At 58.5% G+C, this 57,267-nt stretch carries 50 protein-coding genes, 1 tRNA gene and 1 pseudogene (1 of these 52 only partly in view); 30 read left to right on the forward strand and 22 right to left on the reverse strand.

The genetic code is table 11. The features are described 5' to 3' along the window. From ACP7AJ_RS06895 to ACP7AJ_RS06915, 5 genes are all read left to right on the forward strand, one after another. Positions 1–266, forward strand: a 266-nt coding sequence (locus ACP7AJ_RS06895; protein ID WP_426059463.1) for a GAF domain-containing protein, incomplete at its 5' end; no start/stop codon positions are given. Between the two features lie 621 nt (positions 267–887). Next, complete coding sequence (locus ACP7AJ_RS06900; RefSeq protein WP_426059464.1) at positions 888–1,556, forward strand: GAF domain-containing protein; 669 nt, start codon at positions 888–890, stop codon at positions 1,554–1,556. 84 nt (positions 1,557–1,640) lie between these two features. Continuing rightward, positions 1,641–1,976, forward strand: coding sequence for a hypothetical protein (locus ACP7AJ_RS06905; protein ID WP_426059465.1), 336 nt, complete (start codon positions 1,641–1,643; stop codon positions 1,974–1,976). Between the two features lie 407 nt (positions 1,977–2,383). Beyond that, the gene (locus ACP7AJ_RS06910; protein ID WP_426059466.1) at positions 2,384–3,823 is read left to right on the forward strand and encodes an alpha-amylase family glycosyl hydrolase; all 1,440 of its coding nucleotides are present in this window, start codon (positions 2,384–2,386) and stop codon (positions 3,821–3,823) included. Between the two features lie 720 nt (positions 3,824–4,543). Further along, positions 4,544–4,957: a hypothetical protein gene (locus ACP7AJ_RS06915; RefSeq protein ID WP_426059467.1), complete on the forward strand. Its 414-nt coding sequence runs from the start codon at positions 4,544–4,546 to the stop codon at positions 4,955–4,957. 276 nt (positions 4,958–5,233) lie between these two features. Here ACP7AJ_RS06915 and blaOXA read toward each other — a convergent pair whose 3' ends face one another. Next, the gene (gene blaOXA / locus ACP7AJ_RS06920) at positions 5,234–6,040 is read right to left on the reverse strand and encodes a class D beta-lactamase (protein ID WP_426059468.1); all 807 of its coding nucleotides are present in this window, start codon (positions 6,038–6,040) and stop codon (positions 5,234–5,236) included. 124 nt (positions 6,041–6,164) lie between these two features. Here blaOXA and ACP7AJ_RS06925 point away from each other — a divergent pair, with 124 nt between their 5' ends. After that, on the forward strand, positions 6,165–7,124 hold the full coding sequence (locus tag ACP7AJ_RS06925; RefSeq protein WP_426059469.1) for an aldo/keto reductase: 960 nt from the start codon (positions 6,165–6,167) through the stop codon (positions 7,122–7,124). A 227-nt stretch (positions 7,125–7,351) separates the two neighbouring features. On the opposite strand, the gene ACP7AJ_RS06930 is transcribed toward ACP7AJ_RS06925, so the two are convergent. Next, complete coding sequence (locus ACP7AJ_RS06930; RefSeq protein ID WP_426059470.1) at positions 7,352–8,305, reverse strand: transglutaminase-like domain-containing protein; 954 nt, start codon at positions 8,303–8,305, stop codon at positions 7,352–7,354. 348 nt (positions 8,306–8,653) lie between these two features. Between ACP7AJ_RS06930 and ACP7AJ_RS06935 the strand changes: the two genes are divergently transcribed. Next, positions 8,654–9,511 (forward strand): helix-turn-helix domain-containing protein, encoded by an 858-nt coding sequence (locus ACP7AJ_RS06935; RefSeq protein WP_426059471.1) that lies wholly within the window; start codon positions 8,654–8,656, stop codon positions 9,509–9,511. 156 nt (positions 9,512–9,667) lie between these two features. Then, positions 9,668–10,084 (forward strand): DUF983 domain-containing protein, encoded by a 417-nt coding sequence (locus ACP7AJ_RS06940; protein WP_426059472.1) that lies wholly within the window; start codon positions 9,668–9,670, stop codon positions 10,082–10,084. Between the two features lie 60 nt (positions 10,085–10,144). Here the strand turns inward: ACP7AJ_RS06940 and ACP7AJ_RS06945 are convergent, their stop codons facing one another. The 5 genes from ACP7AJ_RS06945 to pta form a co-directional block, all read right to left on the reverse strand. Beyond that, entirely contained in the window at positions 10,145–10,504 is a 360-nt protein-coding gene (locus tag ACP7AJ_RS06945) for a hypothetical protein (RefSeq protein WP_426059473.1), read from the reverse strand. Between the two features lie 63 nt (positions 10,505–10,567). Next, positions 10,568–11,245, reverse strand: coding sequence for an alpha/beta hydrolase (locus ACP7AJ_RS06950; RefSeq protein ID WP_426059474.1), 678 nt, complete (start codon positions 11,243–11,245; stop codon positions 10,568–10,570). 100 nt (positions 11,246–11,345) lie between these two features. Then, positions 11,346–12,320, reverse strand: a complete 975-nt coding sequence (locus ACP7AJ_RS06955) for a hypothetical protein (protein WP_426059475.1) — start codon at positions 12,318–12,320, stop codon at positions 11,346–11,348. Between the two features lie 90 nt (positions 12,321–12,410). After that, positions 12,411–13,628 (reverse strand): acetate/propionate family kinase, encoded by a 1,218-nt coding sequence (locus ACP7AJ_RS06960; protein WP_426059476.1) that lies wholly within the window; start codon positions 13,626–13,628, stop codon positions 12,411–12,413. Between the two features lie 91 nt (positions 13,629–13,719). Continuing rightward, positions 13,720–15,813 carry a phosphate acetyltransferase gene (gene pta / locus ACP7AJ_RS06965; RefSeq protein WP_426059477.1) on the reverse strand — a complete coding sequence of 698 codons (2,094 nt, stop codon included), beginning with the start codon at positions 15,811–15,813 and terminating at the stop codon, positions 13,720–13,722. 217 nt (positions 15,814–16,030) lie between these two features. Here pta and serA point away from each other — a divergent pair, with 217 nt between their 5' ends. After that, entirely contained in the window at positions 16,031–17,932 is a 1,902-nt protein-coding gene (gene serA, locus ACP7AJ_RS06970; protein WP_426059478.1) for a phosphoglycerate dehydrogenase, read from the forward strand. Positions 17,933–17,941: 9 nt separating this feature from the next. Continuing rightward, complete coding sequence (locus tag ACP7AJ_RS06975) at positions 17,942–18,445, forward strand: hypothetical protein (protein WP_426059479.1); 504 nt, start codon at positions 17,942–17,944, stop codon at positions 18,443–18,445. A 66-nt stretch (positions 18,446–18,511) separates the two neighbouring features. Here the strand turns inward: ACP7AJ_RS06975 and ACP7AJ_RS06980 are convergent, their stop codons facing one another. Next, a complete protein-coding gene (locus ACP7AJ_RS06980; protein WP_426059480.1) occupies positions 18,512–19,936 on the reverse strand; it encodes a D-alanyl-D-alanine carboxypeptidase/D-alanyl-D-alanine-endopeptidase in 1,425 nt (474 codons plus the stop codon). 99 nt (positions 19,937–20,035) lie between these two features. On the opposite strand from ACP7AJ_RS06980, the gene ACP7AJ_RS06985 reads away from it, so the two are divergent. The 4 genes from ACP7AJ_RS06985 to ACP7AJ_RS07000 all read left to right on the forward strand — a co-directional run bounded on the left by ACP7AJ_RS06985 (position 20,036) and on the right by ACP7AJ_RS07000 (position 24,638). Continuing rightward, a complete protein-coding gene (locus ACP7AJ_RS06985) occupies positions 20,036–21,679 on the forward strand; it encodes a CTP synthase (RefSeq protein WP_426059481.1) in 1,644 nt (547 codons plus the stop codon). An 87-nt stretch (positions 21,680–21,766) separates the two neighbouring features. Next, entirely contained in the window at positions 21,767–22,045 is a 279-nt protein-coding gene (locus ACP7AJ_RS06990) for a GIY-YIG nuclease family protein (RefSeq protein ID WP_426059482.1), read from the forward strand. A gap of 120 nt (positions 22,046–22,165) precedes the next feature. Next, positions 22,166–23,965: a membrane protein insertase YidC gene (yidC, locus tag ACP7AJ_RS06995; protein ID WP_426059483.1), complete on the forward strand. Its 1,800-nt coding sequence runs from the start codon at positions 22,166–22,168 to the stop codon at positions 23,963–23,965. A gap of 127 nt (positions 23,966–24,092) precedes the next feature. After that, positions 24,093–24,638 (forward strand): DUF6438 domain-containing protein, encoded by a 546-nt coding sequence (locus ACP7AJ_RS07000; RefSeq protein WP_426059484.1) that lies wholly within the window; start codon positions 24,093–24,095, stop codon positions 24,636–24,638. Positions 24,639–24,784: 146 nt separating this feature from the next. Here ACP7AJ_RS07000 and ACP7AJ_RS07005 read toward each other — a convergent pair whose 3' ends face one another. Next, on the reverse strand, positions 24,785–26,479 hold the full coding sequence (locus ACP7AJ_RS07005) for an ABC transporter substrate-binding protein (protein ID WP_426059485.1): 1,695 nt from the start codon (positions 26,477–26,479) through the stop codon (positions 24,785–24,787). Positions 26,480–26,656: 177 nt separating this feature from the next. Here ACP7AJ_RS07005 and ACP7AJ_RS07010 point away from each other — a divergent pair, with 177 nt between their 5' ends. The 5 genes from ACP7AJ_RS07010 to lepB all read left to right on the forward strand — a co-directional run bounded on the left by ACP7AJ_RS07010 (position 26,657) and on the right by lepB (position 31,597). Continuing rightward, positions 26,657–27,466, forward strand: a complete 810-nt coding sequence (locus tag ACP7AJ_RS07010; protein ID WP_426059486.1) for a ParA family protein — start codon at positions 26,657–26,659, stop codon at positions 27,464–27,466. Between the two features lie 244 nt (positions 27,467–27,710). Continuing rightward, positions 27,711–28,700 carry a ParB/RepB/Spo0J family partition protein gene (locus ACP7AJ_RS07015; RefSeq protein WP_426059487.1) on the forward strand — a complete coding sequence of 330 codons (990 nt, stop codon included), beginning with the start codon at positions 27,711–27,713 and terminating at the stop codon, positions 28,698–28,700. Between the two features lie 109 nt (positions 28,701–28,809). Beyond that, complete coding sequence (locus ACP7AJ_RS07020) at positions 28,810–29,541, forward strand: DUF5683 domain-containing protein (protein WP_426059488.1); 732 nt, start codon at positions 28,810–28,812, stop codon at positions 29,539–29,541. 94 nt (positions 29,542–29,635) lie between these two features. Next, positions 29,636–30,355 carry a 4-hydroxy-tetrahydrodipicolinate reductase gene (gene dapB / locus ACP7AJ_RS07025; protein WP_426059489.1) on the forward strand — a complete coding sequence of 240 codons (720 nt, stop codon included), beginning with the start codon at positions 29,636–29,638 and terminating at the stop codon, positions 30,353–30,355. 93 nt (positions 30,356–30,448) lie between these two features. Beyond that, positions 30,449–31,597 carry a signal peptidase I gene (lepB, locus tag ACP7AJ_RS07030; RefSeq protein ID WP_426059490.1) on the forward strand — a complete coding sequence of 383 codons (1,149 nt, stop codon included), beginning with the start codon at positions 30,449–30,451 and terminating at the stop codon, positions 31,595–31,597. Between the two features lie 199 nt (positions 31,598–31,796). Here lepB and ACP7AJ_RS07035 read toward each other — a convergent pair whose 3' ends face one another. Then, complete coding sequence (locus tag ACP7AJ_RS07035; RefSeq protein WP_426059491.1) at positions 31,797–32,459, reverse strand: uracil-DNA glycosylase; 663 nt, start codon at positions 32,457–32,459, stop codon at positions 31,797–31,799. 118 nt (positions 32,460–32,577) lie between these two features. On the opposite strand from ACP7AJ_RS07035, the gene apaG reads away from it, so the two are divergent. After that, positions 32,578–32,964, forward strand: coding sequence for a Co2+/Mg2+ efflux protein ApaG (gene apaG / locus ACP7AJ_RS07040; RefSeq protein WP_068193013.1), 387 nt, complete (start codon positions 32,578–32,580; stop codon positions 32,962–32,964). Positions 32,965–33,059: 95 nt separating this feature from the next. Next, complete coding sequence (locus ACP7AJ_RS07045; RefSeq protein ID WP_426059492.1) at positions 33,060–33,839, forward strand: O-methyltransferase; 780 nt, start codon at positions 33,060–33,062, stop codon at positions 33,837–33,839. 330 nt (positions 33,840–34,169) lie between these two features. Here ACP7AJ_RS07045 and kdsA read toward each other — a convergent pair whose 3' ends face one another. Both kdsA and ACP7AJ_RS07055 read right to left on the reverse strand, forming a co-directional pair. Beyond that, on the reverse strand, positions 34,170–34,994 hold the full coding sequence (gene kdsA, locus ACP7AJ_RS07050; protein WP_092677374.1) for a 3-deoxy-8-phosphooctulonate synthase: 825 nt from the start codon (positions 34,992–34,994) through the stop codon (positions 34,170–34,172). A 79-nt stretch (positions 34,995–35,073) separates the two neighbouring features. Continuing rightward, complete coding sequence (locus ACP7AJ_RS07055) at positions 35,074–35,682, reverse strand: methyltransferase (RefSeq protein ID WP_426059493.1); 609 nt, start codon at positions 35,680–35,682, stop codon at positions 35,074–35,076. Positions 35,683–35,809: 127 nt separating this feature from the next. Between ACP7AJ_RS07055 and ACP7AJ_RS07060 the strand changes: the two genes are divergently transcribed. Then, on the forward strand, positions 35,810–36,760 hold the full coding sequence (locus ACP7AJ_RS07060) for a hypothetical protein (RefSeq protein ID WP_426059494.1): 951 nt from the start codon (positions 35,810–35,812) through the stop codon (positions 36,758–36,760). 108 nt (positions 36,761–36,868) lie between these two features. Here the strand turns inward: ACP7AJ_RS07060 and cphA are convergent, their stop codons facing one another. From cphA to rpsA, 3 genes and pseudogenes are all read right to left on the reverse strand, one after another. Beyond that, entirely contained in the window at positions 36,869–39,514 is a 2,646-nt protein-coding gene (cphA, locus tag ACP7AJ_RS07065; protein ID WP_426059495.1) for a cyanophycin synthetase, read from the reverse strand. Between the two features lie 161 nt (positions 39,515–39,675). Next, positions 39,676–39,746 (reverse strand) — tRNA-Cys (locus ACP7AJ_RS07070). Positions 39,747–40,333: 587 nt separating this feature from the next. After that, positions 40,334–42,139, reverse strand: a pseudogene (rpsA, locus tag ACP7AJ_RS07075) (30S ribosomal protein S1); the annotation flags it as partial. A gap of 204 nt (positions 42,140–42,343) precedes the next feature. On the opposite strand from rpsA, the gene ACP7AJ_RS07080 reads away from it, so the two are divergent. Continuing rightward, entirely contained in the window at positions 42,344–42,862 is a 519-nt protein-coding gene (locus tag ACP7AJ_RS07080) for a hypothetical protein (RefSeq protein ID WP_426059496.1), read from the forward strand. A 145-nt stretch (positions 42,863–43,007) separates the two neighbouring features. Beyond that, positions 43,008–43,844 (forward strand): alpha/beta fold hydrolase, encoded by an 837-nt coding sequence (locus ACP7AJ_RS07085; protein WP_426059497.1) that lies wholly within the window; start codon positions 43,008–43,010, stop codon positions 43,842–43,844. A 76-nt stretch (positions 43,845–43,920) separates the two neighbouring features. On the opposite strand, the gene ACP7AJ_RS07090 is transcribed toward ACP7AJ_RS07085, so the two are convergent. The 7 genes from ACP7AJ_RS07090 to ACP7AJ_RS07120 form a co-directional block, all read right to left on the reverse strand. Then, positions 43,921–44,988, reverse strand: coding sequence for a fatty acid desaturase family protein (locus ACP7AJ_RS07090; RefSeq protein ID WP_426059498.1), 1,068 nt, complete (start codon positions 44,986–44,988; stop codon positions 43,921–43,923). A gap of 60 nt (positions 44,989–45,048) precedes the next feature. After that, positions 45,049–45,543: an HNH endonuclease gene (locus ACP7AJ_RS07095; RefSeq protein ID WP_092677388.1), complete on the reverse strand. Its 495-nt coding sequence runs from the start codon at positions 45,541–45,543 to the stop codon at positions 45,049–45,051. Positions 45,544–45,808: 265 nt separating this feature from the next. Continuing rightward, complete coding sequence (locus tag ACP7AJ_RS07100; RefSeq protein WP_426059499.1) at positions 45,809–46,600, reverse strand: NlpC/P60 family protein; 792 nt, start codon at positions 46,598–46,600, stop codon at positions 45,809–45,811. Between the two features lie 100 nt (positions 46,601–46,700). Beyond that, a complete protein-coding gene (gene smpB / locus ACP7AJ_RS07105) occupies positions 46,701–47,159 on the reverse strand; it encodes an SsrA-binding protein SmpB (RefSeq protein ID WP_426059500.1) in 459 nt (152 codons plus the stop codon). Between the two features lie 70 nt (positions 47,160–47,229). Next, positions 47,230–47,634, reverse strand: a complete 405-nt coding sequence (locus ACP7AJ_RS07110; RefSeq protein ID WP_426059501.1) for a thioesterase family protein — start codon at positions 47,632–47,634, stop codon at positions 47,230–47,232. A gap of 91 nt (positions 47,635–47,725) precedes the next feature. Continuing rightward, a complete protein-coding gene (tsaD, locus tag ACP7AJ_RS07115) occupies positions 47,726–48,739 on the reverse strand; it encodes a tRNA (adenosine(37)-N6)-threonylcarbamoyltransferase complex transferase subunit TsaD (RefSeq protein ID WP_426059502.1) in 1,014 nt (337 codons plus the stop codon). A 19-nt stretch (positions 48,740–48,758) separates the two neighbouring features. Next, positions 48,759–49,127, reverse strand: a complete 369-nt coding sequence (locus tag ACP7AJ_RS07120) for a hypothetical protein (RefSeq protein WP_426059503.1) — start codon at positions 49,125–49,127, stop codon at positions 48,759–48,761. On the opposite strand from ACP7AJ_RS07120, the gene ACP7AJ_RS07125 reads away from it, so the two are divergent. The 6 genes from ACP7AJ_RS07125 to ACP7AJ_RS07150 form a co-directional block, all read left to right on the forward strand. Next, entirely contained in the window at positions 49,111–53,712 is a 4,602-nt protein-coding gene (locus ACP7AJ_RS07125; RefSeq protein ID WP_426059504.1) for a translocation/assembly module TamB domain-containing protein, read from the forward strand. The two genes, ACP7AJ_RS07120 and ACP7AJ_RS07125, sit on opposite strands and share 17 nt — an antisense overlap. Positions 53,713–53,830: 118 nt before the next feature. Further along, positions 53,831–54,730, forward strand: a complete 900-nt coding sequence (locus tag ACP7AJ_RS07130) for a cell division protein FtsX (protein WP_426059505.1) — start codon at positions 53,831–53,833, stop codon at positions 54,728–54,730. 120 nt (positions 54,731–54,850) lie between these two features. Then, positions 54,851–55,177 (forward strand): DUF3098 domain-containing protein, encoded by a 327-nt coding sequence (locus ACP7AJ_RS07135; RefSeq protein ID WP_426059506.1) that lies wholly within the window; start codon positions 54,851–54,853, stop codon positions 55,175–55,177. Positions 55,178–55,263: 86 nt separating this feature from the next. Next, complete coding sequence (locus ACP7AJ_RS07140) at positions 55,264–56,073, forward strand: undecaprenyl-diphosphate phosphatase (RefSeq protein WP_426059507.1); 810 nt, start codon at positions 55,264–55,266, stop codon at positions 56,071–56,073. Continuing rightward, positions 56,070–56,915 (forward strand): tRNA pseudouridine(55) synthase TruB, encoded by an 846-nt coding sequence (truB, locus tag ACP7AJ_RS07145; protein ID WP_426059508.1) that lies wholly within the window; start codon positions 56,070–56,072, stop codon positions 56,913–56,915. The genes ACP7AJ_RS07140 and truB overlap by 4 nt, the downstream gene beginning before the upstream one ends. A gap of 127 nt (positions 56,916–57,042) precedes the next feature. After that, on the forward strand, positions 57,043–57,267 hold the start of the coding sequence (locus ACP7AJ_RS07150) for a bifunctional riboflavin kinase/FAD synthetase (protein ID WP_426059901.1). Its footprint extends 723 nt past the window's final position; only the first 225 of its 948 coding nucleotides appear in the window; it begins with the start codon at positions 57,043–57,045; the stop codon falls past the right edge of the window.

Consider the following 57,267-nt stretch of genomic DNA (forward strand, 5'->3'; position numbering starts at 1 on the left):
TGGCGGCCGAAATCTGCGGCACCCCCATTGCCGCCATCAACCTGATTGCCGGCGACCGGCAGTGGTCGAAATCAGTCGTGGGCATTGAGGCCGTAAGCTCGTCACGGGAGAATTCGTACTGCGCGCACGCAATTTTCAACCCCGACGAACCCCTCGTGGTGTCAGACGCCCGCTACGATGAGCGATTTCATGACAACCCGAATGTCACCGGTGGTCTGGGCGTTGTTTTTTATGCCGGAGTGCCAGTGGAGGATGCCCAAGGTTAGGGCCTGGGTTCGCTGTGCGTTTGCCACATCCGGCCCCGGGAACTGTCGTACCTTAAACTGGAACCCATTAAGGCGCTGACCAAGCTCGTGAATACCCCCTTCCAGATCCGCCGTACACTAATGGAGAATGGAGAAAACGCGGGCACAGGTGCGGGCGGCCCAGCCCATGCTGCATGCCATCACTACTACAAGTCCCTCCTTGCATCCTGGCCTAACTGATTTGCAGGCACGCGCTCGATTGCACTAACTCCAGCAAGAAGCAAATACTTTAAACGGCGCATTGGCACTGCCTGAATTGTATTAAACTACTGTGTGCGTTTTCTAGTGAACCGTGGCTCAGGCAAAATATCTGTGTCAAGATTTTGCATTATTGAACTTGTATCCACCTAGTTACTATGGCCCTATACAAACCATGCTCTGCCAATATCAGAGTGCTGAACAAAAATATGAATTTTACCGTTTAAATTCGCTTACAAACGCCGTATAATCACTTTAATTTATAAAGATATAAATATTTCTCTGTACTGGAGATTGAGACTGTCCCACGAGACTAAATTTCTAAACCGGGCCAACTCGTATACAAGAACAACACTTTCGTTTTCCACCTTTTCTCTTCTACCCATGATAATTGCTCCTACCCACCCCGATGAATTTAACCGCCTACGCTCGCTGGGCGAACACAACCTGCTCGACACCCTACCCGAGGAGGTGTACGACGACATCACGCGCCTGGCGGCCGAAATCTGCGGCACCCCCATTGCCGCCATCAACCTGATTGCCGGCGACCGGCACTGGAGCAAATCGGCTCATGGCTTCGAAGGCGGAAGCCTGCCCCTGGAGCTTTCTTTTTGTGCCTATACCATTCTGAATCCGGACGAGGCAACAGTGGTCCCCAACCTGCGCTACGATGAGCGGTTCTTTGATAACCCGCTCATCGTAAATGAGCCCAACATCGCTTTTTATGCCGGAGTAGCAGTGAAGGATGCCCAGGGCTTGCCGATGGGCACCCTGTGCGTGCTTGACACCCGCCCCCGGGAACTGCCGGAGCTAAAGCTGGAGTCGCTCAAGGCCTTGGCCAAATTGGTTGGCACCCATTTTCAGCTGCGGCGCACCCAAATGATGCTCGATTACAAGCACCAACAGGTGAGTGACGCCCAACCCATTTTGCAGCGATTGATTGACGCCAGCAACATCTCAGTTGACAAAGCACCCGTTTCGGCGCTCTACATCAGCAATCTACGGCATGAGATGGCAAGTCTACAACAGGTACTAAAGCCGGCTTACCGGTAACTTTCACTATTCTCAATCCTAGGCTTACGCCTCTATAGCTTCCAAATCCAGCCACTCCTCATAATGAAATTCAAGAATTTTTTGGTGTCCACTCTGTCTGCCAGTGTCATCCTTCTCTCAGCTAGTGGCTGCAAAAAATGCAAAGGCGAAGAGCCCCGTGCGCGCATCACCAACAACGGGACTCAGAAAGCCAGTGTTCAGGTTAAAACTTCGGGCGGCAATACCATCAACATCAACAACGTAGACCCGGGTACTTCGTCTGATTACGCCAATTATGCCCCTGGGCAAGTCACGTTCACCATCACGGTGAACAACACCAACTACGTCAAGGCTACCGACATCAGCACGTGCTACCAGTATGACATTGTCATCGATAAGGCCAATACCATTACGGTAAATGGCGTCGACCGAAATGACTAATTCCTGACGTAACGCACCGGCTTTGCCCGCCAAGGGCGGAAGTAAGCACCTAACACGAAGACAACGGGCGTGGCCCGGCGGGATTATTAGCCTTTGCATGAGGCCGATAACCCCGCCGGGCCACGCCCGTCACTTGTTTAAAAACAGGTTGAAAGTAGTCTTGGAGTTGAATCCGTTTTTGAAGGCAATGCCAAGCAGGCTGTGTCGGGGTGGCCGAAGTGCAGCTCCGCCTCGCCACCCCGACACAGCCTGCTGTTCACCAAGCCGTCGATGCAGCAACCGCACTGCCGCAGCAGGCGCGGGAACAGGAACAGCATCAATGAAAACCAGGTGCCAATGCACTCGAGCTGATAGGCGCCGGGCTTGTGCCTCCGTAGCACCATGCCCAATGTTCTTTACATTGCGCCATGACTTTTGCCCCATTTCCTCCTTCGTTCTGGGCGCTGTTTTTGCCCCTGTTGTTGCTCGGCGCCTGCCAGTCGGGCCCCAAGCAAAGCGATGAATCCGGGACGGCCGCCACTGCGGCGCCAAACGCCACGGCATTTATCATTCGGCATCCAGCGTGGGCCTCGGCCGCCACTATTTACCAGGTGAATGTGCGCCAGTACACGCCCGAGGGCACCTTCCGGGCCTTCGAGTCGCACCTGCCGCGTCTGCAAAAGATGGGCGTGGGCATTCTGTGGCTGATGCCCGTTCACCCCATTGGCGTGAGCCACCGCAAGGGCACGCTGGGCAGCGCCTACTCTGTGCGCGACTACCGCGCCGTAAATCCCGAGCTGGGGTCTATGGCCGATTTGCAGCATTTGGTGCAGGCAGCCCACGGCCTGGGCATGCGCGTTATCCTCGACTGGGTGGCCAACCACAGCAGTTGGGACAATGCCCTCACCACCCAGCACCCCGACTGGTACACGCACGACAGCCTCGGCAACTTCCGCCCGCCCGTGGCCGACTGGCAGGACGTCATCGACCTCGACTACAGCAAGCCCGCCCTGCGCCACTACATGACCGAAAGCATGGCTTACTGGGTTAAAAACGCCGACATCGACGGCTTCCGGGCCGACGTGGCCGGACTAGTGCCCACCGATTTCTGGAACGACACGCGAACGGAACTAGAGAAAATCAAGCCGGTGTTTCTGCTGGCTGAGTGGGACGAGCTGTTTCCGCCCACGTTCATCAGCCGCAGCGAGTTTGACCCCAACACCCGCCTGCTGGAAAAGGCCTTTGATGCGGCTTATGCCCTGCGCCTGCACGACGTGCTCGACAGCCTGGGCCGGGGCCAGAAACCCATAGCTGAGCTGGCCCGCTACTGGGCCGCCGAGCGTCGCCTGTACCCGCCGGGCGTGAACCTGATGACCTTCACCAGCACCCACGACATCAACGCCTGGGACGGCAGCGAGTACGAGCGCCTTGGGGCTAACGCTCGGCCCATGGCCGTGCTCACGGCCCTGTGGCCCGGCATTCCCATGCTATATAGTGGTCAGGAAGCGGCCCTCAAGAAGCGCCTGCGCTTCTTCGACAAAGACACCATTCCGTGGAATGGGTACCCGTTGCAAAACTTCTACACGACGCTGCTGCAACTCAAAAAGCACCACCCGGCGCTGCTGAATTTTGACGCCGACAGCAAGTTCCAGCTCTTGCCCAGCCCACCCCAAACGGTTGCTTTTGAGCGCCGAAAAGACGACGCCGTGGTAGTCGTGGCCATTAACCTCGGGGCTATTCCACAACAAGTAGTGCTGGCTCAGTCCGCAAGCCCTACGGCCGTGCTTGACGTATTCACGCAACGCCCCGCCCCTACCGGCACCTTGCGTGTAGCCGCTCATGGCTGGCGGGTACTCGCCACCCGGTAGCCGCTACCGGGTGGCCATCAACTTTCCATCCCGCCCATGCTTGTTCCGCCGAACCCGTTACGGCCTTCGACTGGCAAAATCTGGTGTGGCTAGGCGAGCACACCCGGCTCTTCGCACTGGAAGTGCTTTTCCGCTGCGTGGTTACCCACCTGATGCTGCTGGCTGCGCTGCGCTAAGCAGCTGGCGTGATTTTAGCTGAGCATTCTCATCGGGCTCGGTTCTATTGCGAGCAATGCCATATTCTACTCGGAGGTGCCTATCAGCCACGCCATCATCGTTTTTGGGGTGGTGATGGGGCTGTACTGGCTGTTCAACTACTTCACCGGGATTTCGCCCAAATTCAGTGACTGCATGGAGGGAAAGAAATTTTGCTGCTTGAGCATGGCCATTTGAAGTGGCAGAATTTTCATCAGCAGAAACTTACCCAACATGAGCAATAAGTGCAACAGTAGCTACCTCAGCAACAGGTCTGGGGCTTTGCACTGACTAGCAACGGCTTCACGGAACAATGCCTCCTGCACCTCGTATACTTAGAATAAGTGTATCGTTTGGGCTATACCACTTTCCCCAGTGTTTGCACCAGCATACTGGTCTTTGCTTCAGCGGGCAACTTTATTAATGGTTGATGGGTGGCATCACTACCGTACAGCCCGAAGCTGGAGAACTTGCTTCTCATCCATTTCTCTATCCTCCTTTTCACTTTAGTTAAACCTGATTCTTATGGCAGCTGATGATTCGAATAACCGCAACAATGAAGACGCTGATGCTGAAAACGTGCATCGTCGCACGCAGCAGCAGGTAGCTAACGATGGCACCGACGCGCCCCGTCCCGAGAACGTGGGCGGCGTGAGTGCGCAGCAGCAAGGCGCCAACAAGCTGACTTCTTCTCCCGATAGCTTTGGCGACCATGGCGGCAACCGCAGCGGCACCAACGAAACGCCCCAGGACGCTAAGGGCAGCAGCAACCGCGGGGACCGCCCCAATAATGTAAACGACGGCGGTGGCCCCGATACCGAAAAAGCCAATCAAACCAAAAACACCACGGCCTATAATTCCGAGTACTCCAACGCCCGCTCGACCCCCAGCTCCGCCAACGACGGCGGCAAGATGGGTGATGCCGACAACCCAGCCTAGCCTGTCGGGGGTTCGTGCCAACGCCAATGGCCGCAAAAGCTAATCGGTGCCAGTGTGGCATTCGTTAGCTTTTGCGGCCATTGGCGCAATATTTAACCAGCCGCTAGTGCCCCACCACGAGTCGGCCAGTAGCCTATCCAGGCCAAAAGCACACTTACCAACGGCCTTGTACTTACTGCTGCATCAGGTAGCGCGCTATGGCACCCGCACCGCCGCCCACGAAAATTAGTAACCAGGAATAGTTTATAGCGGCAAACTTATGCAGCTCGGTGCAGCTTACTTTTTCAGGTAGCCCAGCTCGGTTAAAATCTGCTCGGTGATGAGGCGGCGGCCGGCAATAAAGCGTTGGTCGACGGGGACGCCGGCGTTGGGCTCCACGTTGAGGGCAAAGAAGTACACGGCACCGTTGGCCTGTTCCAGCCACCCCACAAACCAGCCGTTGTCGTGCCCGGCAGGGTTGGTCCAGCCGGTTTTGCCATAGAGGCGGTATTGCGGGGTTTGCTGTAGCAGCAGGAGTTGCTTGGTCAGCGTCTGGCTACGGGCCGAAACCGGCAATTTGTTGGCGTGCAGGCGGCGCAGAAATGCGATTTGCTCGAACTGCGTGATGCGCGACTTGCCCACCAGCCAAAACGAATCGACGGTGGTAGCCGTGGCAACCATTTTGCCGAACTTCAGCTTGGGCAAGATTTGCTGATAGCGCCTTGCTCCCACTGCCCGGGCCACCTGCTGGTAACAGGGCACGCACGAAACACGCAGGGCCTCGGCCTGGGTCATGTCGCGGTTCCAGGCACCGAAGGTGCGCTGCACGCCGTCCCATTTGAATACCTGGCTGGTGTCGCGAATGACACCGGTCTCCAACCCAATGATGGTGTTGGGAATTTTGAACGTGGAGGCCGGCAGAAAGCCCTGGCGGCAGCGTGCCGCATCAAATGCGGTGTAGCGGCTGGCCCTCGGGTCGAAAAGCAAAAACGAGCCATGCAGCTGCCGGGCCCGGAAATAGGCGCTGAAGTCCCGCTCTACGACGGTTGGTTTCGGCCCAAAGCTGCCGAGCCATAGCGGCAGCAAAAACAACAGAACACGCATAAGCTGACGATGAGACCCAAAAATATAGTAGCGGTGCCCAGCCATAACTCCGGAGCCTTGCCAGCGGTTAAAGACCTCAGCGGTGCCAGTGGCCCGATTGCACTTTACCCTCGGTTGTTACCTTATGCAAACTCGTGAACTTGGCCACTCTGGCCTCTCCATTTCGCCCCTCATGCTGGGCGGCAACGTCTTCGGCTGGACCGCCGATGAAGCCACTTCCTTCGCCGTGCTCGACGCCTTTGTGACCGGCGGCGGCAACGCCATCGACACGGCCGACGGCTATTCGGTGTGGGTGCCCGGGCACGTGGGCGGCGAGTCCGAAACCATCATCGGCAAATGGCTGAAGCGGCGCGGCCGGCGCGACGACGTGGTTATCGCCACCAAAGTAGGCTGGGAGGTCAACGCCGAAAACAAAGGCTTGGCCAAAAACTACATTTTGCGCGCCGTGGAAGGCTCGCTCAAGCGCCTCGGCACCGACTACATCGACCTTTATCAGTCGCACAAAGACGACCCCACCGTGCCCGTGGCCGAAACCCTAGAGGCCTACGCCCAACTGGTGAAAGAAGGCAAAGTGCGCGTTATCGGCGCCTCCAACTTCACCGCTGAGCGCCTGCAGGAATCGCTGACCGCCAGCCAGCAGCATGGCTACCCGCGCTACGAGACCCTGCAGAACCTTTACAACCTCTACGACCGGGAGGATTTTGAAAAGAACCTGGCGCCGGTGCTGCAGCAGAAAAACATCAGCGCCATTCCCTATTATGGCTTGGCGGCCGGCTTCCTCACCGGCAAATACCGTACGGAAGCCGATTTGCAAAAAAGCCCGCGGGGCGGTGGCGTGGGCCAGAAGTATTTGAATGAAAAAGGCCTCGGCATTCTCAAAGCCATTGATGTGGTTGCCGAACGTCAGCAGGTTTCGCCCGCTCAAGTAGCGCTGGCTTGGCTAATGCAGGCCCCGGGCGTGGCGGCGCCCATTGCCAGTGCTACCAGCGTGGAGCAGGTAACAGAGCTTCTCAAAGCCATTGAGCTGCAGCTGACGGCCGAGGACTTGCAGACGCTGGAACAGACGCAGCCGGCTGCAGTTTAGCGCATTTGCGCCTGGGGCCATAATGCCGAGCGGAGCATCTTGCTCACTTTATTGACAATTGTCTGTCATGCTGAGGCACGAAGCATCTTCTCACACTCAAGAACCGTTGTGGCGTGATAGGATGCTTCGAAAGGTCAGCATGACAGAGGTTTAACAACGACGCAGACGATATGCTTAGCTATCTGACCTCCGGTCCGCCGCGCTCTGCATGACGTTCTAACTTCCTATTACCTCACGTCCGCAAACTCGTACGTCCGCGTTACTTCCAAGGGTTTGCCATCGGCCTCGGCGTAGGGGTACACGAAGTAGTTGAGGGGCGCGGCGGCTTGGCGCGGCACCAGCACCACGTCGCGGCCGCGGGTGAATTCCACGCGGTTTTCGTCGTGAGCGCCGAAGAAATAGTTGCGCTTGCTGGGGTCCTTGGCGGCTTCGGAAGCGTCGACGGGCACCCAGCCGGTTTCAGTGGTGTAAAACTCGGCCCAGCAGTGGTAGCCTTTAATTTCACCCTTGCCGCGCTCGGTGGGCAGCGGCAGGCCGATGCTGAAGCGCGCCGGAATGCCCACCGCCCGGCAGTAGCCGATGAAAATGGCGTGGAAATCGGTGCAATTACCACGGCGGGCGTCGCAGGCGTAGTAGATGTCGCCACGGCCCCAGCCCTGGCCGCTTTTGTCGTAGGTTACGGTGCTCACCACGTGCTCGTAGATGGCGCGGGCTTTGTCGAGGTTGGTTTTGGCGCCGGCTTTGGTGGCTACTTTCTGGGCCTGCTGGCGGATTTGCATGTCGAGGGGCACGAGGCGGTCTGGGGCCAGCCAGCGGGCCATGTCGGGGTCGGCCTTCTCCTTATAAGTGGCTTTCTGGGCGGTTCCCGCAGAGTTAACTTTCAGGTTGAGGTGTTCGCGGCGGGTGATGGTAGCTGTCAGCTTTACTACCAGCGGCGTGGTGGGGACGTTGGCCAGCTGCAGGTGCAGCATCTGATTGCCGTAGGCGCCTTTCTCGATTTTGTAAGGCACGGGGGCCTCAATCTGGAGGTTGCGCACGTCCTGGCTGGCATCGGGGTGCGGCAGGGGCAGCCAAAAGTCGAACTCCTTGGTGCCGGCCGGAGGCACTGGCACGGTAGAGGTGCTAGTGAGCACAAACGTGCGGCTGCGGCGGGCCGGAGCGACCGGGTTATTTTCTGACATATTAAAGCTGGGCAGCAACACGCACGCCCCCAGCAGCCCCGCCCAAATGGCAGGGGAACTCAACAATAGCTTCTTCACGACAACAAGGCACTATAACGCTGCTAGCGGGCGTCGGTCGAGCTGGGAAGGCACCGCGAACAGCACCCCGCAACGGCCGCCTCTGCAGAAAGCGCCCGTTGACCACATGCCCGGGAGCATGCGCCAGTCAGGGCCAACCAGACCCCAGCAGTACACAAAGTTACCTCCTGCGGCGCGGCCGGGGCGCGCGGGGCGCGGCAGAGCAGCCCACACTATGGGCTTCAACCGCCCCCCTCCCCTATTTTCGCCTCTTTCAACTCCTGATTGCCTATGAAATCTGCTGGCCCACCGGTACTAGCGCTGGCCTCGTTTCCACAGCCGCAGGCCCGCGCGCCGTACTACTGCGAGCGGCTCGAAACGCACGTGGTGCGTTTCCCGCACGTGAACGTGCCGCACGCCCACGATTTCTACTTGATGCTCTACATCACCAAAGGCACCGGCACGCACACCGTGGACCTGGTGACGTATGAGCTACGGCCCGGCAGTGTTTTTTTTCTGGCGCCCGGGCAGGTGCACCACTGGGAACTAGGGGTGGACGCCCGCGGCTACGTGGTGTTTTTTGACACAGATTTCTATCTGTTCCGCTATCCCGGCAACGGCCTCTACGAGTACCCGTTTTTCGACAGCACCCACCCGCCGGTACTCTACCTGCCTCCTGCCGAAGCAGAAATCCGCCCGCTGGTCGAGCGCCTCCTCAGCGAGTACCAAACACCACAGCCCAATCAGGCCGCGGTTTTCCGGAGCTACCTGCACCTGTGCCTGGAACTGGCAGCCCGGCATTACCCCGCCCTGCCTGCCGCCGAAGCCAGCCCCGCCCTGCAGCAGATTCGCCAATTCGGGGCCCTGCTCAACCAGCACTACCGCACCAAGCGCAGCGTGAGCGACTATGCCGCTCTCCTGCACGTTTCGGCGAACCATCTCAACGCCCTGTGTCGCCGCGTGCTCAACAAGACGGCTAGCACGCTCATCCACGAGCGGGTGGTGGTGGAGGCGCAGCGCTTACTCAGCCATTCAGGGCTGGGTGTGGCCCAGGTAGCCTACGAGCTTGGGTTTGAGGATGCCTCGTATTTCGTGCGGTATTTCCGCAAGTACACCGGTACCACGCCCGAGGCGTTTCGGCAGCGTTGATTTGTCCTGTAAGCGCCAGCAATAGGGCTGCGAGGCTGCCTGCAGGGCCCAGTAGTTTTGTAGCAAGAAGCAAGGCGTAGCTTTTAAAGCTCCTCGCTAACATGCGGGCGCCCGATTTGCTCGTATAGTTTCCTGCTCACTTCACGTTCCCCGGTTATGGCTGTCCCCATCGAATCTTCCACCCTGGCGCTGCTCGCACTGCGCTGCCCGCGCTGCCACGAAGGCAAGCTCTTTTCAACCTCTGCGCTCAACGTCACCCAGTTTGCCCGCATGCCCGCCCAATGTCCCGTGTGCGGGCAGTCGTTTGAGCCGGAGCCGGGCTTTTACTTTGGTTCCATGTACATCACCTTCGCCTTCAACGTGGCTACCATGTTTGCCGTGGGCATTCCGCTGTACTTCTTTTTCGGCGACCCCGACACGTGGGTATACGTCGTGACGGTGACCGCCGTGGCGCTGCTGCTCACGCCCTTGGTGCTGCGCTACTCCCGCGCCATCATGCTGTATTTGTTTGGCGGCACGCGCTACGATGCCAACTGGAACAACCGCGGCCGGGTGCGGCAAGAGGTGGGGTAAAAAGGTAGCGACGGCCCACCTAAGCCCAGGCCTTGCTCTTGCCTGTCACTGGCTCGCTGGCTATTTCAATCGGGCGTGCACCAGTCTCATCAGGCCATTCAGGTCTGTGGTATCCATTTCCTCTGCCCCAATAAAGGGCGTCAGCTCGCCCGAGGCAGTAGCGGTGAAAGCCGCGGGCAGCTGCTGATGCCGCCATTGCGGGTAGTCGCGCACGAACTCCTCGCGGTGCAGAAAATCTACCGGCATCGGCAATGATTTGATGAATTCCTTCCACTCCGGCAGCATCTGAGTGGCCCCGTAGGTGATGCCGCAGAGCGAACACGGGTACGTGGCCGGCGACAACAGCTTGTGAAACATATTCTTCAGCCCGGGCAGCAGGCCTCCGGCGGCGTTATACACAAAAATCAGGCGCTGGGTCATAATGGCGGCAGGTAGTACGGGTAAGTTATACCCCATTTCAGTACCGCCAGTTTGGCGCGCATTTTAAAGCGTGCCAGTATCTGCGGCCAGGTGTTTCAGCAGCCACGCCACCACATCAGCGTCTACCTGTTCGCGGCACTCATCTAGGCCGTGGCGGCATTCGGGGTACAGGCGCAGCTCTTTGGGCTCCTGGGCGCGGACGTAAATGTTGCGGGAGCACGCATCGGGTAATATCTCATCGGCCTCGCCGTGCACCAACAGCAAAGGCCGCGGACTCACCTGCGGAACCAAGTCGGTGCCATAAGTTTGGCTACTCATGGCCACCACCGCCGCCACCCGGTTGCTGAGGGCCGCGGCCGAAATCACCACCGCTCCGCCAAACGAGTGGCCCACCAGTGCCACCGACTGGTAGCCGCGCTGCTGCACCAAGTACTCGACCCCAATCAGGGTATCTATCACGCAGTTCTCGAGTTCGTTGGGTCGGCGGTAGTGCAGGCGCAGCGAGGCAATGCCCTGCGCCGCCAGTTGCCCCGCCAGGCGCGGGTACATGCCCCAGGCTGGTCCGTCGAGCCCACCTCCCGAACCACCCACCCACACCACGGCTGGGGCCGCGGCGGGGGCTGGGTGCAGCCGGGCGGGCACACCCCCGGCGTTGGTGTTCAGCGTCAGTTCCTCCACGCCGTCTATGGTCTGATGGAAAGTGACCGATTCTAGGGTTAATTCAACCTGCTGCTGTGCCATAGCCGCCCATCAAAGTGGTAAGAGTATGCTGGCTGTACTGCGAAGGGCCAATTTGGTTGTGGTTGGGTTTAACGACAGACGTAAACATGGCAAGGCAGCTTTATGGCCGGCCCGGGTCCTTTTCCAAGCTCATCAGCAGCCCTTGCAGTTCCTGGCTCATCAGCCGCACCGAAGACTGCAGCTCATCGAGCATGTTGGCGCGTTGGGTTAGCTCGTCAGCCTCGTAGAGGCCGCCATTGCCAAATAACAGGGCCTGTTGCTCGCGGCCGGCTTTCGTATCGGGGGCGGCCAGCTGGCCGTAGCGCTGCCAACGCAGGCGGGTGTTGTGGGCCACTGAATTTTCGCCCCGGTTGCTGAAGGCCCTTTCGGTCAGCATGTACCACACGCCGGGCGGGTACACGCTTGATGCGGGAACTTCCTGCCACACATCGGCCAGCAAATTGCGCGGGTGATTGAAGCTCACCGTGCGGTGCGATGACAGCGTGAGCAGCCCCAGACTCGCCGTGAGCAGTCCGCCCCCAATTCCGAAAATGTACTGTACGGCCTGGTTGCTGCTTACCGTGGTGCCCACGCCCGACACGGCCCCCACGGCTATAGAAAGCACCGTGAGGCGCTGCACCCGGGTGTTGGCCTGCGCGTTGAGGTAGTTGGCTATCTGGTTGGCGCGCTCGCCTTCGCAGTCCAGCTCGGCGGACACGCTCGCCACGGCCACCGTCAGCAGCTGCAGGCGGCTTTGCACGCGCTGACGCTCTGCCAGCACAGCCAGCGTGTTGGCCGTGGAGGGTTGCAAACGAGCAACGCGCTCCAGCCGCACCAAGGCTTTGAGCTGAGGCAGCGCGCCGGCTGCGTTCGCTACCAGCAAGCTGCGGCGCGAAAAACGCGCCATCAGGCCGCTGTCCAGCATCGGCTCAATGGAGAGCAGCGGCGCGGTGGCAGGGTCGTAGGAGTACACCAGCGGCGGCACGCAGTACTCGGCATCGGTTTGCAGCGCGGCGCTTACGGTGCGTGTAGCCGTGCAGCTTCCCAGGCCCAGCAGCAGGGCACTATAGAGTAGCAAAAGGGTAGCTGTTTTCATAGAGCAGAAAGCATGGGTAGAGCCACAGCTCGGCGGTCAGCTTTGCAATAATATTGGTGAATACCAGACCTCTACGTGGTCACTGAGTAATTACTCATTTATAAGCAGCTGCGCACACTGCCGGGCAATTTCTAACTCTTCATTGGTTGGAATAACCAGAATTCGCACCCGCGACTCTGGCCTGCTCAAGTCGCGCAGGCCCGGGGCCCGCTCCTGGTTTTTAACCTCATCCAACTGCAAACCGAAGAACTCCATATCCTGACACACTCGGGCGCGCACCATGGCATCATTCTCCCCTACTCCCGCCGTGAAGACAATCGCATCCAGCCCGTTAAGTGTGGCCGTGTAGGCACCTATGTATTGGCGAATGCGGTAGGCATAGAGGTCATAAGCCAGCGCAGCGCGGGCATCGCCGGCATCCAGAGCCCGGCCGATATCGCGCATGTCGTTGGACCCGGCAAGGCCCAGCATCCCGCTTTGCTTGTTGAGCAGCGTGCTTACTTGCTCGGGCGTGTAGCCCAGCTGCACCTGCAAGTGCAGCAGCACCGAAGGGTCGATGTCGCCGGAGCGGGTGCCCATCACCAGACCGCCCAGCGGGCCAAACCCCATGGTGGTGTCCAGAGACCGGCCGCCGCGCACTGCCGCCATGCTGCACCCGTTGCCGAGGTGGATGGTGATGAGCCGGGCATCGGGCTGGTCCAAATAAGCAGCAGCCTGCGCGGCCACGTACTGGTGGCTGGTGCCATGAAAACCGTATTTGCGAATGCGCTGCTCCTCATACAGCGCCGTAGGCAAGGCGTAGCGGTACGCGTGTTCGGGCATGGTTTGGTGAAAAGCAGTGTCGAACACTGCCACCTGCTGGGCGTGAGTGAAGAGACGCTCAGCTACTTCTATACCCAGATAGTTGGCCGGGTTGTGCAACGGCACCAGCACAAACAAACGCTTAATTTCCGCCTTCACTTCCTCCGTAATGAGCGCCGTGGCGGCGAAGGCTTCGCCGCCGTGCACCACGCGGTGCCCCACCACGGCAATCTCGCTCGGGTCCTGAATCACGCCGCTGGGCTGCTCCGTGAGCAGGCGCACTACCTCTCGCAGGCCAACTTCGTGGTCGGGCAGCGGGAGCGTATAGAATTGCTCGGTCGGCGGAGCACCCTCGGGAGCCTGCAGGTCGAAAACCTTGTGCCGAATGGTGGCCTGCTCGGAGCCAATGCGCTCCACCAGGCCGCTGCAAACCGGCTGCTCGGCCGGCCATCGGAAAAGCTGGTACTTAATGGAACTGCTGCCAGAGTTGACGACGAAAATGTTCATGAGGAGTGTAGCGTGGACTTTTAGTCCGCGAGTGGGATGGGTTGTTCGGGTTTCGTTCATGCGCGGACTAAAAGTCCGCGCTACTGGCGCGCTACCCTTGCTGACTTTGAATGGCGGTTATCACTACGGTGTTGAAAATATCATCCACCGTGCAGCCGCGGCTCAAGTCGTTCACCGGCTTATTTAAGCCCTGCAGCACGGGGCCAATGGCCAAGGCGCCCGTTTCGCGCTGCACGGCCTTATAGGTGTTATTTCCCGTGTTCAAATCCGGGAAAATGAGCACACTGGCCTGGCCAGCTACTTCGGAGTCGGGCAGCTTCTGGCGGCCCACCAGCGGGTCCACGGCCGCGTCGTACTGAATGGGGCCGTCCACTTTCAGGTCGGGGCGCTTTTGGCGAACCAGTTCGGTGGCCTGGCGCACCTTCTCCACATCGGCGCCGGCGCCGGACGTGCCCGAGGAGTAAGAGAGCATGGCTACCCGCGGCTCGATGCCAAAGGCCCGGCTGCTTTCGGCCGAGGAAATGGCGATTTCGGCCAACTGCTCGGCCGTGGGGTTGGGGTTCACGGCGCAGTCGCCGAACACGGCCACGCGGTCGGGCAGGCACATGAAAAACACCGACGACACCACCGACACGCCCGGCTTGGTCTTGATGAACTGTAGGGCCGGCCGGATGGTGTGCTGCGTGGTGTGCACCGCCCCCGACACCATGCCGTCGGCGTGGCCCTTGTACACCATCATCGAGCCGAAATAAGACACATCGCGCAGCAGGTCGCGGGCCATGTCGTGGTTCACGCCCTTGTCTTTGCGCAGCTCATAAAAGGTCTCCACGTAGTCGGCGTACTGCTCGGAATTAACCGGGTCGACGATGCGCAAATGGCCCGCCGGCAGGTTCAAACCCAGGCGTTTGGCCGAAGCCGCTACTTCGGCCGGGTCGCCGAGAATGGTCAGGTCTACCACGTCCTGGTGCAGTAGCTGGGCAGCGGCCCGCAGAATACGGTCGTCGTTGCCCTCGGGCAGCACTATGTGGCGCCGGGAGCGTTTGGCCCACTGCAGCAGCCGGTACTGAAACATGTGCGGCGTAATACCCTCGGACTGGAAGCTCACCAGCTTTTCTTCCAGCACTCGCACGTCCACATGCCGTTCGAAGGTGTTGATGGCCAGCAGAATTTTCTTCGGGTTTTCGGGCGAAATACGGGATTTGATGTTCGCCACCCGGGTAGTGGTTTCGAAGCTGCCCATGGGCACCGCCAGAATGGGCACCACACCCGGCAGGCCTTCCAACAGGCGCATAATGGGCGGGTCGGGCTCGGAGCCGGCCGTGAGCACCAGCCCCGCCACCCGCGGGTAGTTGGCCGACGTGTTGGCTTGCAAGGCCGCCACAATAATGTCGCCTCGGTCGCCGGGCGTCACTATCAGCACGTTGTCCTTCAAGTAGTTCAGAAACTGCGGCACCTGCATGGCCCCAATAATGTAGTTGTCGACCTGGTTGCCCAGTCCTTCGGCCCCAAAAAGCAGTTTGCCGCCCAGCCCGGCCTGGATTTCTCGCATGGTGGGATGCAGCAGGTTGGGGTTTTCGGGGATGACAGCCAGCAGCACGTCTTCGGGGAGCTGGGCGCGCAGCAGCGCCTGCACGTCCTCGGCCTGGGCCGGCACCACGCGGTTGGCCACCACCAGCAACACCGGCACCTCGCGGCCCTCAAAATTGCGCAGTAGCGTGAGCACCGAGCTCACCAACTGGGCCGTGCTTTTGCCCTCGCCCGACACCACCAGCACCACCGGCACGCCTAGGTTTTTGGCAATCGACAGGTTGGCGTCGAACTCGAAGGCGGTGCCCGGCCCCAGGAAATCGCTGCCCTCTACCACCGTGAAATCGTAGTTGTCTTCCCAGTGCTTGTATTTGCGAATTACCGCGTCAATCAGCTCGCCCTGCGCGTCGGCTTCGATGAGCCGCAGGGCTTCCGGGCGGGTGTAGGCATAGGTATCGGCGTAAGGCAGTGCCAATTTGAAGTGCCTCGTGATGGTGTCGATGTGCGGGTCGGGGCCCTGGGCAGGCTCGTAGTCGATGATGGGCTTGAAATATCCAACTCGGCGGGCCTGGCCCAGCAGCATGTTCACCAGGCCCAGCGCAACCAGGGATTTGCCACTGTTGGGCTCGGCGGCGGCAATGAAAACGGCTTTCGTCATGGTTTAGGTAACGTAGTGAAAGAGCCCGGCGTTGGCTCGCTTGCCGATAAGGCCAGCGAACCGGCTGGGGCAGGCGCCCAACAATACCCGGGGGCCAGCCTTCACCCTCAAATAATTGAACAGCCGAATGGGCCTTGAACCCGACGCACTCCATCTTGTTGGAAATAATTGAGCGCAAAGCATCATAGCCAGTTTCTCCGGACGCATCTTTGCGCATATGTCTGCCTCCGCCGCTCCCCTGCCCTACCTCGTTTTCGACTTCGACTCCACGTTCACCCAGGTTGAAGGCCTCGATGAATTGGCTGAAATCGCCCTGCAAGGTCACCCCGACCAAGCCAGCGTGGTGGCCCAAATCCGGGCCCTCACCGACCAGGGCATGGCCGGCGAAATCGGTTTCCAGGAGTCCCTGACGCGCCGCTTGGCACTGCTGGGGGCTAACGAAAAGCACCTGGCGCCGCTGGTGGCCCGCCTGCAAACCAAGGTGAGCGAGAGCATACGGCGCAACGGCAACTTCTTCCGGCAGTTTGCCGACCGCATTTACGTAGTCAGCAGCGGCTTCCGTGAGTTCATCGAACCCGTGGTGGCCGAGTTTGGCATCGTGGCCGACCACGTGCTGGCCAACACCTTCACCTTCGACCAAGCCGGCAACATCACGGGTTGCGACCCGGCCAACGTGCTCAGCCGCGACGGCGGCAAAATCCGCCAGCTCGTGCTGCTCGACCTCGATGGTCCGGTCTATGTGCTTGGCGATGGCTACACCGACTATCAAATTCGCGAAGCCGGGCTCGCCCACCGCTTCTATGCCTACACCGAAAATGTGGCCCGCCCCACCGTGGTGGCCCGCGCCGACGAAGTGCTCCCCACCTTCGACGAATTTTTGTACCAATTAAAACTTCCCATGACTCTTTCGTACCCCAAAAACCGCATAAAGGTCCTGCTCCTTGAAAACCCCGATGCCCGTGCCAAGGAGCTGTTCAGCGAAGAAGGCTACCAGGTAGAAACTGTGCCCGGCGGCCTCGACGAAGACGAACTCATCCAACGGATTGAGGGCGTGAGCATTCTCGGCATCCGGTCCAAAACCCAGGTGACGGAGCGAGTACTGGAAGCAGCCAACCGCCTTATTGCCATCGGCGCCTTTTGCATCGGCACCAATCAAATTGAGCTTTCCGCAGCCATGAAGCGGGGCGTGGCCGTGTTTAACGCGCCCTTCTCCAACACGCGCTCGGTAGTAGAGCTGGCCCTCGGCGAAATCATTGTGCTGGCCCGTCGTATTCCCGAGAAAAACCCCAAAATGCACGCCGGCGAGTGGGACAAGTCGGCCAGCGGCTCGTTCGAGATTCGCGGCAAAACCCTGGGTATTGTGGGCTATGGCAACATTGGCTCGCAGCTATCGGTGGTGGCTGAGGCCGTGGGCATGAAGGTGGTGTACTTCGACATCGCCGAAAAGCTGCAACTCGGCAACGCTGTAAAATGCCGCACGCTGGAAGAGCTGCTTACGAAAGCCGACGTAGTGACCCTGCACATCGATGGCCGCGCCGACAACCTCAACTTTTTTGGTGAGAAGGAGTTTGCCCAAATGAAGCCCGGCGCCCTGTTCCTGAACAATGCCCGCGGCCACGTGGTGAACGTGCCAGCTCTGGCCGCCGCCCTGCGCTCCGGCCATCTGGGCGGTGCGGCCGTCGATGTATTCCCCTACGAGCCCAAAACCAATCACGAAAGCTTCGAAAACGAGCTCCGCGGCCTGCCTAATGTGCTGCTCACGCCCCATATCGGCGGCAGCACGGCCGAAGCCCAACGCAACATCGCCGAGTTTGTGCCCGAGCGCATCATGCAGTACGTCAACACCGGCAACACCCAGCAGTCGGTCAATTTCCCCAACATACAGCTGCCGGTGCAGCAGGCCCACCGCCTCATCCACATCCACGCCAACGTGCCCGGGGTGCTGGCCAAAATCAACAACGTGCTGGCTGCCCACCACGTCAACATCCTAGGTCAGTACCTGAAAACCAATGAATTGATTGGCTACGTGATAACAGACATCAATAAGGAATACGACCAGGAAGTTATCAAGGCGCTACGTGGAGTAGAGGACACCATCAAGTTCCGGGTGCTTTATTAATAGTTGCTCATGTTAATGCTGCTCTTTGCCAGCTTACTCGCCCTTGCCAAGTCTGCTCCGGTTACTCCACTACCGGCCTGGGCGCAGGCTCAATGGGCACAAGCGGGCCTGAACAAAACGTTCGAACGCAAAGCCTACGCCAAGCCGGGTTTTCTGCAGGCCGATTTTAACGGCGATGGCAAAATCGATGTGGCCATTCTGGTAGCGCGACTGGCCACACGCAGCCGGGGCATCATCATTTTGCACCAGGGGCAGGCAGTGCCCCATGTGCTGGGAACCAGCCTCAACACCAACCAAGGCATTATCAAAGGAGACCTTTCCTGGGTCAACCACTGGCGCCTCTACAGGGGGCCGAGGACCGACGAGGTGCTGTTTAATCCCGATGGTGACCTACTGGATACTCGCACGGTGCGTCTGAAGCGGCCCACCATTGAACTGACCAAAGAAGAACAGGGCGGCGGCATGATTTACTGGAACGGCAAGCGCTACATCTGGATTCACCAGACCTGCTAAGGACATTGTGAAAGCCTTACAGAACCGGCATGTTACGCCGCAACGCGCTGTTGGCCCTTGCCTGCGCTACAACCGGTCCCGCACCTCGCGCAGCAGCCGCTCCATCTCGTTGCGCACCGGCTTGTCATTGCCCGGAAAGCCGTTGTTGAAGAAGCTCACGGCCACCAACCGGCCGGTTTTGGTGCGCACGTACCCGGCAATGTTCACGTTATTGGTGAGCGTGCCGGTTTTGCCCCAGAACCAGGTGCCGTTTGCATCGTGGTAGCGCTTGCGAAGGGTGCCCTGCCCGCCGCCGGCTGCCAGCACGCTCAGCAGGCGGGGCTCTTCTACTTCCTGGTGTAGCTTGAGCAGCAGGGCCGTGAAGGCGCGGGGGGTAGTGAGGTTAAGGCGCGAAAGCCCGGAGCCGTCTACCCATACGGGGCGGTCAGGCAGGGTGTTGAGGTGTTTTTTGAGGGCGAAGCGAATGGTCCGGCTGGTGCTCAACGAATCGCGCCCAAGCGTGGTGCTGCACATCAGCAGCAGCTGTTCGGCTAGGAAATTGTCGCTTACCCGCAGCATGCGGCGGTAAAGAGAGTCGACGCGCAGGCCACGCAGCGTACGTATTTCGTCGCCGGGCTTGGGGCGCCACAGCACACCCACTATGGGCCGGCGTAGGGTATCTCCCAGCATACGGAGCAGTAGCGTTCGGCTGGTGCGGAATGGCACTTCATCAATCCACCTCTGGGTGGAGGGCAGCGTGTAGAAACGATTGGTGAGAGGGTCGCGGCGCACGTGGGTGTCCAGGTCGATGTCGGGCGACAGAAAATTGGCAGGGGCCGGCTCGGTAAGCGTCGCGAAAGACCGGGGCAGCACCCGAATGCGCTGCGGCGTGGGCAGATGGCGGACTATGGACGCCGTGCCGCCAGTGCGCGGGCGGGGCAGCGGAGCAGCGGCATAGAAGCGAACCGTATTCCCATAAATCGGGAACGCCGTGCGCTCGGGCTGGAAATAATAAGTGTAGTCGTCCCAACTCCAGCTGGGGCCGTAGATGGGCACGCTGGCAATGTCGCAGTAGGCCAGCATTTTTTCGGGCCGGTTGGCCAGGAAGGCGTAAGCGCGGCGGCTGGGTACGTCGCCGTGTAGGAAAGTCGGGTCGCCGGTGCCTTGGAAAAACAGCGTGTCGCCCCGCGAAAAGTAGCGCAGGCTGGGCAGCGAGTCGGGCAGCATTTTCAGGCCTGCATAAAAGCTGAACAGCTTCATGGTGCTGGCTGGGGTGAAGTACCGGCTCTCGTTATGGCCAAACAAAGTTTCGCCGGTGGCCGCATCAGCCACGCTGATGCCTACCTGGTGCTGGCGCAGCACCGCGGAGCTGTCGACCCTGTTTTGCAGCCAAGACATTTTTCCCGCGGGAATCACCACGGCCAAAGGTGTGTCGGTAGATTGGGCACAGGCCGGCAACTGGGTGGCACCCAGCGTCAGCAGCAACAAAAAATAAAGGGAACGAGACAGCACGGAAAGCAACTTTAGCAACATCGGTGGCAGGAAAAGCCACGACACTACAAAACTAACGCGCCTTCCGCCCTGAAACTAACCTTACCTTTGTCTCCCGAAATGCCAGACCGCAACCTCCCCCCCACGCCAGCCGCCGCCAAGTACATTTTTGTTACCGGCGGCGTCACCTCCTCCCTTGGCAAGGGCATCATTTCGGCCTCCCTTGCCAAGCTTCTGCAGGCCCGCGGCTTCCGCGTCACCATTCAGAAGTTCGACCCGTACATCAACATCGACCCCGGCACGCTCAATCCCTACGAGCACGGCGAATGTTATGTAACCGACGACGGTGCCGAAACCGACCTCGACCTCGGCCACTACGAGCGGTTTCTGAACACGCCGACCTCGCAGGCCAACAACGTGACCACGGGCCGCATCTACGACACCGTAATCCGCCGCGAGCGCGAAGGCGCTTTCCTTGGCAAAACGGTGCAGGTAGTCCCGCACATCACCGACGAAATCAAGCGGCGCATGCTGCTGCTGGGCCAAAACGGCCAGTTCGACGTGGTCATCACCGAAATTGGCGGCTGCATCGGCGACATCGAAAGCCTGCCCTTCGTGGAGGCCGTGCGCCAGCTCCGCTGGGAGCTGGCCGATTCTGATTCCCTGGTTATTCACCTTACGCTCCTGCCTTATTTGAAGGCGGCGGGCGAGCTCAAAACCAAGCCCACCCAGCACTCGGTGCGCGACCTGCGCGAGGCCGGCCTGCAGCCCGACATCCTGGTGTGCCGCTCCGAACACCCGATTCCGGTCGAGATGCGCCGGAAAATTGCGCTGTTCTGCAACGTCAAAATCAATTCTGTTATCGAGTCGCTCGATGCCGACAGCATCTACTCCGTGCCGCTGCTCATGCGCAAGGAAGGCCTCGATGAGCGGGTAATTAAGCGCCTGAAGCTGACCGGCGGCACCGTTCAGCCCGACCTGGAAGCCTGGAAAGATTTCCTCGGCAAGCTGAAAAACCCCACCGAGGAAGTGACCATTGCCCTCGTGGGCAAATACGTGGAGCTGCCCGACGCTTACAAGTCTATCAATGAATCCTTTGTGCACGCCGGTGCGCAAAACGAGTGCAAGGTGACGCTGCGCAGCATCCAGTCCGAGCATATCACCGCCGAAAACGTGGCCAGCCTGCTGCACGGCTGCGACGGTGTGCTGGTGGCGCCCGGCTTCGGCGAGCGCGGCTTTGAGGGCAAAATCAACGCCGTACGGTACGTGCGGGAAAACAACATTCCCTTCTTCGGCATCTGCCTGGGCATGCAAGTGGCTGTGGTAGAGTTTGCCCGCCACGTGCTGGCGCTGCCCAACGCCAACTCCACCGAGATGGACGCCCTCACGCCCAACCCCGTCATTGCCATGATGGAGGAGCAGAAAAATATCACCCAGAAGGGCGGCACCATGCGCCTCGGCGCCTATGCCTGCGACCTGCGCCGCGGCTCGAAAGCCGCCAAAGCCTACGGCCGCAACCACATCAGCGAGCGCCACCGCCACCGCTACGAGTTCAACAACCAGTTTCTGGCCCAATTCGAGGAAGCGGGCATGCACATGACCGGTACCAACCCCGAAACCGGCCTGGTGGAGGTTATAGAGCTGCCGAACCACCCGTGGTTTGTGGCCGGCCAGTTCCACCCCGAGCTGAAAAGCACCGTGGAACAGCCCCACCCGCTGTTCAGCCGGTTTGTGCGGGCGGCCATTCAGCACCGCAAGGGGTAGCTCGTTGTCATTGCGAGGAGGCACGACGAAGCAATCCGTCCTGTAAATGCGACCAGCTCTAAGGTGTGACAAAGTCCTCAAAGCACAATGCGCACCTATTACATCTACCTCCTTACCAATGCCAACCATACCGTCCTCTACATTGGCGTCACCAACGACCTGGCCCGGCGCGTAGCCGAGCACAAAGCCGGCACGCACGAGAGTTTCACCAAGAAATACAACGTGCACAAGCTGGTTTATTTCGAAACGTATTCGGATATCGACGCAGCCATTGCCCGCGAAAAACAGCTTAAAGCAGGTTCGCGGGCCAAAAAGCTGGCGTTAATAAATGCAGGCAATCCAGCATGGGAAGAACTAGCTGGTTGAAAAGCTTTATCACATCTCAGGGCTGGTCGCGCTGACAGGACGGATTGCTTCGTCGTGCCTCCTCGCAATGACAGAGGGCCTTCCCTCCGTACCTTTGCCCCTTCGCAACTTTAATTACTAATGGATAGAAATTCAGCAACCGGCCTTTTCCTGATTTCGGCCTTGCTTCTCGTGTACCTCTTCTTTTTCAGCCCGAAAAAGGAAGATGCTAAGGCCCCCGGTAAAACGCCTCCGCCCACTGCCGCCGCTACGGCCCCGGCCGCCACTCCTGCCGCCGTTGCGGCCATCGCACCCGAAACGGCTCTGGACACAGCCGCTGCTGGGGGTGTTGCGCAGGACGTTGCCATTTCCAATGAACACCTCAACATTACTTTCTCCACGCGGGGTGGTCGCGTAGCTGCCGTCCGCCTGAAGAAGTACAAGACGTTCTTCGGCCAGCCCCTCGACTTGTTTGATGCGAAAAGCGCCCGCATGGACACCCGCTTCCGTACCATTGATGGCAAAACCATCCGGTTTTCGGACCTAGTGTTTCAGCCTACTACTTCGCAAACCGCCGATGGTGCGTCGGTAATCGCCTTCACGGCCCCCGTGACCGGTGGCAGCGTGGAGCAGACCTACACCCTGCCGAAGGACAGCTACGAGCTGAAGTACAACCTGCGTCTGAACGGCCTGGAGCGCACCGTAGCCCAGGAGCCACTAGTGTTCACCTTCGTCGACCAAGTGCGTCAGACCGAGCAGGACCTGCAGCAAAACCGCAACCACACCACCATCAACCACTACCTGGCCTCAGGCGACCAGGGCTCCCTGGCCGAAGCCAGCGAGAACCCCGAGGAGTACAAGGCCGCCGGCCCGGTAATGTGGGCCGCACACAAGCACGACTTCTTTGTGGCCGGCCTCATCGCCGACGGGCAGCCCTTCACCGGGGGTGCTTTCAACTCCAACGTGAACCTGGCCGATTCGTCGACCATCAAAACCCTGAGCAGCACGCTCACCATTCCGGTGAACGAGGTGGTGCAAGGCCGGGGCCAGTACCGTTTCTTCTTCGGTCCCAATTCCTTCAGCCTGCTGAAAAACGTGGCCCCCGAGTTCGACCGCAACGTGTACCTGGGCTGGGGTTTGTTCCGCTGGGTTAACCGCTTTGTGGTGCTCCCCGTGTTCCACTTCCTCGAGCAATACATTACCTCCTACGGCCTGATTATCGCCTTGCTGGTGCTTCTGATTAAGCTCGTCACCTGGCCGCTCACCTACAAAACCTACGAGAGCCAAGCCCGCATGAAGGTGCTGAAGCCCGAAATTGACGAATTGAAAGCCAAGTACGGCGACGACCAGACCAAGATTCAGCAGGAAACAATGAAGCTCTACCAGACCTTCGGCGTTTCGCCCCTGAGCGGCTGCGTGCCCACGCTGCTCACGCTGCCCATCCTGTTCGCCATGTTCCAGTTCTTCCCCAACGCCATCGAGCTTCGCCAGCAAAGCTTTCTGTGGGCCAAGGACTTGAGCAGCTACGACGTTTTTGCGAAGCTGCCCTTCTACGTGAAATGGTATGGCGACCACGTGTCGATGTTCACGCTGCTCATGACGGCCTCTACCCTGCTCATGACCTGGCAGAGCAACCAGACCAACACGGCCATGCAGGGCCCGATGAAGACCTACAGCTACTTGATGCCCATCATCTTCCTGTTCGTGCTGAACAGCTTCGCGGCGGGTCTCACCTGGTACTACTTCGTTTCGAACGTTGTAACCTTCGCCCAGCAGGCCATCACCAAGGCCTTTGTGGACGACACTAAAATCCGTGCGAAACTCGATGCCAACAAAATCAAAAACAAGGACAAGAAACCCAGCGGCATCCAGGGCCGCATTGCCGAAGCCATGAAAGCGGCACAAGAACGCGAGGCTCAGGCCAAGAAAAAGCAATCATAATATCCAGCTCAGCCCGGCTGAGTGAACCGGCAGAACGAAACCTTAGCACGGTTTTCGTTCTGCCGGTTTTTTGTTGGCCTACTTGCAGCCTCCCGCTGTGCTAACTCTTCTCTAATTCTTGTTTGTCATGCGCTATTTCACCGTTCTGTTGCTTCTCTTCGCTTTCAGCCTAGCGCTTCCTGCCTGCGCCCAAAAGGCCACGACAAGTCAGAAAGCTAAGCCCCAAAAAGCCAGCAAGAAGGCCACGGCCGAAGAGGGCCGGCTCAAAGAGGTGAAAGCAAAGCAGGAAACCGGCCCTGTGCTCACCTTCGAGCGCACGCCCTGCTTCGGCACCTGCCCCGGCTACGTCATGCAGGTGTACGCCGACGGGCGTGTTGATTACGAAGGCCGCCGTGCTGTGCCCATGATGGGGAAAAAGGAGCTAAAGCTGACGCCCGCCGTTGTGACCGAGATGCTGCGCAAGGCCAAAGAAGCTAATTTTGACCAGTTTAAAGACCGGTACTCCGAATACACCAGCGACTTGCCCAGCACCATCGTAGCCATTCGCCAGCCCAACGGCCAGCTCAAAACAGTAGTGGTCGAAGAAGGCGAGCCCAGTAATGTGAAGGCTTTTTTCACCTACCTAGGCAACCAGTTCGACCAATTGGCCCAGCTCGGAGGCGTAGAAAGATAGCGCCAAAGCCTCGGTTCTGTGCCGTTGTGCACGTAGCGCGAACTTGTAGTTCGCGTCCCCAAACAACACTAATGGCGCGCGAACCAGAACTACGGGTTCGCGCTACTGGCCCACGCCACAGAAGTGCATAAACGGGCTTGCGGCCGCTATTCCTTATACACCCGCTCCAGCAGCAGCTGGTTCATTGGATTAGGGGTCAGGCCGCGCACATTATTCTGCGTCAGGCGCACTACCTCGTCGTAATACAGGCTGATGACGGGACTTTCCTCCACTACTATGCGGTCCATGGCTTGGTAAAGGGCCGTGCGCTGGTCCACGTCCAGGGTGCGGCGGGCCTCGTCGTACAGCTTGTCGTAGGCTGCGTTTTTGAAATGGGTTTTATCGGGTCCGGCAGGGCTGAAGTTGGGGCTGTAAAACAGCGCCAGGTAGTTTTCAGCGTCAGGGTAGTCCCCTAGCCAGCTCTTGGAAAAGAAGGCCACTTTGCCATTGTCCACCAGGTCCTGCTGAGCCGCCGACTGGTTGATGTCAATCTGCACCTGCACGCCCACGTTGGCCCACTGCTTCTGCAGGTACTCGCTGATTTCCTTGCGCTCCAGCACCGTGCTCAGGCGCAGGCGCAGCGGCCGCTGAGGGCCATAGCCGGCGGCCCGCAGCAGCTGCCGGGCCTTCTGGGGTTGGTAGGTGTAGCCGGGTACTTTTTCCTGAGAAAAAGACGGCAAAGCAGCTGGCACAAAGCCCGAAGTGCCCGCCTGCCCCACCCGGTTCAGGATATAAGTGAGCATTTCCGGCTTGTTGAGGGCGTAGTTCAGGGCTTGGCGCACGCGCTTGTCGCGCAGGGCGCGGCCTTGCTCGGCTTGCTCGCCGCTCAGGTTGGCCGAGTCGAGCTGAAAGCCCAAGTACTCGGTGTTCAGATAGGGCACTTTTTCTACCCGAAATTTCCCCTTGAAATCGTCCCGGATGGTACCGTCGGGGTGCATAATCAGGTCGCGGGAGCCTGCCCGTATTCCCGACAGGAAATCCAGCTTGCCCTGCTGAAAGGTCAAAAACTCGGTCTTGCGGTCGGGCAGGAAACTAATGGCCACGGCATCGAGGTAGGGCAGCTGACGCCCCTGCCCGTCGCGGCGCCAGTAGTTGGGGTTGCGGTGATAGAGCAGCACGTTGCCCTCGTCCCAGAGCTTGAACCGGAACGGCCCCGTGCCCACGGGGTGCTCCCGAAAGTCTTTGCCGTACTTCTCCACGGCCTCGTGCGGCACCACAAACGCATAGGGCATGGTCAGAATGCCCAGGAATGGAATAAACGGCTCCTTCAAATGGATCCGCAGCGTGGAATCATTGGCGGCCACGAAGCTGGTATCGCTAGGCGAGCCGTCAGCTTTTTCTATCACCTTGCCCCGAAAAATCCAGCCGCCAGAGCTGGCCGTACCGGGGTCGAGCAAGCGCCTGAAGGAGTACACAAAGTCGGCGGCGGTCACTTCGCGGCCCTTGCCGCCAGGAAACACTTCGCTGTCGTGAAACCGTACGCCACGCCGCAGCACAAAGGTGTAGCGACGGCCATCGGGTGAGATACTGAACGTGCGGGCCAGCGCCGGGCTGGGCAAAAGCGTCGAGTCCAGTTCCAGCAAACCGTTGTAGAGCTGAGCCGAAGCCCAGCTATTGGCTTGGTTGCGGGCAAAGGCGGGGTCGAGCGAAGTCAGGGCTTCGGGCTGGTTGTAGCGGAACACGCGGCGCTCGTCGGCGGCCGGGCGTGCTGCATCGTGGCAGCCGGCCAGCGCCAGCAGAGCCACCAAGGGCCTCAGCGGTTTAGACAACAGGCCCGCCAAACGTGCCAAAAAAGGGGGCATGCGAACAGGGAAAGAATGTATCTTTGTGCAATGCTACGGCAAAAGTTATTAGTTCTCAGTTGTCAGTGATTCGTTGCTACCTGTTAGTCCTTGGGCGTTAACACGCTCACAAACCAACAAAAAACCGAACACCTACCAACTGGCACCTGACAACGACCAACTGACAATTAGAGACTCATGGGAAAAATCATCGCGGTAGCCAATCAAAAAGGCGGGGTGGGCAAAACCACTACTTCCATTAACCTAGCGGCGTCCCTGGCCGCCCTGGACTACCGGACCCTGCTCGTCGACGCCGACCCCCAGGCCAACGCCACTTCCGGCGTCGGCTACGACCCCAAGGACATTCAGAACAGCATCTACGAGTGCATGGTGGACGGCATCAATGCCCAGGACATCATCCTGCCCACCAACATTCTGCCCCACCTCGACCTCATGCCCTCCCACATCGACCTGGTGGGTGCCGAGGTGGAGATGATCAACCTGCCTAACCGCGAAGAAAAAATGAAGGAGGCCCTGCGCCCCCTCGCCGAGCAGTACGACTTCATCATTATCGACTGTTCGCCTTCGCTTGGCCTCATCACCGTGAACGCCCTCACGGCCGCGCACTCGGTTATCATTCCGGTGCAGTGCGAATATTTCGCCCTCGAAGGCTTGGGCAAGCTGCTGAATACCATCAAGATTATCCAAAGCCGCCTCAACACCGACCTGGAAATTGAAGGCATCCTGCTCACGATGTACGACGTGCGCCTGCGCCTCTCCAACCAAGTAGTGGAGGAAGTGCGCATGCACTTCCAGCAGCTGGCTTTCGACACCATCATCCCCCGCAACGTGAAGCTGAGCGAGTCGCCTAGCTTCGGCATTCCCGTTATTCTGCACGATGCGGACAGCAAAGGCTCCATCAGCTACCTGAACCTGGCCCGTGAGATTGTGGAGAAGAACAGCGTGGAAGCGCGACCCGAAGAAACAGCTGAGGACGAGCGGATTTAAGGTTACCGCATCGGTCCGCCATACTTGAAACTGCTCCCCGGAGGAGGCTTGCCAGGCGAGCTGCTTCCCGGGAGCAGTTCGTTTAAGGGAAATCCCGGCTTTACATAAGCTGATGGGCGCCCGGCATCATTTTGAGAACCAACTTAATTGTTGAGCCAATTTTTCTGGGCTTGTCCTTCGCTGAACTATCCGTATTTTTGACGTTCGGTTGCCGATAGCCTTTTATGGGCCCGGCCGATGTACTATGGCGCTAGAGAAGAACGAAGAGAAATTGCAAGCTGCTCTGGCAGCGGCCGCCGCCGTAAAACGCAAGGGTGGCCTGGGCCGCGGCCTTAACGCCCTGATTGAGGGCAGCTACGATAAAAAGGGCGAGCGGCCCGGCTCCAGTGAGCGGCTGGTGTCGCACCCCGTTAACTCGGTGGGCTTTATTTCGGTCGAGCACATTGAGGCCAATCCCTACCAGCCCCGCACCCACTTCGACCAGGAGGCCCTGCAGGAACTGGCCAACAGCATAAAAATTCAGGGCATTATTCAGCCCGTGACCCTCCGCCAGCTCGGCACGAATTCCTACCAGCTGATTTCGGGTGAGCGCCGTTTGCAGGCTTCCAAGCTGGCCGGCCTGGAAACCATTCCCGCCTACATCCGCAAGGCCGACGACCAGCAGATGCTGGAAATGGCCCTGATTGAGAACATTCAGCGCGAGAACCTGAATGCCATCGAAATCGCCCTCAGCTACCAGCGCCTGCTGAGCGAGTGCAACCTGCGCCAAGAAGAACTGGGCGACCGGGTGGGCAAAAACCGCTCTACCGTTACCAACTACCTGCGTCTGCTGAAGCTGCCGCCCGACGTGCAAATCGGCCTGCGCGATGCCGAAATCAGTATGGGCCACGCCCGCGCCCTCATCGGCATCGAAGACCCCAAGGCCCAAGTGGAGCTCTTCCGCAAGATTGTGGCCGAAGAGCTGTCCGTGCGCCGGGTCGAGGAGTTGGTGCGCGGTGGCTACGGCCGGCCCACTGCCAACAACGGCGGCGAAAATGCCGATAACCCCGCTGCCGCTCCAGCTCAATTTGTGGTCCCGGCAGCCGAGCTGCGTCGCACCGAGCGTCACCTCACCGACAGGTTTGGCTCGCGCGTGCAGGTGCGGCCCGGCCCCAAGGGCAGCGGCGAAATCAAAATCGCCTTCGACTCAGTTGAGGACATGCAGCGCATTCTGCACATTCTGCATCCCTCCTGAGCAGCACCTGGAGTTTACAGCACATGAGGTTCTGCCAGGAGAAGCCAATTTAGGACTACGCCTCGCCTCGTATGCTAAACCACGGTCGTTTTCCGTTAGCAGGCTTGCTATGAAAAATTTGTGTCGCCACTTCGCGGTTCTGTTTGTATTGCTGGTTCTGCTCTTAGCTGGCCAGAGTGCGCAGGCGCAGGTGTTTGGCCCAACCACGCCCACCGTAATTCGACCCGATACTGCCGAAACCCGTGAGGTAGTGGTAACGGCCGAAGCCAAGCGCAACAAGGCCGCCGCCGACTCGGCCAAGCGCACCGAGCGCATGTTCCGGGCCTTTGGCTACGAAGGCATCCGCCTCACGCGCCCGGGCAAGGCCGCGCTACTGGCGGCTATCCTGCCCGGCGCGGGCCAGATTTATAACCGCCGGTGGTGGAAGCTGCCACTGGTTTATGGCTCGCTGGGTGGGGTCATCTATGGCGAATATTTATACCAGACCCGCTACCGGCAATACGCCGATGCCAGCAATCTGCTTAAAGCAGAATCAGCCATTCCTGGCGGTTGGCGGCCTCAAGACCCCCGCCTTCCGCTACCCGTTCGCCAAGAGCGCACTATTGAGGGCATCGATACCGGGGTTCAATTTTATCGCCGCAATCGCGACATTTTCATTCTCTACATCGGCATTGCTTACAGTCTGCAAATTGTAGATGCCCTGGTCGACGCGCACCTCAAAGATTTCGACGTGAGCTCCGACCTCAGCCTGCATTGGCAGCCCACACTGCTGCTTGTACCGGGCCAGCCGCTGGCCCTACCTACCGCCCCAGGCGTGGCGTTTGCTCTGCGGGTAAAGTAAAATACTGGTTGGCGGTAGTTGGGCCGGCAATTTCGCTAACATTAATGCTACGCCCGTCTAGATTCCTACTAATTCCTGACACCTACACTTCTTCATGAAAATTCTACTCATTGGCTACGGTAAAATGGGTCAAACCATTGCCGCTCTTGCGGCTGAGCGCGGCCACGAAATTGCCGGCATTGTCGACTCGAATGCCACTCAGTTTAAAATCAGTGATTTCACCCCGGATACGGTTGATGTAGCCATTGAATTCACACATCCCGATTCAGCCTTTGCCAATGTCACAGCATGCCTGCGCCAAGGAATTCCGGTGGTGTGCGGCTCTACGGGCTGGCTGCATCATTTCGAGGAAGCGCAGGCCCTCACCAGTGAGTTGGGTGGTAGCCTTTTCTACGCCTCCAACTACAGCGTGGGCGTAAACCTGTTTTTTCACTTCAACGAGTACATGGCCGCCAAAATGCACCAATTTGGTGGCTACGACGTAGCCGTGCGCGAGATTCATCACACCCAGAAAATCGACCAGCCCAGCGGCACGGCCCTCACCACGGCCGATGCCATCATTCGTCATTTTCCCACCAAAACCACCTGGCGCAACGAGCCCGCCGAGACGCCTACCGAGTTGGCCATCATCAGCGAGCGCACCGGTGATGCCGTCGGCACGCACATCGTCACCTACACCTCCGCCGTTGACCTCCTGGAACTGAAACACGAGGCGCACAGCCGCGAAGGGTTTGCCTCCGGCGCCCTGCTGGCGGCCGAGTGGCTGCCCGGCCGGATAGGCGTATTTGGAATGAAAGAGTTGCTGGATTTGTAATCGCCCCAACCGCCGCAGGTGGCGGCGTAGCCTCTTGGCGTTCTGCTGCGTTTCTTTACCTGATTTTCATTGCCAAGCCCTAGCTTGCTTCTCATGTCCTTGCTCAAAACCGACCGCACCACCTCTCCCCAACGCCCCAAAACAAAAACCCGCGAGTGGGCCGACTCGCTGATTTTTGCGATTGTGGCGGCCACGCTCATTCGCTGGGCTACGTTTGAGGCCTACACCATTCCCTCGCCCAGCATGGAAAACTCCTTGCTGGTGGGCGATTATCTGTTTGTGAGCAAGCTGCACTACGGCCCCATCACCCCCCAAACCCCTCTGCAGGTGCCTCTCACCCACCAAACTGTGTGGGGCACTGGGCTCAAAAGCTATTCGGAGCTGATTCAGCTGCCAACGTACCGGCTGCCGGGCTTTTCTGAAATCAAGCGCAACGACGTGGTGGTGTTTCACGTGCCCCATGAGGAGCAATTTCCGGCCGACCTGCGCACCAACTACATCAAGCGCTGCGTGGCCGTGGCCGGCGATACGCTCGAAATCCGGGACGCTCAGGTGTACCTCAACGGCAAGCCCGGCGTAACGCCTCCCGGCCTGGAAACCACGTATTTCATGCAGGTTGACAACCCCAACGACGAAGTAGTCGCCGACCTGCGCGCCCAGGGCGTGGTTGATTACGAACAGCCCAATGGCAGCCCCCAGGCCGTAGCCGCCCCCGATGGCAAGCTGGGCTATGCCATCAGCTGTACGGCTGCTGCGGCCGACTTCTTCCGCAAGCAGCCCTATGTGAAGAGCATGACTGTCATTCAACCTCAGGTGCAGCTCTTCCCCGACGTAGCAGACTTTCGCAACTCCGGTGCCATGAGCGCCACTCCCCGCGGCTGGACCCTGGACAACTACGGCCCCCTGCCCATTCCCAAGAAGGGCCAGACCATCACGCTCACCCCCGGCAATGCGGCCATCTATTTCAAAATAGTAGCGCGCTACGAAGGCAACGAAGGCATCACTTGGCAGGACGGCATGATTCATCAAAACGGCAAGCCGCTGACCAGCTACACCGTGAAGCAGAACTACTACATGATGATGGGCGACAACCGCCACAACTCCGAAGACTCGCGCTTCTGGGGTTTCGTACCCGAAGACCATGTCGTGGGTAAGGCGGTGCTCATCTGGCTTTCCGTGGACCCCAACGGCGATTTTTGGCACAAAATCCGGTGGAATCGGTTATTCAACATCATCCATTAAGGTTAGAACTGTCATTGCGAGGAGGCACGACGAAGCAATCCGTCCTCTCTCAGCGACCAGCCTAATAACATGAGAAGCCCTGACGCTGTGCAGCGTCAGGGCTTTTTTGTTGCTTTCAGGCGCGAGGACTGTTCTCTTTATCCAACAGTTGCTTTGCATCCGTCATGCTGAGGCACGAACAAAGCGCGATGTGCTGACCCTACCATACTATCGGCTCCAGCCCCATCTTCTGCAGCCAGGCGTTGGTCTTGCTGAAGGGCTTGCTGCCGAAGAAGCCCTTGTCGGCTGCAAATGGCGAGGGATGCACCGATTTCAGTATCAGGTGCTTCTTTTCGTCAATGAGTTCGGATTTTTTGCCGGCGTAGGCACCCCAGAGAATAAACACCACGTGTTCCTTCTCTTCAGACACTTTGCGGATAACCGCGTCGGTAAACTCCTCCCAGCCTTTTTTCTGATGGGAAGCGGGCTCGCTAGCACGCACGGTGAGCGTGGCGTTGAGGAGCAGCACGCCTTGCTGGGCCCAGCGGTCGAGGTTGCCATTGGCGGGGGGCGGCGTGCCGGGAATGTCATCGCGCAGCTCCTTGAAAATATTCTGGAGTGAAGGCGGCGTGCGCTGCCCGTCCTGCACCGAGAAGGAAAGACCATGGGCTTGGTTTCGACCATGGTAGGGGTCCTGACCCAGGATTACGACCTTCACTTTGTCGAACGGAGTAGCGTCGAAAGCATGAAAAATCTGAGAGCCAGCTGGATAAACGGTAGCCGTGGCATACTCCCCTTTCACAAAGGCAATCAGGCGTTGAAAATAGGGCTTTTCAAATTCTTCGGCCAACACGGGCTGCCAGCTTGCGGCTATCTTTACCATTGAAGTTTTTTTTAAGAAAAATAATCGGGCTTTTGCGGCGTTCCACCGGGGACTTTGCGTAAAACCAATTTAGGCGGGCCTGTGTTAAGCCCGCAGCTACCCATAAGCTACGATACTTATGCCCACCACCACTACGCAGGGCGTCACCGTTTCGGTTACGACCAACTACCTGCCCGACTACTCCAGCCCCGGCCAGGAGCACTTCGTATTTGCCTATAAAATTGATATTCGCAACAATAGCGAATTTACTGTGAAGCTCTTACGCCGCCACTGGCACATTCACGACGCCAACGGCGTGGTGCGTGAAGTGGAAGGCGAAGGCGTTGTAGGCCGCCAGCCCGTGCTGGAGCCCGGCGAGGCCCACCAATACGTGAGCGGTTGCAACCTGAAGTCCGGCGTCGGCAAAATGCGCGGCACCTACCTGATGGAGCGCTTGGCCAATGGCCAGGAATTTTCGGTGGAAATCCCCGAGTTTACCCTGATGGTGCCCTACCGCTTAAATTAAGCTGTTAGCGAACAGTTGCTGGCTAGTAGCTTTGTGGCTTGCTGATTGTCGTAGCTAACAGCCATCAGCTGAAAGCTAACCACTAAATAATCAGCTTGTTTCAACTTCTCGCCTACCTTCGTTTCTGGCTCCGCTCGGGCAATGCGCATGGGCTGCATTCCCCATTTGTATTTGGGCTCTATACCTCTGTGGTTCGCCACACGGGCACTTTTGGCGCCTATGCAACTGTCGAAGCCCGGCGAACTGAATTACTCAATAGCCCCGCTAGCATCAGCGTTACGGACTTTGGCGCCGGCTCGCACACCGGCGCGGGCCAGGAGCGTCGCATTGCCGATATTGCCCGCACGGCGGCCAAGCCCCCGCACCTGGCCCAGCTGCTGTTTCGCCTCGCCAATTATTTCCGACCGGCTACTATTCTGGAACTAGGCACCTCGCTGGGCCTCACCACCGCGTATCTGGCGGCAGCCGATTCGCGCAGCCAGGTCGTCACGCTCGAGGGCTGCCCCAATGTGGCTGCCGTAGCCCACGAAACCTTTGCAGAGTTGCACCTGACCAATATCAGCATTGTGCAGGGCAATATCGACGACACGCTGGCTCCTACCCTGTCGGCGCTTCCCACGATGGTGGACTTTGCTTTTTTCGATGGCAATCACCGCTACGAACCGACGCTACGCTACTTCGAGCTTTGTCTGGCCCATCGTACTGATAACTCGGTATTTGTTTTCGACGACATCCACTGGTCAGAAGAAATGGAGCGGGCTTGGGAGGCCATCAAAGCCCACCCCGATGTGACCATGACGGTGGACTTGTTTTATATCGGGCTGGTATTCTTCAGGAAGAACCAGCCGAAGCAGCATTTCTGGTTGAGAACCTGACCTTATCAGATTACTCGAAACCCTATAGCCAAAGGTAGTAGAGCCAGTCCAAAAATGGCAAAGAAAAAACTGCTATTGTCTTCGTCGAAAATAGCAAAAAGTAGTAGAACAAGGCAGTAGACAAAAGACGCCGCCAGCAAGCCCATTAATGCGAAAACGGATGGGAGCATAAGCATCCCACGAGCACAGGGGTCCGACTGTGCACTAGGAGGGACACTACCGAAAACAAGCAGAGGGATGCAAAGCCAACAAAGTAGGTAAACAGCCAAAATGCTGGTCGCTACAACATGCCGTTGAGCTTGGCTTAGCAGCGCGCGCATAGCTTCCTGCTTACCGAATAGCCTCCCGCACCTTCGTCAGCTTCACCATCAGGGCTTCAAGCTGGTCGAGGGGCAGCATGTTGGCACCGTCCGAGAGGGCGGTGGCCGGCGTGGGGTGTGTTTCAATGAACAAGCCATCGGCTCCTACGGCAATGGCCGCTTTGGCGATGGTTTCGATGAGAGCGGGCTGGCCGCCGGTCACGCCGCTGCTTTGGTTGGGGCGCTGCAGGGAGTGCGTCACGTCCATCACCACGGGCACCTGAAATTCGCGCATGGCAGGCAGGTTGCGGAAGTCTACGACCAGGTCAGAGTAGCCAAAGGAATTGCCTCGCTCAGTGAGAATCACGTTTTCGTTGCCCGATTGGCGCACTTTGTCTACGGCAAACTTCATGGCCTCGCCGCTCAGGAACTGGCCTTTCTTGATGTTAACCACCTTGCCAGTTTGGGCCGCCGCAATGAGCAAATCGGTTTGGCGGCACAGGAAAGCAGGGATTTGCAGCACATCAACAAACTCAGCCGCCAGCGCGGCTTCGCTTGATTCGTGGATGTCCGTGACCGTGGGCACCCCAATCTCGCGCCCTACTTTTTGCAGAATGCGCAACGCCGTCTCATCCCCAATCCCGGTGAAGGAATCGAGCCGGGAACGGTTGGCTTTGCGGTAAGAACCTTTGAAAATAAAGGGAATCTGCAGCTTATCGGTAATGTGCTTGATGCGCTCGGCAATGCGCAGGGCCATGTCTTCGCCCTCAATGACGCAGGGCCCAGCCATAAGGAAAAACTGACCCGAGTTGGTATTGCGAAAGTGCGGCAGGGTGTTGGCGAGAGCAGAGAGCATGGAATGAGCTAAAACGTGTGCGATGAGGGGGCCTAACTGTCCTGCAGGCAGGTTGTGCCCTCAAGCCAACACTGGTTAATTATTTCTTCTTTAAACAAATAAAAAGCTCCCTCCCCTGCCGGGGCCCGAGGGAATTGGTAGCCGTTTCAAAATGCCGGAACTCAAAATACGGCTCAAAATACCCGCGGTACTCCTCCTTTGTGCCGCCAAATGGAGGCTCCTGTACCGGGCCAAAATCAGTGTCGAAGAGCAGTCCCATGAGGGTGCCACCGGGCCGCAACAGCGCCGCGCACTGGCTGGCGTAAGCTGGTCGCAAGGCCGGGTTCAGCGCACAAAAGAACGTTTGCTCCACAATCAGGTCGTAGGGTGGGTCACTGGGCAGCTCAAAAAAATCGGCCTGCAATAGGTGCTGAGGCGGGAAGTCAGGCACGCGAGCAGCCAAGGCTGCGAGCGGCTCCGGTGCCAGGTCCGCCACGAACACTTCCAGAAAGCCCAAGTGGTGCAGGTACTCTGCCTCGTAGGCGCGACCGGCCCCGGGAATGAGGATGCGGGGCTGCTCGGCAGCGTCCATTTGGTCGAAGTAAGCCCGCAGGGGCGGCGTTACTTCACGGGCATCCCAACCGTCGCGGCCAGCGGCGTAACGGCCTTGCCAGTAGGCAGCATCGAAGTCGGGAAAAACCGTTTCCATTCCGTCAAAGTAAATTGAAAACTTGCCAGGGCACGGAAGTCCCCTATTTTTACAACCCAAAGGTAAGCGCCGCACTGCGGCAAGCCGCCTAAAAACACTCTCGCTTTTTTCGATTAACTATTCCCGCATGGACCCAAACGAAACCACCGAACCCCGTTCCAATAATAGCCGCGTCCTGCTCTGGGTAGCCCTGGTGTTGGTGCTACTAGGCATCAACGGCGTTCTGTTTTACCTCAACCAGCAAAAAGGACAGAAGAACGAAGAGCTAACCACGGAGGTCAAAGCCAAAGACACAAAGCTGCAGGACCAAATCAAGCAGTACGAAGCCTTGAAGGCCGATTTTGAGCGCCAGAGCCAGGAATTGCAGGCCCTGGGCCTGAGCAACGATTCGCTGGAAGCCAAGATTGCCAGCGTCAACGCCGACCTGCTGAAGCTCCGCTCTTTCCGGGCCGGTAGCTTCTCCATTGCTCAGCAAAGCCTCTTCAAGCGCCGCGCCCAGAATCTTGAAGGCCAGCTTCGGAAACGGGACGAGGACATTGCCCAGCTGAAAAAGGACAACGAAACGCTTTACACCGAAACCACCACTCTCAAGCAAAAGCAGAACAAGCTGACCGATACCATCAGCACCATTGTTCGCAGCAATCAGGAGTTGTCGGAAAAAGTAGGCGTGGCCTCACGCCTGCAGTCCGAAAACATCAAGGTGGCCATTATCACGTCCAAGAACAAAGAAAAAGACGACGATAAATCGGAATTCAAAGCCAAGCGCGTAGAGAAAGTAAAGGTCACCTTCAATCTGGCACGCAACGACGTATCGCCCAAGGAAACCAAAGCTATCTACATGCGCATTCTGGAGCCCGACGGCGCCGCTCTCTACAACCTGAGCACGGGCGGCGGCACCTTCACCGTGGATGGCCAGGAAGCCTTCTACACGCAAAAGCAGGATGTGGTGTACGACAACTCCAAGCAGAAGCTGGACTTTGTGTACGCCAAAGGCGCCGAGTACAAGAAAGGCCAGCATACAGTGGAGCTGTATGAAAGCGGCCAGCTGATGGGCAAGACCACCTTCACCCTGAAATAGCTGCCGGCTAGTTCCTCGACCTTCCGCATCGGACACAAAAAAGCCGCTTCAGTTACTGAAGCGGCTTTTTTGTGTCCGATGCGGAAGGTTGGCCAGTTAAGCTTAGCCTTAAACTACCGGTTCCGCTACCTCGCTCTCGTACTTATCAAGCCGGGCAAGCGTGCCCGGAATGTCTTCGGTGAGCAACGTTACCACAGCGCCTTCGGGGGCGGTGTTCAGCACGTGGTCCACCGCTTCCATCTCGTCTTCGATGTAAGTGATGGGCAGGTCTGGCTTGTCGAGGCGCAGGCCACGGGTCATTATCTCCCGCAAAAACTCGGCGCTTTTGCCGCGCAGGTCGTAGTTCTGGCGCAGCACCACCTCGTCGAAGATGCGCCCGGCAATGCGGGCAAAAGCCAGTGTGTCTTCGTCGCGGCGGTCGCCCAGGCCCGATATCACCCCGATTTTGCGCGTGGCCGTGGTGGCTTCCATGAAATCGGCATATTTGGAGAGGCCGGCCGTGTTGTGGGCGTAGTCCACAATGACTTCAAACTTGGGAAATTTGTAGGAGTTCATCCGGCCGGGCGCCTTCGTACCTGTGGGTACAAACGAGCGGAAGGCGGTTTTGATGTCGTCCTTGTCGAACCCGGCCAGGTAGCCGGCGAGCGCGGCCGCCAGGCTGTTTTCGATGTTGAAGCCAGCGCGGCCCCCGAACGTCACCGGAAACTCGGCGGCGCGGTCAATGCGCAGCTTGTAGCTGTTTTTGTAAATGGTGATGTAACCGTCCTCGTACACGGCAGCTACGCCGCCGCCCTCCACGTGCTCGCGGATGCGGGAGCTGTTTTCGTCCATGCTAAACAAGGCCACGCGGCAATCGACGGTCCGGGCCATGGCATACACCAGGTCGTCGTCGGCGTTGAGCACGGCCCAGCCGCTTTTGCGCACCGTGCGGGGCAGCACGCCCTTCACGGCAGCCATTTCCTCCACCGTGTGAATGTCGCGCAAGCCCAAGTGGTCAGCGGCCACGTTGGTCACCACTGCAATGTCGCAGGTGGTGAAGCCCAGGCCCGAGCGCAGCATGCCGCCGCGAGCGGTTTCGAGCACGGCGTAGTTCACAGTGGGGTCTTTCAGCACAAACTCGGCGCTCACGCCGCCGGTGCAGTCGCCGGTTTGCAGCTGCACGCCCTGAATATAGATGCCGTCGGTAGTGGTAAAGCCCACTTTGTAGCCCTTGCTGGCCACTAGGTGCGCAATCAGGCGCGTGGTAGTGGTTTTGCCGTTGGTGCCCGTCACGGCAATGATAGGGATGCGGGCGGTGGCACCGGGCGGGAAAAGCATGTCGACCACCGGGGCGGCCACGTTGCGCGGCAGGCCATCGGCGGGCGAGATGTGCATGCGGAAGCCGGGCGCGGCATTTACCTCGATTACGGCACCCCGGTTCTCGTTGAGGGGCACGGCAATGTCGGTAGCCATCAAATCGATGCCGCAAATGTCGAGGCCCACGATGCCGGCCACCCGCTCGGCGAGCAGCACGTTGTAGGGGTGCATAAGGTCGGTCACGTCGCTGGCGGTTCCGCCGGTGCTGATGTTGGCGGTGCTTTTCAGGTAAATCGTTTCCCCATTCGGCAGCACCGACTTCAGCGTCAAGTCCCTGTTTTTAAGTATGTCCAGCGTATGCTTGTCGGCCTTGATGGCCGTCAGCACTTTTTCGTGGCCCACGCCGCGGCGGGGGTCTTTGTTAACTTCGTCGATGAGTTGCTGAATGGTGCTGATGCCATCGCCGGTCACAGCTGCAGGCGTCCGCTTGGCCGCGGCAATGAGCTTGCCATTCACCACCAGCAGGCGGAAGTCAAAGCCTTCGATAAACTGCTCTACAATCACAGCCCGAGAATAGGCCTGGGCGGCTTTCAGGCCCTCGGCGGCATCTTTCCAATTCGTGATGTGAATGGTAGCGCCCTTGCCGTGGTTGCCGTCGAGCGGTTTTGTCACGATGGGGAAGCCTAGTTCCTCAATGGCATCGCGGAGGCCATTCTCCGAGTACACCGTGGTGCCCCGGGGCACTGGCACGCCCGCATCTTTCAGCATGGCCTTGGTGCGGTTCTTATTACCGGCTACCTCTACGCCGGCGTGCGAAGTGTAGCTGGTGGTAGTGGCCCAGATGCGCTTTTGATTGACGCCGTAGCCCAGTTGAATAATGTTGCTGTTTTTGAGAGCGATATAAGGAATGTTGCGCGAAGCCGCCTCGGCCACAATGCTGTAGGTGCTGGGTCCGATAAATTCCTCTTCGCGGATTTCGTGCAGCTCGTCAATAATGATTTTAAGGTCGACCTTCTCCTTTTTACAGGAAGCCTCCACTATTTCGACTGCAGCCTCAACAGCGCGACGCCCAGCCCGCTCTTCCTGGTAGGTGAATACCACATACTCCACCCCTTCCTCACGCGCCGGGTACGATTTGCCCCAGTACACGGGCATGCCCGCGAGCCGCTGCAGTTCCAGGGCAATGTGGTAGATGACGTGCCCTAGGGGCTCGCCGTCGTTCAGCTGGTCCAAATCCAGAGGTGGTCGCTTTACCGACTGTCTTCCGCCGCTCATGCCAGTGGGCGGAGCTTGGCCAATTTTAGGAAACAGTTTCATCAGTCGGTCGCCGAGCCCGGTCACGGTGTTGGACCACTTCCCAGCGAACTCTTCCAAATCAACTTTGGCAACAATGAGCTTGGTATGCTTTACAGACCAGTAGCTTGGGCCGCGCATGGTGCGCAGGTCAATAATCTTCATATTGAGAAAGAAAAAAGGCGTTTGAACTCCCCTACGTAAGGAAATCTGCCTTGGCTACGAAATGTAGGCATAATGCCGGCCAAAACCCGGAAATGATGTTCCGGCCACAAAAAAAGCCCCGTCTGCTAAGAAGCAAACGGGGCTTTTTCTTCCCTAATCAGAGGTGACGGGCGGATTCGAACCGCCGTAGGAGGTTTTGCAGACCTCTACCTAGCCACTCGGTCACGTCACCAGTAGTGGTCTTTTGGGAGCGCAAAGGTAAGCAGCCCGTTTTGGGTGGGCAAGGCAAAAGCACAAAAAAAGCCCCGGTGTTGCGGCCGGGGCTTTTCTCTCACTCAAAACCAAGCACTAGGCGTTGGTTTCGTCTTCCTTTTTGTCGTCACCGGCAATCAGGTCTTTGGCACGGTCAACCAGGTCACCGGCTACGTCCGAAGCCTTCTCGAATGCGGCAGAGTGCGTTACGGCGTCAGCGGCGTCGCTGGCTACGTCCTTCACTTTGTCGATGGCAGCCGAAGTAGCACCGGCGATGCCGGCCAGCAGGCCACCTTCTGCCTCAGCAGCGGGAGCTTCAGCGGTATCGTCAGCCGGAGCAGTTCCTTCGATGGTTGCAGCTGCAACAGCGGCTTCCTTAGCAGTAGCAGCACCGGTTGGCCCTTTGCCCGTGGCAGCAGCGCCGTCAGCAATGGCTTGCTGGTTGTCGGGGCCAGCGGCGGGAACACCGGCAGCGACTTTGGCAGCTACCGAAGTCTGGTCGGCCACGGCGGGCTCGGTGGCGCGCTTGCTTTCGGCAGCTTTCAGCTTCTGCTCACCAGCCTTGCGCTCGTTGCCCATCATCTGGTCGCGCAGTGCGCTCAGGGCGTCGAGGTCACCCAAAGTCGACTTCTCTTCGGTCTTCTTCAGGTCGCTGATTTTGCCTTCGCCCTGGGGCTCACCGGCTTTGGTGTTGGTCTTCTTCTTAAACTTGGCGTTGCGGCTGTCGTCCTCGGCAGCGGCTTCTTTGTTGAAGATGGCCGTGTGCGAGAGTACAATGCGACGGTCGTCCTTCGAGAACTCCGTTACGCGGAAGTCTAGCGCTTCGCCGTTCTCGGCGCTGCTGCCGTCTTCCTTCACCAAAGACTTGGGGTAAGCGAAGCCCTCGATGCCGTAAGGCAATTCGAGTACTGCGCCACGCTCCGACTTCTCGGTGATGGTAGCACGGTGTACCGAGCCGGGAGTGAACACCGTCTGGAAGGTATCCCAGGGGTTCTCCTCGAGCTGCTTGTGGCCCAGGGCCAGGCGACGGGCGCCCAGGTCCAGCTCCAACACAACTACGTCCAGCTTGTCGCCCACCTTCACCATTTCGGAGGGGTGCTTGATTTTCTTGGTCCACGACAAGTCCGAAACGTGCACGAGGCCGTCTACACCCTCTTCCAGTTCAACGAACAGGCCGAAGTTGGTCAGGTTGCGCACGAGGCCGCTGTGCTTGGTGCCAACAGCGTACTTGTCGCCGAAGTCGCCACGAGTCCAGGGGTCTTCGGTGAGTTGCTTGATGCCGAGGCTCATCTTGCGGTCTTCGCGGTCGAGCGTCAGAATCTGCGCTTCTACCGTGTCGCCCTGCTTGATGAAGTCCTGCGGGTTGCGCAGGTGCTGGCTCCAGCTCATTTCCGAAACGTGGATGAGGCCTTCTACGCCCGGTACCACTTCCATGAAGGCGCCGTAGTCGGCCACGTTCACGATGCGGCCCGATACTTTCGAACCTGGCTGCAGGTCGGCGGGCAGCGAATCCCATGGATGGGGAGTCAGCTGCTTCAAGCCGAGGCTAATACGCTTCTTGGCTTCGTCGAAGTCCAGAACCACGATGTTCAGTTTCTGGTCCAGGGTCAGTACTTCGCTCGGGTGAGCGATGCGGCCCCACGAGATGTCCGTGATGTGCAACAGACCGTCGACACCGCCGAGGTCGATGAACACGCCGAAATTGGTCATGTTCTTGATATTGCCTTCCAGAATCTGGCCTTTCTCCAGGTTGTTGAGGATGGCTTCGCGCTGCTTCTCGAGGTCTTTCTCGATGAGCACCTTGTGCGAAACAACCACGTTGTCGAAAGCGGAGTTGATTTTCACAACTTTCACTTCCATGCGACGGCCAACATAAATGTCGAAGTCACGGATGGGCTTCACGTCGATTTGCGAGCCGGGCAAGAAGGCTTCTACGCCGTCGAGCTCCATGATGAGGCCGCCTTTGGTGCGACGCTTCACTACGCCTTCGAGGATGGTATCCAACTCGAGGGCGTCGTAAATGGCCTTCCAAGCCTGCTTGATTTTGGCTTTCTTACGGCTCAGGATGAGCTGGCCGTTGATGTCTTCCTGGTCTTCGATGAACACCTCAACCTCATCGCCGATTTTCAGGTCGGGCAGGTCGCGGAATTCAGTAATCGACACCAAACCATCGGATTTGAAGCCGATGTTCAGGATTACGTCGCGGTCGGTGATGCCAACCACGGTGCCCTTCACTACTTCTTCTTCCTGTACGGTCGTGAGCGTGTCGCCGTACATTTTCTCCATCTCGGCACGCTGGTCAGCCGAGTAGTTTCCACCAAAACCGGTGGCTCCGACATTATCCCAGTCGAAATCGTCAATCAAATTTGCCATAAATAGCTATTGGGCACCTCTTGGATAAACGTAGCGGCCGGTGCCCGGGCCCTTACGCGGTTCTTGTTGAACACCTTGCCGTTGTGCAGCAAAGCCCGCCACCCTGGCGGGGCCGCAAAGGTACGGGTTATGAGGGAGTTTTGCTAACAATCTATACCTGAGGCTTAGTAGTAAATGGTACATTTACAAAACATACCACTTGCTATGGTCTATCGTCACGCTCGACTCTATCTCACGCTCATTATTGCTACTTTGGCCAGCTGCAATCAGTATAATACTCAATATAATATTGGGGTTCGCAGCTTTTACAACCTAAAAACCAATAGTTACAAAGTTGCTGAAGCACAGATTGTACAGTTATACAGGGATGGAACATTAGAAACCAATTCTGACTCGCTGACTAAATTAATTGCCCGTAGCATTCCTGGTTTTCCTATTGACAGTGCTCAAAACGAATGTACAAAACATGGCTACAGAAAGTATCAACTTGGGGCCGTGGTTAAGCAGGACTTTGTAGTTTTTTACCCCGTTAGTCAAACCTATTATCATTATGAAATCACAAACTGCGGCGGTCCTTCCGGATGTGATGTTCACGTCAATTTCATAATTAAAAAAGACCCTCATACAGGAAAAAGGGTAGATGTTCAGTGGCAAGACGCCGGACCAAGTCTACAAGAATTTGAAGACCAACTCCTGCCAATTATTCTTCAAAAATTTCAGTAATGCGGGAAACGCAACTGTGGTTGATTAATCGTCGCAACCTGTTCGCTTATTGTCGCAAGCCACAATCTTAACCATACGCCGGGCAACTTCGCCCCTACTCAAGTAGTAAAGCCAAGGAGTTAATTCACCCAAAACTCCTTTACTCATGGCCTATTTCAAAGCAGGCGAAGACACGGCCGGTAACCCGGTCAATATTTTTTACGAAGACTGGGGGCAGGGCAATCCCGTGGTGCTCATCCACGGCTGGCCGCTCGACCACACCATGTGGGAGCATCAGGCCATTGGGCTGGCCAAAGGCGGCTCGCGCGTCATTGCTTACGACCGCCGGGGTTTCGGCCGTTCCTCCCGGCCCTGGACGGGTTATGACTATGACACACTGGCTGCCGACCTCAACGCCCTGCTCGAAGAACTGGACCTAAACAACGTGACGTTGGTAGGTTTCTCGATGGGCGGCGGCGAAATAGCTCGCTACCTCGGCACCTACGGCGACGCCCGCATTGCCCGCGTAGCTTTTGTTGGGTCGGTAACGCCCTTCATGCTAAAAACCGACAACAACTCGGAAGGTGTGCCCCAATCAGTATTCGACGGAATGGGCGATGCCATGAAAAAGGACCGGTTTGATTTCCTGCAATCATTTGCCAAAAGCTTCTACGGCGTGGGCATGATAAGCCACCCCGTGAGCCAAGGCGTGCTGGATTGGAACTTCACCGTGGCCTCGCTGGCCGCTCCAAATGCTACCCGTGACTGCGCCGTAGCTTTTGCTACCACCGACTTCCGAGCCGACTTGCAGGCTGTGAAGGTCCCCACGCTAGTTATTCACGGCGACGAAGATGCAACCGTGCCCATCGATGCCAGCGGCGCGCGCACGGCCAAAATGATTCCGCAAGCCGAGTACAAGGTGTACAAAGGCGCCCCGCACGGCTTGTTCTTCACAGATAAAGACCAGCTGACTACCGACCTGTTGTCTTTTGTTGGCCGCTAAGGCTCGTAATTAAGTGCAGCAAAAAGCCCCGACGCCAAAGTAGCGTCGGGGCTTTCTATTTACTGATTCCGACTATTTAGGCGGCGCGGCCCATCTGGCGCAAGTAGCCCACGTGCGAAGCAATGGCCGAACGGGTACGAGCGTAGTTGTTGTATTTCACATCAAACTCATCGCATACCTGCTGCACAATCTTGCTGATGGCGGGGTAATGCACGTGCGAAATTTTGGGAAATAAGTGGTGCTCAATCTGGAAGTTGAGGCCACCAACCAGCCAGCTTATTACCTTATTATCGGTGGCGAAGTTGGCAGTGGTACGAACCTGGTGAATGGCCCACTCGTCTTCCAGCTTGCCGGTGGTGATGTGGGGAACGGGGAAAGCTGCGTCCTCAACCGTGTGCGCCAGCTGGAAAACCATGCTTAGAACCAAACCGGCCACCGAAGTGCTCAGCAAGAAGCCGACCAGCCAGGGCAGGAAACCGACCATGTAAACGGGCAATGCGATGTAAAGCACCAAGTTCAAGGCCTTGAATCCCCAGAAGCTTACGTGTTCGCCGGTGTTCATCGGCTTGAGACCAATGGCGCCGATTTGGCGCGTGAAGTACTTCTGGTAGTCCATGGCGAACACCCACGAGAGGTAGAGCAGGCAATAGAGCACCCAGAAATAGAAATGCTGATAGCGGTGCAGGGCGTGCTTGGGCTGCTCGGGCGTCATGCGCATCCAGGGACGGATGTCGATGTCATCGTCGTGGCCCGCAATGTTGGTGTAGGTATGGTGGATGAGGTTGTGCTTGGAATTCCACATGTAGGGGCTACCGCCGAGCACGCCCAGGGTGTAGGCGGCTAGCTTGTTTACCCAGGAGTAGCGCGAGAAGCTGCCGTGTGCGCCGTCGTGCATCACGTTGAAACCGATGGCAGCAATAACGCAGCCAGCCACCGCGCATTCGAGCAGAGCTAAAGCTGTGGGAGGCGTGAAAAACACCAGGTGTACGTACAAGCCAATCAGGGAGCCGACGAGCAGTACTGCTTTGACAATAAGACTGGTATCACCAGTCATCCGCCGGCCCGACTCCTCAAAGTATTGGTTGATGCGAGTTTTTAGCTCGGTATGAAAGGAGCGTGTAGCAGCGAATTTGGGGAGGGCCATGGGCGGAATTTATGGAAGCAGGGGACAAAGTTACCCCGCTCCAACGCCTTACGGTCCAACTTAGTTTAGATAGGCGTGCCAGTTCTGGTCAATCGTCCCCGCCGAGAGCTTGAGAAAGCCTGCAAGCGTCGGTTTCTTCGGCTGCTGCCGGATGGTAAGCCCAGCCTCATTGGGCGTGTGGTGGCCTTTGGCGTGGTTGCAGCGAGAGCAGGCTGTCAGGAGGTTAGTCCAGCTCGACTCGCCGCCACGAGAGCGCGGCACCACGTGGTCGAGGGTCAGGTTCTTGGTCGAGCCGCAATACTGACACTCAAAATGGTCGCGCTTAAAAATATTATGTCGGCTCAAGGCAATGCCCTTGTAGGGCACGCGCACGTAGCGCTGCAGGCGAATGATGCTCGGCTTGGGGTAGGCGTGCGAAATTGTGCGCAAAACACCTTGCTCCGACTTAGCCACCATTTCGGCTTTATCGAGAAAAAGGAGCACAAAAGCCTTTTGCACGCTACACAGGGTGATGGCGGTATAGTCGCCATTCAGCACTAATACTTTTTGGTCCATACACGCTTGGGGCTCGGAGTAACCCGCCGAAAGCTAGCGGTTTCCAAGCGGATAAACAAGCGGATTTGGCTTAAGTTCACCCATGGAGCTACCGTGTCATTACGAGGAGGCACGACGAAGTAATCCGTCCTTTCAATGCGACCAGTCTCATAATGTGACTAAGCCCCGATACAGCACAGCGCCGAGGCTTGTCGCTTCAGAAAACGTCTGATTCTTACAGGACGAATTGCTTTGTCGTGCCTCCTTGCAATGACTGCCCCTCCTCCTACTCCGGCAGCAAGCGCTTTAGAAGCCGCAGCTTGTGCGAGTAGCGCTGGCGGCCGCGGTTATAGATGCCGTTGTGGTCGAGCGGGTCGATGCGAACTTCGCCGTGGGCATGAAGAATTTGTCCTTCGTCCATCACCATGCCCACGTGCACAATGCGTCCCTCGGCGTTGTCGAAGAAGGCGAGGTCGCCGGGTTTGGCCTGGGCCACGAAGTGCACGGGGCGGCCGTGGTCAATTTGCTGGCGAGCGTCGCGTGGGAGCTGAATGCCAACCAGGCCATAGAGCTGCTGGCAGAGGCCGGAACAGTCGAGACCGAAGATGCTTTTGCCGCCCCACACGTAGGGGGCCTTCAGGTACAGCAAAGCCATTTTGCGGAGCAGGGCGGCCTGGCGTACGGGGTCGGGTGAAGCGGCGGGATTGGTGGCGATGCCGTTGAAAAAGTACTGTTGGTCGCCGAGGCGCAGGTTCATGCCGTCGAAAAAAGGCAAGCGGCAGCCCAGCGTGAGCGGGATTTTGGTAGTGGCGTCGCTTACGGCCTGAACCACGTCGAGGGCACGGGGGTGGTCCTGGGCGCACCAAGCGGCGTAGTACTCGCCCGATACGGGCGTGTGCTGCTTAGCGTCCATCCAGCCCACGTAGCCGTCGGCGGCCAGCTGCACTTGCAGCCAGCTTTCCTGGGTGACCAGCACTTGATAGCACTCGCCAAAGAGAAGTTGGGTGACCAGCTCGGCCCGGTCGGTGGGCTCGGCGCGGACGGGGACAGCGCTCAGAGCGCAGATACCGGGATTCAAAGCGGTGAAGTGGTGAAGTGGTGAGGTGTGAGTGCAAAGAACGGGATGCGGCTGTCATTGCCACGTTCCGGTGCGCTTCACTCGCAATGACAGCCGCACCTTACATGCGTTCCATGTCGCGCTTCTGAGCTTTTTCCTTGAGGTCGTTGCGCTTGTCGAACAGCTTTTTGCCCTGAGCCAAGGCTATTTCGATTTTGGCAAAGCCGCGGTCAGTGACGAAGAGGCGCAGCGGGATAATGGTGAGGCCCTGGTCGACGCTTTTGCCGGCTAGCTGCTTCAGCTCGCGCTTATTAAGCAGGAGCTTGCGCTCGCGCATGGCGTCATGGTTGTTATAGGTGCCGAGGGAATAGGGCGCGATGCGGATAGAGTGAATCCACAGGCTGCCGTCGGAGTGGAAGAGGCAGTAGCCATCGGTCAGGTTCACGTTTCCTTCGCGAATGCTTTTGATTTCGGTGCCTTGCAGCATAACGCCCGCGTCGTACTTGGCCAGAAAGGTGTATTCGTGGCTGGCGCGGCGGTTCTTGATGTTGATAATGGCGGGTTTATCGTCTTTGGCCATGCTTGATTAGTTGTCAGTTGCTCGTTGTCCGTTGTCAGGCCAACGGTGCGGGGGATTGGAGTGAGGCAGCCTAGGCTTGCAGTGCGGCGAAGCGAGCCGCCAAGCGCGCCCTGGCCACAATGCGTTGGCCGGTATGGCCGGTAGCCACGAGGCGGGCCCCCACCCGGGCTTCTACGGCACAACGCAGCGCGGGGCCGTCGAGGGCCTCAAAGGTAGCCGTTATAACCACGGTTTCGCCGGCAAACGCGGGGGCGTGGTGCTGGATGAAAAGCTCGGTGCCGATGCCCTCTTCATCGGGGGCTTTCATCTCTAATACGAAGAGGCGGGCAGCCCATTCCATCTCGCGGCCCAGCGCAAATGTGCTGAGGACCTGATGCACCAGGCCACCGGTGTCCGGGCCAAAGTCGGCAAAGTCTTCGGCGCGAACAGTGTAGTGGTGGGTTTTGACGTCGCCGGGGTGGAAAGTATTAGTCATTTGCGTGTAGCGCGAACTTTGCAGTTCGCGTCCCGCAACGACACCCGGGCGATTTGCACACGGCGCGGGGACGCGAACTGCAAAGTTCGCGCTACGTTAGCTTTAGGCGCGGGTCGGGGCTGCTAAGCTGGGTGGCAAAGTCGCTGGCCTCGTACTGAAAATGTGCCGTCATGGCCACCATGGCCGCGTTGTCGGTGCAGAAGGCAAAGTCCGGGATGAACACCTCCCATCCTTGTGTTTCGGCTTCGGCTTCCAAGGCGGTGCGCAGGCCGGAATTGGCCGCCACGCCGCCGGCCAGGGCAACCTGCGTGAGACCAGTGTCGGCGGCGGCGCGACGGAGCTGGCGCAGCAGCGTGGCCACGATGGTGTGCTGAATGCTGGCGCAAAGGTCAGGCAGGTTCTCGGCCACGAAATCAGGATTGCCGGCCGTTTCTTTTTTCAAGAAATAGAGAACTGAGGTTTTCAGGCCGCTGAACGAAAAATCGTAGCCGGGCATGGCGCCCACCGGAAACGCAAACCGGGTAGGGTTGCCTTGGCGAGCCAGCTTGTCGAGGTGGGGCCCGCCGGGGTACGGCAAACCCAAGAGCTTCGCGGTTTTATCGAATGCCTCCCCAGCCGCATCATCAATGGTTTGGCCCATGACCTCCATTTGCAGGGCCGACTTCACGACCACCAGCTGGGTGTGACCACCGCTCACGGTGAGGCATAGGAAGGGGAAGCGCGGCTTGGGGTCGCGGATGAAATGGGCCAGAATGTGGGCCCGCATGTGGTTCACGGCCAAAAGGGGTTTGCCCAGGGCCAGGGCCAGGGTTTTGGCAAACATCCCTCCTACTAATAAGGAACCGAGCAGGCCCGGACCTTGGGTGACGGCCACAGCGTCGAGGTCGTTTTTGGTGATGCCGGCTTCTTTGAGGGCGGCTGTTACCACGGGCAGCAGGTGTTGCTGGTGGGCGCGGGAGGCCAGCTCGGGCACCACGCCGCCGTATTGCTCGTGTACTTTTTGGGTGGCCACCACGTTGCTGAGCAGCTGGCCGCCGGCCAGAACGGCAGCGCCGGTGTCGTCGCACGACGATTCGATGGCGAGGATGATGGGATGGGCGGGCATTTGGCTTGAAATGTAGGCTTTAACAGTTGGCGGGACGCCGCATGCAACGGTACCCGCTTTTCAGGTCTCGTAGCAAGGCTTGGTTCTGCAATGAGGCAATCCGTTGCGGCGCGGTGATGGGAAACCCAAGGTTCGGGCTTTCCTTGCAATGATTGGCGCTGCGCGGGCTGGTTTTGGCTCCACTTTTGGGTAGTGCAAAGGTAAACCAACGGGCTTTGCGCTGGTCGAAGGAATTGAACCCGACCTTGGACGCTGCCGTTCCCTTGGCCTGATACTTGGCAGTGCTGTTCCGCAGCAGTTGCCGCAAACAACTAAAAAACCGCAACTTTGCGAATTGCCTCGCGTTTTCCGCTTTATTCTTCCCTGCCCCGGTGCGTCGTTTCTTCACTATTCTGCTAAAAATACTGCTGGGCATTGGCTTGGTGGTAGCATTGGCCATAGTGGGAACATTGGTGGCCCTGCGGGTGCCGAGCGTGCAAACGCGGCTGGCGCACAAAGCAGCCGATGTGCTTACCCAGAAGCTGGGGCAGCGCGTAACGATTGGGCGGGTGGATGTACGGCCGTTTTCGAGCCTCCTGCTGGAAGGTGTGATGGTGCTGGACCGGGCCGGTGGCGAGTTGTTCAGCATTGGGCAGGCCGATGCCGACATTTCCTTGTTTTCGGTGTTTGACCCGCGCCACCTGCACATTGCCAAGCTCACGCTGAACGAACCCCGGTTTGTGTTGAAAAACCTACCCGGACAGCCCGACTCGACCACCTTCAACCAATTTATGGCGGCGGTGGAGCGGCTGGTGGGCCCCAGCGACACCACCACCTCGGCCCCCTTCGACTTTAAAGTTGCCGACGTGGCCCTACGCAATGGCCACTTTGCCATCGAGAAGCAGGACGTGCCGCGCTCGAAAACCTACGGGCAAAGCATAGACTACGACCACATGGTAGTGGACAGCATCTATGCCGACATTACAAAGATTCGCTTGGGCGATACGCTGGGTTTGCGCATCAGCAACCTGCACGCCGTAGAAACCCCGTCGCGGACGCAGCTGCGCGAAATCACGGCCGACATGCTGTACGGCCCGCACTTTTGGGAGTTCGACAACCTTAGCCTGCGCGTGGGCCGCAGCCAAATCAAGGACTACCTGCGGTTTGAGTTCCGGGTGTTCAGCAACTTCGCCGACTACAACGACTCGATGAAAACCATCACCCGCCTGCGCAACTCGCGGGTGTACACGGACGACATCGCCAAGTTTGCCCCACAACTGGCTACCATGCACGACGCCATCACGATTTCGGGCGAGGCCTCGGGCTACGTGCGCGACTTCAAGGTGAACAACTTGGACGTGCGCTACGGCAAGGGCACGCACATAGTAGCCAAGCGCGCCCACGCCGACAACCTCCCCAACTACCGGGAAAGCTTTATCGACCTGCGCCTGCTGCCTTCGGTGGTGCTTACCAGCGACCTGAAGCGCTGGCTGCCGGCCTCGGCCAATAAGATTGTGCAGCGCCTCGGCACGGTAAAGCTCCAGGGCCAGATACTGGGTTTCTACAGTGACTTTGTGGCCAATGCCTCCTTCGACACCAACCTGGGCTTTGTTGCCACCGACCTCAACCTTAAAACCAAAACCGACCTCACCCGCGCAGCTTACAAAGGCACGGTGCGCGCCAATGCGTTTCAACTGGGTAAATTCCTCGGCGACGAAAGTGTGATTCGGGACGTGACCCTCAACGGGCAAGTGAACGGCGTGGGCTTTCTGCCCCCCGCGGCCCGCGGCCAAGCCAAGGCCACGGTGGCCAGTATCTGGCTGAATGGCTACCGCTACCGCAACATCACCTTCGATGGCGACTACCATCAACAGGCCTTCAGCGGCCATCTGAGCATAAATGACCCCGCCGTGCGGATGGTGGCCAACGGCCGGATTGACCTCGACCGCGCACACCAGGATGTAGACATCAAGGCCAAAATTGATAGGGCTAACCTGCGCACCTTGGGCCTCACCGACCAGAACCTGACGGTGGCTACCACGGCCGCCGTGAAGTTTCGCGGGGTGCAGCTCGACTCGCTCATTGGCCATGCTTACCTGCGCAAGTCGACTTTTAGCCTCGATGGCCGCGCGCTAAGCCTCGACACGCTGGACGTAATCAGCACGCGCAACGGCCGCAACGAGCGCCAGGTGACCGTGCGCTCCGAGGCAGTGGACGCGCGCGTGACGGGTACCTTCAATACCTCCGACGTGGTGCGCGACGTGCAAACCCTGCTCACAGAATACCGGCTCAATTTTGAAAGCAACGACGTGGCCACGGCCGAGTACTACAGCCGCAAAAGGCAACGAGAACTGCCCGTGTATCAGATTGATTTGCTGCTCAACCTGAAGCGGCCCAATCCGGTGCTGAAGCTGTTTGTGCCCGAGCTGCAGGTGGCAAACGGGAGCCTCATCGATGGCTCATTCCGCAGCGGCGAAACGTCGATTTTCCAGCTTGGCGGCCACCTCGACAGCCTGCGCTACGGCCCCGTGATGACGATAAACAACGATTTCGACTTCCTGACCTCGAAGCTGCCCTACAAACCGGAAGTATTGGCCCAGGCCAGCATCACGAGCGACCAGCAAGTGTTGCCCACGCTGGGTCGCACCGAAAAGTTTATTGTGGAAGGCGTGTGGGACCAGGAGCGCATCAATTTTTCGACCTCGCTGGCCCAGACGGGCACCACCAACCGGGCCACCATCAACGGCTCGCTGGGCTTTTTGCCGCGGGCGGTGGAAGTTGTGTTTCGGCAGTCGGGCGTGCACCTGCTGGATAAGGAATGGACCATAGCCGAGAATAACTCGGTGCGCATTTCGGATTACGGCCGGGAGTTCGACATTTCGAACCTGACGTTTAGCAACGGGGTACAATTTGTGGGCGCGCAGGGCTTCATTTCGCCCGATGCCAGCAAGCCCGCGCTGCAGCTCCTGATGAAGGACTTCGAGCTGGCCACCCTGAACACGCTGACCGGCCAGAACCTCAGGGGCCGCGTGAACGCGCAAGGCACCATGACCGGCGTGTACGGGCCGCTGACCATCAACAGTACACTAGGTGTGGATTCGCTGATGTATGACGGCACCTTAATTGGGCAAGTGGCCGGCCGGGCCGATTGGGACAATACTGCCAGCAAGCTGCGCATGAACCTGGACGTGGCTCGTACGGGCCAGTCGGTGCTCACGGTGCTCGGCGACATTACCCCCAGCGACGACACTAACCAGTTTAACCTGACGGGTACCCTGAACGATGCTCCCTTGGTGCTGGCCCAGCCTTTTCTGGGCACGCTGTTCCGGAACCTGGGCGGCACCGGCCGGGGCGAGCTGCGCCTTACGGGCCGGTTTGATTCGCCCAACCTGCTTGGGCGCGTCGACGTGAGCAACGGGCGCCTCACGTTTGGCTACCTGGGCACGACCTACACCTTCGCCGACCGCATCACGTTCACCAACCGGTCGATAGAATTCCGGAAAGTACGCCTGCGCGATGTGTTGGGCAATACCGGCGTAGTGGATGGCATTGTGAACCACCGCGGCTTCAAAGAAATGAGCCTGGACATTGCGGCCAACTTCCGCAAAATGCAGGTGCTCAACACTACCCGCAAGGACAACGAGTTGTATTTCGGTACGGCCTATGCCACCGGCACGGCCCGGGTGACCGGCCCGACAGACGACCTGGACATCAATGTGCGGGCCACGAGTGAATCGGGCACCCGCATTTCGCTACCCCTCGACAACGCCGCCCGGGCTCAGAAAGCCGGCTACATCACGTTTGTGAACAACAACACGGTCGGCGATACCGTGCTGGTGAAAAAAGCCCAGGTGGTAACGGCTCAGCAGAAAATCGACCTTTCGGGCCTCAAGCTCGACATGAACCTGACCATCACCCCCGATGCGTATCTGGAAATTCTGCTCGATGAAAGCACGGGCGATGTCATTCGCGGCTCGGCGGCGGGGCAGCTGCGCATGGCCATCGACACGAGGGGCGAATTCAATATGTTTGGGCAGGTGGAAATCGTGCGCGGCGCTTACAACTTCACCCTACAGGGCCTGATTAACAAGGAGTTTGTGGTACGGCCGGGCGGTATTATTTCCTGGAACGGCGACCCGCTAGCCGGCGAAATGAACGTCACGGCTACTTATACTCAGCGCACCTCGCTGGCGCCCGTGCTGGGCAACGCCAGCAACGGCAGCGCCGCGGTAGTGCCAGTCACGGCCGTAATGAACCTGACCGGCCCGCTGTTGCTGCCGGCCATCAAGCTCAATCTGGAGTTCAACGACGCGCCGGGCACGCTTCAGGGCGACTTGGCCTTCTTCATGGCCTCACTACGCAACGACGAGCAAGAGCTTAACCGCCAAGTATTCAGCTTGCTGGTGTTTAAACAGCTCTCACCGCAGGGTTCCTTCGGAAATACCATTTCCATTCGGGGCCAGGACAACACGGTACAGAACAGCCTGGGCCAGATTTTGAGCACCCAGCTAGGCCTGCTCACTTCGCAAATCGACCAGAACCTGGAAATCGACTTTAACATCAACGGCCTGACTGCTGAGCAGTTGCAAGCGCTGCAAGTGCGCCTGAGCTACTCCTTCCTCAACGGCCGCTTGCGCGTAACCCGCGAAGGGGGCTTCACCAGCAATGCCAACCTAGTGAACGCCGGCGCCGCTGTGCCCACCTCCGGCAACACCGCCGGCCAAGCGTCCCTGCTCGGCGACCTGAGCCTGGAGTATTACCTCCGACCCGACGGCAAGTTCCGCACCAAGCTGCGCTACGAAACCACTCCGCGCGACCTGGAAACCATTAACCAGCCCCGCGCCGGCTTGTCACTGCTGCACACCGAACAGTTCAACACGTTTGGGGAATTGTTCACCCGCAAAAATCCTAGACGAAGGGAGCGAAATACCCAAAAAGCCCGCGAGGGCCGCGAGGTACTGAATGTGGACGAGGACCCTCGCACGAACCTGTAGTGGTGAAATGGTGGAGTGGTGAGTTTGACGTTTTTTCGTTGCATTTTGGTAAAAATCAAACACCGAACTCACCATTCTACCACCTCACCATTGTACCACTCTGTACCTTTGCCAAAATATGGCCGCTTCCATCTCCTCCTCCACCCGTAAGAAAAAGCTTGGCTCCTATCCTACCTTGCTGGTGGTGTTCAGCATCACGCTGGCCCTGGTGGTGATTGGCTTGTTCGGCCTGTTGCTTGTGCACGCACAAAAGCTGTCGGAAGTGGTGCGCGAAAACCTGGAAGTGCAAGTGTACCTCGACCGCGAGCTGCCGGAGACGGAATTGCTGCGCCTGCAGCAGGACCTGGGCCAGCTGCCCTTCGTAGCCGAGCGCGACGGCAAGCCCCAAATCCGGTTTGTGAGCAAGGAAGAAGGTGCCCGCCAGCTGCTGCAAAGCACCGGCGAGGACTTCCGCCAGTTCCTAGGCGATAACCCCTTACGCGATGCCTACGTGCTCAAAATCAAGCCGGAATACACCGACACCCTGCACCTACGCCAGCTGGACCGGAGCGTGTCGGCCCAGCGCGGGGTGTTTGAGGTGCAGTACCCGCAAGACCTGTTTGCCAGCATTAACAACAACCTGACCCGGGTGAGCCTGGTGCTGTTGGGCTTTGCGGCCGTGCTGGTGCTGGTGGTGGTCATTCTCATCAACAACACCATTAAGCTGGCCCTGTTTTCGCAGCGCTTTCTGATTCGCTCCATGCAACTGGTGGGCGCAACGCCGCTCTTTATTCAGCAGCCTTTCTTGCGACGGGCTACCTGGCAGGGCTTGGCCAGTGGTATGCTAGCTGCGTTGCTGCTGGTGGCGCTGTTGCAATACGCTTACCTTGAAATAGAGCCGTTGCGGCTCCTGCGCGATGATTTTCGCTTGGCCGTGCTCCTCCTAGGCGTGGTGGCGCTGGGAGTTATCATCGGCTTTTTCAGCTCGGTTCGCGCCGTTCATAAATACCTAAAAATGTCGCTCGACGACTTGTATTAGTCATTTATCACTCATCAATCACCATTTAACCGTTGGGCAGGCACCCAGGCGTGCTGGCAGTTAAGTATTGATTTTTAGTTGATAAACGACCATTGTTAAATGATAAATGTTAATTATTAAATGAACCCATCCCCCGCTCCTCGTTTTGCTTTTGGGCCGCGCAACTACCGCCTGATGTGGATTGGCCTGGCTGTGCTGGCCGCCGGCTTCATCACCATGATGTTTGGCGACAAGGAAAACTACGGCGAGGATTTTGTTGGCATCACGTTGGGGCCGCTGCTCCTCATTGCCGGCTTCCTAATTGAGTTTGCCGCCATCATGGTGCGCGACAAGAGCCTGGCTCAAACCATTGATGCTCCTGCAGACACTGCCATTACTACAGTGGTTGCTGGTGCTCCAACTCCAGTTGCTCCCACAGCTACCCCTGCCTACAAGCGCCCTTATTAGTGGTTGCTGGTTAGTGATGTGAGTTTACCTTCTCTCTCTAACCTCCCCTCCCTAACCACTAATCAACTCCCTCCTTTCCGCTAGAAATGACTTATTGGCACGCGTTGCTCCTCGCTATTGTGGAGGGCGTTACTGAATTTTTGCCCGTGTCCAGCACCGGGCACATGATTATTGCGTCTGCCCTGCTAGGTATTCCAGCCACGCCGTTCACCAAGCTTTATTTAGTGGTGATTCAGCTCGGGGCCATTTTATCGGTGTTTGCGGTATACTGGCGGCGTTTTTTTCAAAGCATCGACTTCTACCTCAAGTTGCTGGCAGCTTTTCTGCCGGTGGTAGTGGTGGGGCTGCTGCTTAAAAAGCACATCGACACCCTGCTCGAATCCGTGACGGTGGTGGCTGCCACGCTGCTGCTCGGAGGCATCGTGCTGGTGTTTATCGACCGGTGGTTTCCGCAGGAAGACCCGGGTGAGGGCGGCCACCCCGTCACGAATCCGGGCTGGCGGCAGGCCATTATCATTGGCGTGTTTCAGTGCCTGGCCGTGGTGCCGGGGGTCAGCCGCTCGGCGGCCACCATCATCGGGGGCCTCACGCAGAAGCTCACGCGCCGGGCCGCTGCCGAGTTTGCCTTTTTTCTGGCCATGCCAACCATGACGGCGGCGGCGGCCAAAGACCTGTACGACTTCTATAAAGAAAGCGAAGCCGGCTTATCGCTGCCCGAAATTAAGCTGTTGCTGTTTGGCAACATCGTGGCGTTTGTGGTGGCGCTGCTGGCCATCCGGGTGTTTGTGGGCTTTGTTACGAAGTACGGTTTCCGGGCTTTTGGCGTCTATCGTATCATTGTAGGCGGCATGTTGTTGATAATGTTGGGACTGGGTGTTAATCTCCAATTGGTATGAGTGCGAAAACCTTAGCTGAGTTTGATTTTGAGACGGGCGAAGTCCTCCTGCTCGACAAGCCCCTGACATGGACGTCATTCGACGTGGTAAGAAAGGTGAAGAACGCCCTGCGCATCAAGAAAATCGGCCACGCCGGTACCCTCGACCCCTTGGCCACCGGCCTGCTCATTCTTTGCACGGGCAAAAAGACCAAGGAAATTGACCTGATTCAGGCCCAGGAAAAAGAATACGCAGGCTCCTTCCGTCTCGGCGAAACCACGCCCAGCTTCGACCTGGAAACGGCCGTGGACATGGCCCGGCCCTACGCCCACCTCACCGAGGAGGAGATTACGGCGGCCACGCTGCCCTTCGTGGGCACCATTCAGCAAACGCCACCGCTCTTTTCCGCCGTTAAGATTGACGGCAAGCGCGCCTACGAAATCGCCCGCAACGGCCAGGAAGCCGAAATCAAGTCCAAAACGGTCGAAATCAAAACGTTTGAGTTGACGCGCATTGCCTTGCCCGAGATAGATTTCCGGGTGGTGTGCTCCAAGGGCACGTACATCCGCAGTCTGGCGCGCGACTTGGGGGTGGCCCTGGGCTGTGGTGCTCACCTCACGCGGCTGGTGCGCACCCGCATCGGCGAGTACCGGGTCGAGGATGCCTTTTCGCTGGAAGCCATTCAGGCCCTGCGCCCACCCCGCCCCGAGGGCGAAGGACGCGCTCGCATCGAGCGCCCGCGCACGGCGCCCAACCGGGCCGGGCTGCAGTACTACGCCGCGCTGCAGGCCGATGCCCTGGCTGCCAAAGAGCATCAGGTAGCCGAATCGACCCCCGCGCCGCCTGACGCTGCGCCGGAATAGCCTCGGTATGGCACCGGTAGCCAACCTCTGCGCTTGCGGGCCCAGTCGCTCGGGTGTGCAGTTCAGGTAAGGGCCCGTTACCTTCGTGGCACTTTCTTTCCCCATCATTCGCTTCTCCGGCGCCCCAATGCACGTCATCCGCGACCCGGCCCAGTTTCCTTTTCTCGGCAATGCCGTTGTCACGAGCGGCACGTTTGATGGCGTCCACCTGGGGCACCAGCGCATTCTGGCGCGGCTGCGCGAGGTAGCCCAGGCCAGTGGCGGGCCCGCGGTGGTTATCACCTACTGGCCCCACCCGCGGCTGGTGCTGGGGCCGCCTCCCTCCCACCCCGAGCTGCTGGAGCTGCAGCTA

Source organism: Hymenobacter sp. B1770 (assembly GCF_049896385.1).
Taxonomy (GTDB): domain Bacteria; phylum Bacteroidota; class Bacteroidia; order Cytophagales; family Hymenobacteraceae; genus Hymenobacter.

What these genes read in the sequence shown, in the direction of transcription:
- ACP7AJ_RS06900 (WP_426059464.1), top strand. Translation starts at nt 888, where the DNA reads ATGATAATTGCTCCTACCCACCCCGATGAATTTAACCGCCTACGCTCG.
- ACP7AJ_RS06910 (WP_426059466.1), top strand. Translation starts at nt 2,384, where the DNA reads ATGACTTTTGCCCCATTTCCTCCTTCGTTCTGGGCGCTGTTTTTGCCC.
- ACP7AJ_RS06915 (WP_426059467.1), top strand. Translation starts at nt 4,544, where the DNA reads ATGGCAGCTGATGATTCGAATAACCGCAACAATGAAGACGCTGATGCT.
- blaOXA (WP_426059468.1), bottom strand. Translation starts at nt 6,040, where the DNA reads ATGCGTGTTCTGTTGTTTTTGCTGCCGCTATGGCTCGGCAGCTTTGGG.
- ACP7AJ_RS06925 (WP_426059469.1), top strand. Translation starts at nt 6,165, where the DNA reads ATGCAAACTCGTGAACTTGGCCACTCTGGCCTCTCCATTTCGCCCCTC.
- ACP7AJ_RS06930 (WP_426059470.1), bottom strand. Translation starts at nt 8,305, where the DNA reads ATGTCAGAAAATAACCCGGTCGCTCCGGCCCGCCGCAGCCGCACGTTT.
- ACP7AJ_RS06935 (WP_426059471.1), top strand. Translation starts at nt 8,654, where the DNA reads ATGAAATCTGCTGGCCCACCGGTACTAGCGCTGGCCTCGTTTCCACAG.
- ACP7AJ_RS06940 (WP_426059472.1), top strand. Translation starts at nt 9,668, where the DNA reads ATGGCTGTCCCCATCGAATCTTCCACCCTGGCGCTGCTCGCACTGCGC.
- ACP7AJ_RS06945 (WP_426059473.1), bottom strand. Translation starts at nt 10,504, where the DNA reads ATGACCCAGCGCCTGATTTTTGTGTATAACGCCGCCGGAGGCCTGCTG.
- ACP7AJ_RS06950 (WP_426059474.1), bottom strand. Translation starts at nt 11,245, where the DNA reads ATGGCACAGCAGCAGGTTGAATTAACCCTAGAATCGGTCACTTTCCAT.
- ACP7AJ_RS06955 (WP_426059475.1), bottom strand. Translation starts at nt 12,320, where the DNA reads ATGAAAACAGCTACCCTTTTGCTACTCTATAGTGCCCTGCTGCTGGGC.
- ACP7AJ_RS06960 (WP_426059476.1), bottom strand. Translation starts at nt 13,628, where the DNA reads ATGAACATTTTCGTCGTCAACTCTGGCAGCAGTTCCATTAAGTACCAG.
- pta (WP_426059477.1), bottom strand. Translation starts at nt 15,813, where the DNA reads ATGACGAAAGCCGTTTTCATTGCCGCCGCCGAGCCCAACAGTGGCAAA.
- serA (WP_426059478.1), top strand. Translation starts at nt 16,031, where the DNA reads ATGTCTGCCTCCGCCGCTCCCCTGCCCTACCTCGTTTTCGACTTCGAC.
- ACP7AJ_RS06975 (WP_426059479.1), top strand. Translation starts at nt 17,942, where the DNA reads ATGTTAATGCTGCTCTTTGCCAGCTTACTCGCCCTTGCCAAGTCTGCT.
- ACP7AJ_RS06985 (WP_426059481.1), top strand. Translation starts at nt 20,036, where the DNA reads ATGCCAGACCGCAACCTCCCCCCCACGCCAGCCGCCGCCAAGTACATT.
- ACP7AJ_RS06990 (WP_426059482.1), top strand. Translation starts at nt 21,767, where the DNA reads ATGCGCACCTATTACATCTACCTCCTTACCAATGCCAACCATACCGTC.
- yidC (WP_426059483.1), top strand. Translation starts at nt 22,166, where the DNA reads ATGGATAGAAATTCAGCAACCGGCCTTTTCCTGATTTCGGCCTTGCTT.
- ACP7AJ_RS07000 (WP_426059484.1), top strand. Translation starts at nt 24,093, where the DNA reads ATGCGCTATTTCACCGTTCTGTTGCTTCTCTTCGCTTTCAGCCTAGCG.
- ACP7AJ_RS07005 (WP_426059485.1), bottom strand. Translation starts at nt 26,479, where the DNA reads ATGCCCCCTTTTTTGGCACGTTTGGCGGGCCTGTTGTCTAAACCGCTG.
- ACP7AJ_RS07010 (WP_426059486.1), top strand. Translation starts at nt 26,657, where the DNA reads ATGGGAAAAATCATCGCGGTAGCCAATCAAAAAGGCGGGGTGGGCAAA.
- ACP7AJ_RS07015 (WP_426059487.1), top strand. Translation starts at nt 27,711, where the DNA reads ATGGCGCTAGAGAAGAACGAAGAGAAATTGCAAGCTGCTCTGGCAGCG.
- ACP7AJ_RS07020 (WP_426059488.1), top strand. Translation starts at nt 28,810, where the DNA reads ATGAAAAATTTGTGTCGCCACTTCGCGGTTCTGTTTGTATTGCTGGTT.
- dapB (WP_426059489.1), top strand. Translation starts at nt 29,636, where the DNA reads ATGAAAATTCTACTCATTGGCTACGGTAAAATGGGTCAAACCATTGCC.
- lepB (WP_426059490.1), top strand. Translation starts at nt 30,449, where the DNA reads ATGTCCTTGCTCAAAACCGACCGCACCACCTCTCCCCAACGCCCCAAA.
- ACP7AJ_RS07035 (WP_426059491.1), bottom strand. Translation starts at nt 32,459, where the DNA reads ATGGTAAAGATAGCCGCAAGCTGGCAGCCCGTGTTGGCCGAAGAATTT.
- apaG (WP_068193013.1), top strand. Translation starts at nt 32,578, where the DNA reads ATGCCCACCACCACTACGCAGGGCGTCACCGTTTCGGTTACGACCAAC.
- kdsA (WP_092677374.1), bottom strand. Translation starts at nt 34,994, where the DNA reads ATGCTCTCTGCTCTCGCCAACACCCTGCCGCACTTTCGCAATACCAAC.
- ACP7AJ_RS07055 (WP_426059493.1), bottom strand. Translation starts at nt 35,682, where the DNA reads ATGGAAACGGTTTTTCCCGACTTCGATGCTGCCTACTGGCAAGGCCGT.
- ACP7AJ_RS07060 (WP_426059494.1), top strand. Translation starts at nt 35,810, where the DNA reads ATGGACCCAAACGAAACCACCGAACCCCGTTCCAATAATAGCCGCGTC.
- cphA (WP_426059495.1), bottom strand. Translation starts at nt 39,514, where the DNA reads ATGAAGATTATTGACCTGCGCACCATGCGCGGCCCAAGCTACTGGTCT.
- ACP7AJ_RS07080 (WP_426059496.1), top strand. Translation starts at nt 42,344, where the DNA reads ATGGTCTATCGTCACGCTCGACTCTATCTCACGCTCATTATTGCTACT.
- ACP7AJ_RS07085 (WP_426059497.1), top strand. Translation starts at nt 43,008, where the DNA reads ATGGCCTATTTCAAAGCAGGCGAAGACACGGCCGGTAACCCGGTCAAT.
- ACP7AJ_RS07090 (WP_426059498.1), bottom strand. Translation starts at nt 44,988, where the DNA reads ATGGCCCTCCCCAAATTCGCTGCTACACGCTCCTTTCATACCGAGCTA.
- ACP7AJ_RS07095 (WP_092677388.1), bottom strand. Translation starts at nt 45,543, where the DNA reads ATGGACCAAAAAGTATTAGTGCTGAATGGCGACTATACCGCCATCACC.
- smpB (WP_426059500.1), bottom strand. Translation starts at nt 47,159, where the DNA reads ATGGCCAAAGACGATAAACCCGCCATTATCAACATCAAGAACCGCCGC.
- ACP7AJ_RS07110 (WP_426059501.1), bottom strand. Translation starts at nt 47,634, where the DNA reads ATGACTAATACTTTCCACCCCGGCGACGTCAAAACCCACCACTACACT.
- tsaD (WP_426059502.1), bottom strand. Translation starts at nt 48,739, where the DNA reads ATGCCCGCCCATCCCATCATCCTCGCCATCGAATCGTCGTGCGACGAC.
- ACP7AJ_RS07130 (WP_426059505.1), top strand. Translation starts at nt 53,831, where the DNA reads ATGGCCGCTTCCATCTCCTCCTCCACCCGTAAGAAAAAGCTTGGCTCC.
- ACP7AJ_RS07135 (WP_426059506.1), top strand. Translation starts at nt 54,851, where the DNA reads ATGAACCCATCCCCCGCTCCTCGTTTTGCTTTTGGGCCGCGCAACTAC.
- ACP7AJ_RS07140 (WP_426059507.1), top strand. Translation starts at nt 55,264, where the DNA reads ATGACTTATTGGCACGCGTTGCTCCTCGCTATTGTGGAGGGCGTTACT.
- truB (WP_426059508.1), top strand. Translation starts at nt 56,070, where the DNA reads ATGAGTGCGAAAACCTTAGCTGAGTTTGATTTTGAGACGGGCGAAGTC.